Origin of the sequence: Methylosinus sp. LW3 (assembly GCF_000527115.1) — a bacterium.
In the GTDB taxonomy this organism is placed as follows: Bacteria; Pseudomonadota; Alphaproteobacteria; order Rhizobiales; family Beijerinckiaceae; genus Methylosinus.
Genome location: NZ_AZUO01000002.1, coordinates 217,501 through 275,171 on the forward strand (window position 1 = coordinate 217,501; position 57,671 = coordinate 275,171).

Sequence of the window (57,671 nt, forward strand, 5' to 3'; positions counted from 1 at the left end):
AGACTTTCAGCGCGCCGACGCATTCGCTCACCGTGACCGGCGGCTCTGGATCGGACAGCGTCGACATCGCCTCGCTCGACAGCACATTCCATGCGGCGCTGTCGGTGAGCACGCTGCTTTCCGGTTACGATCCTTTCGACGAGGGCGGCCTGCTGCCCGGCGATAATCATCTGACGCATAAGAGCGTCATCAGCGTCTCTGGCGATATTGCGCTCCATGGCGGCGCGCTCACTCTCGAGGCCGACTCGATCTATGTCGGCACGGTCGCCGAGCAGACCGGCTCCAGCGGCTCCTGGACCGCCGGCGAAACCTATACCCATGTGGCCGCGACCGGCGGCGCCGGAACGGGCGCCGAGGCCACCATCGTCGTCGATGCGGATGGCGTCGCGACCGCGCGGCTCAGCTCTGCGGGAACGGGATACAGCGTCGGCGACGCGCTGACCTTCGCGCCGAGCGGCGGCGGCTCGGTGACGATGACGCTGCGCAATGTCGCCAGCTCGGCGATCGTCTCGACGGAGCTCGCGGGCGGCAACGCCGGCGAAATCCTGCTCGGCCATCAGAAGACCAACTCCGACGGCACGACGAGTCTCGCGGGCGGCGCGCGCATCGCGCTCGGACCCAACGCGCAATTGCTCGCGGCGGCCGATACGGCCAACGGCCACAAGGCCGGCAAGATCTCGCTCGCGACCTCCGATGTCGCCACGCGCCTCGTCAGCTGGCCGGGCGATTTCACGGCCAAGGACGCCGCGATCGACATTCAGGGCGCGGTCCTGCGCGGCGGCTCGATCAAGGTGAACGCCACCGCCAAGGACATCAACCTCAACAGCGACGCGCCGGCCGCCGCCGCTGGCTTCACCGGCACGCTGACGAGCCTGCTGGGGCAGATACCGGGCGTGCTTCTCAGCGCCGCGACGGGCATCGATCTCTCGGTGATCCTGCGCGGCGCCGACGCCAAGATCAATGTCGACGATGCGACGATCGAGGCCGAAGGAACGGTCGACATAAAGGCGGAAACCAAGGTCGACACGCAGGTGTTCGCGATCGCCTCGGCGCTCGGCAGCGGCGGCCTCGCCAAATATACGGGTCTCGAATTCGCCGGCGGCTATGGCCTCGCGCAGAGCGACGTCGAGGCGAATATCGGCGGCTCGACCGTCATCGACGCCAGCGGCAGCGTCACCATCTCGGCCAAGGGCTCGACTTCCACCAAGACGGTAGCCCGCGCCTCCTCCAATCTCGACAGCACGGTCAATCCCAACGCTTCGTCCATCGCCATTGCGATCGCGCATACGGATCTCACCGCTCTCGCGACGGTCGGCCTCGACGCTTCGATCACGTCGCGCGCAGGCAATGTCAATGTCATCGCCAATGGCGCGACCAAGACGACGCCGGACGCCAGCACGATCAGCCCGATCGACGGCCGCGCCGGCGTCGGCGTGGCGCTCGCTTTCGAGTTCGGCACGGTGAAGGCGTCGCTCGACGGAACGATCAAGGCCGCGGGCACGGTCGCCGGCGATAGCGCGGACACCAAGACATTCGATCCGATCGGCGGCGTCGATCCCACCACCGACATCATCACACTTCCCAATCACGGCTTCGCCAATGGGCAGGCCGTCGTCTACACGCCCTATCTCGTCAACACATCCGTCGCCGGCTCCACCGTGCTCGCGGTGCAGGGCCAGCAGAGCGACTCGGTCGGCGGGCTCGACAAGGGCAAGAGCTATTACGTCATCGTCCTCGATCAGGATCATATTCAGCTCGCCAAGGAGCCGTCGATCGATCTCGATCCGTCGGGCGTCGATCCGACCGCGACGCAGACGCTGAACGTCGTCAAATCCAAATTGTTCGACATAGACGCGATCGATGCGAGCGCGGACACGATCCATATCGCCGCCCATGGATTCGAGACCGGCGATCTGGTCGCTTATGACGCCGCCGGCAATACGACGATAACGGGCCTCGCCGACAAGGCCGTCTATACGGTCGACAGAATCGACGACGCGACCTTCCGCCTGAAGGACGCCTCCGGCGCTGTCATTCAGATCGCGCAGGGCTCGGCGCTCGGAACGCAGAGCTTCACGCGCGCGTCAGACAATAAGAAGGCCGAGGTCGATCTCGCCAGCGTGGACGCCAATGGCCGCATTCACGTCAAAAATCACGGCTTCGCGATCGGGACGTCGATCGATGTGACCTATGATTCGCTCTCCGAGGACGATGTGACGCTCGGCGGCGTGCAGGCGGCGCATCCGTATAAATTGGTCGCCACCGACGCCGACACATTCGAGCTGCGCGACGCGCAGACCGATGCGCGCATCACGCTGACCGACCCCGGCTCGGCGGCTACGCATGCGCTCGCCTATATCGGCTCCGTCGCGAGCTTCGATCCCGCCACGGCGGTCGACGGCGCGCTCGACACGATCGCCATCGCCGATCATGGTTTCAAGAGCGGCGACGCCGTCATCTATGCCGTCGATCCGACCAAATCGACGACGCTGTCGCGCGCCTTCGAGCTCGATGCGATCGACGCGACGGCGAAGACGTTTCACATCACGGGACACGGCTTTTCGACCGGCGATCAGGTCACTTATGACGCCGGCGGAAACACGCCGATCGCGAATCTCACCAGCGGCGCCGTCTATACGGTGCAGAAGATCAGCGACGATCTGTTCCAGCTCAAAGACTCGAATGGCGTCGTCGTCTCTGTGGCGCAGGGAAGCGCGCTCGGGACGCACAGCTTCTCCAACGCCGCGACGCAGACGACGGCGAGCGTGACGCTGGCGCGCGTCGACACGGCGACCAATCGCATCTACCTTCAGAACCACGGATTCACCGCGACCGCGGCCGCTCCGCTGCTCGTCGATTACGCCTCGCTCGAGGCGCTCGGCGCTTCCGCCATCGGCGGATTGCAGAGCGATCATCAGTATAAGCTCGTCGCCATCGACGCCAACTCCTTCGAGCTGCGCGACGCGACGACCGGCGCGCTGGTCACGCTGACCGATCCCGGCGCGGCCTCCGTGCATGTCATCGCCGAGGACCGGGTCTATCAGGCCTCGCGCGGCAATGTGCATGATCTCACCGCCGGCGACCGCGAGATTCGCGGCCTCACCGCAGGCGAGCAATATTATGTCGTCAAGGTCGACGACAATCACATCCGCCTCGTCGAGGATGCGAGCGAGGTCTCCGCGGTCAAGGCGATCAATCTCACCAGCGACGGCAAGGGCGCCAATCACACTCTGGCGGCGAGCACGAATACAGATGGCATAGGCGTTCAGGCGATCCTCGATTCGCAGACGCGCAGCAAGGCCAAGCCGGAAGTCGGCAGCAAGTTCAATCCGACGAAATATAAAGACATCTTCACCAAGCCCGACATTGCGCTCGCGACCATCTTCGGCCAGGCGTCGGCGACCAGCGGCAAGCAGACTGTCACCGATCCGACCACTGGCAAGGACGTCACCAAGGACATCACCAATGATGGGCTGAGCGCCGGCGGCGCCATCGCCGTCAATGTGGTGATCAATGATGTCGAGGCGACGATCGGCAAGAATGCGACGGCGGCCAAGCCGACGACGCTGCAGACCGATCACAATGTCGATGTGCTGGCGACGAGCACGCAGCGCACGCAGCTCATTTCGCAGTCCGACGTCTCCAAATCGAAGACCAAATCCACGACCGCCACAGCGGTCGATCTCTCCTTCGCGGTCGGCGTCTATCTCAATGACGCCAATGCGACGATCGCCGGAAACACCATCGTCGACGCCGGCGAGACGGTGAAGGTCGCATCCTCGCTCTCCTATCCTTTCCTCATCGATCCGCTCGATCTCGTTCTCGGCATTCCGCAGGACATCGTCACGCGCGGCGTCAGCGGATTGACCGATCTTCTGGACGGCACTTTCGGCGTCAGCTCGAAATTCATGAACACTTGGGTGATGGCGCGCGCCAAGGCCCAGGACACGCAGGCGACCTCGGTCTCCGGCTCCATCGCCGTCAACGCCTATATCGATCACAGCACGGCGGTCATTCAGTCGGGCGCCCGCATCAATCAGGCGCCGCCTTCCGCGACATTCAATCCATCCGCGACGCAATCGGTCACTGTCACGGCCGATGTGATGATGCAATTCGCCGAAATGGCGGGCATCGGCAAATGGTCGCTGAGCGAGAGTCCGTTCGGCAAGGCGAAATATGAGAAAAAGAAAGCCGGCGAGCTGCTGCGCGGCGGCGATGTGGTCGATGTCTTCGGCCGCTCCGGCTCCAAGGCGATCGGCGGCTCCATCCTCGTCGACGCCATAGAGAACACCGTCTATGCGCGCATCGAAGGCGACGCCAAGGTCGGCATTGGCGCGAGCGGCGCGCTGACCATTCATGCGACCGAAGATATTTTCCGCCTCGCCATCGCGCAATCGGGCGGCAAGACCGATGACGGCGGCCAATTCGCTTTCGCCGGCAGCGGGCTCGCCTTGCGCCAGCGCAGCGACGTCGAGGCCGGGCTCGTCGCCACGGCGAGCTTCGGGCCGACAGTCACGGGCGGCGGCGCTGTCGACATCTCGGCGACGACCGGCGGAACCGAGGTGGAGATCGCCGGCACGATCATCGTCGCCGGCAAGGGCTCGAACGGGCTCGGCATGTCGGCGCTCGTCAATGATGTCGAGCGCAAAGTCTATAGTTTCATCGGCGCCGATCCGAGCAATGGCGGCGATCCGAATGCGACGCCGGCCGGCGCCGTGTCGATGAATGTCGGCGACACGTCTCTGTCGGCCACGACGACCGGCGTCGTCGTCGGCGTCGTGGGCACGGCGACGGTGCTGACCGGCCCGCAGGGCGCGCCGCAGAACCTCGGCTCCTCGGCGAATGATCCGCTCGACGGCATTTCGCTTCCCGCGCTTTTCGAGGAAGCGCCTAAGCCCAAGAGCGGCTATGGCGTCGCCGGCAGCGCCGGAATCAATTTCATTCGCGACACCGATCTCGCCTACATCAATGCGCGCGGCGCCATGTCGGTCGGAACTTTGTCGCTCACCGCCGATAACACTCAGACGATCGTCGCCATCGTCGGCGGCGTCGCGGTTTCGGTCAACGCCGGCACGGGACTCGGCGGCGGAACGACGATCGGCGGCGCCTTCGCGCTCAATCAGCTCACCGCGGATACGGAAGCCTTCATCGCCGATCGGCTCGCCGTCTCCGGCTCGCCGGACGCCAATGGGCTCATCATCGCGAGCCATGCGGCGGCGCTCTCGACGCGCGATGAAATCTCGCTGAAGGCGACGCGCGGCGGCACGCTGGCCAGCTTCTCGGCCGCCGTCTCCGCCAATACGAATGAGCAGGGCGACGCTTTCGCCGGCTCGGTCTCGGTCAATCGCATCGTCGACACCACAAAGGCGACGATCGACGGCGCAAAGCTCAGCGCCAATGGCGATGCGGCGCTCACGGCGCGCGACGAGGCGCAGCTCGTCGCCATCGGCGGCGGCGCCAGCTATACGGCGGGCGCAAAGGGCGTCGGCGCTTCGCTCGGTTTCAATCAGCTCAGCGCCAGCACTGTCGCCGGCCTGCTCGGCGAAAAGCGTCGCAGCTCGATGACCCTCGGCGACGATCTGTCGATTCTTTCTGTCGACGATCAGAAATTATGGGCTTTCGCCGTGTCGCTCGGCATTGCGACCGGCGGCGGCGTCGACAGCAAGGCCGTGGCGTTCACGCTCGGCATAAATGTCATCTCGACCGATCAGAAAATCTTCACCCGCGACAATTCCTCGCAGATTCTCGCGACGATCCAGAACGCCGATGTGATCGCCTCGGGCGTCTCTCTCGAAGCCAAGGACAATTCGGTCATTTACGCGGTCGCCGGCGCGCTCGGCGTCGGATCGCAGGGCCAGGCCTATGGCGTCGGCCTCGGCTGGAATCAGATCGCACTGCAAGTGCGCGCCACGGTCGACAATTCCTCCATCACCGCAGGCGCGGGCGGTGTCGGCATTACCGCGCATTCGACGCAGGACGGGCCGATCTCTGTCGCCGGCAAGATCGCCGCCGTCGCCGTGGGCGGCTCGAAGGGCAATGGCGCGACGGTCGGCGCGAGCCTTTCGGTCAATGGCGTTTATAATACGATCGAGGCGATCGTCTCCAATGGCTCGACGCTGCGCACGACGACTGGCTCGGGCGGCTCGGTGAATCTGCGCGCGAGCGATGAATCGACGATCAACGCTCTGACTGGCGGCGTCGCCATTTCCAGCTCGGGAAGCGCCGTCGGCGCGGCGATCGGCGCCAATTACATCGCCAATCAGGTGACGGCGAAGGTCGATGGCTCCACTATCGATTCGAATGGCGACGCCATCATCGAGGCCGAAGAGACGGCGGCCATCCATTCGCTGACCCTCGGCGGCGCCGGCGGCGACAATGTCTCCTTCGCCGGCTCGCTGTCGATCAATGTCATCGACGACACTGTGACCGCGGCCGTGGTTGGCGCTGCGTCCAATCTTTCAGCGCGCAATAATCTGCGCGTGATCGCCGATGACACGGCCAATATCGTCGCCATCGCCGGCGGGCTCGCCGTTGGCGGCGACGCGGGCGTCGGCCTCGCGGCGACCAATGTCACCATTCTCGACACGACCAAGGCCTATGTCGACGGCGCCGCGACGTTGCAGGCCGGCGGCGTGGGAACAGCCTTCACGGATAAGCTCGGCCAGTCGCGACACGGCCTCTCGATAGAAGCGACCGCCGGAGAATCCGTCGTCATCATCGGCGTCGGCGGCGCCTTCGCCGGAGACGGCGCCGGCGCGGGAGCGCTCACCCTCACCTATATCGATGTGAGCGCGCTCGCCTATGAGGATGCGCCGAGCGTGACGCCGGCGGCGGGCGCGGGGCTGCATTCGGATCACGATGTCGACATCGTCTCGCACGGACATTTGTCGCTGGTCGGTGTCGCCGGCGCCATCGCCGGCAGCGAGGTCGGCATCGGCGCGGGCGCGGACGCCGACTATGTGAAGCGGCGCCTCGAGGCCTATGTCGGCGCCGGCGCAAACGCCAAGGGCGGCGACAATGTGATCGTCGATGCGCAAGGCGATGTGACGATCACCTCGGTTTCGGCGGCTGTCGTGGGCGCCAGCGAGGGAGCGGGCGGCCTGACCATCGGCGTCTCCGTGCTCGATCTCACCGCCAAGGCCCATATTGACGCCGGCGCCGTCGTGCGCTCCGACGGCAATGTTCTGGTTTCGGCCGAGGACGACACCACGCTCGATCAAGTCTCCGGCAATGTCGCCGCCGCGGGGACGGGCGCCGGCGGCATCGCCGCGGGCGTCGGCTATGTGAAGAAGACGACCGAGGCCTATATCGCCGCGGGCGCCTCGGTGACGGCGCTGGCCAAATCCGGCAAGAGCGGCATAGTCGCCAATACCGGCGAATTCGGCGCGCCGCCCGCGACGGCCAATGCGCACCAGCAGGGCGTCTCCAAGGATTTCGCCACTTCGGACGTCGATTACGCCGCGGATACGATGAATGTCGCGGGGCACGGCTTCAGCACCGGCCAGGAGGTGATCTACACCGGCCAGTCGCTGCCGCTCGGCGGGTTGCAGACCGGCGGGCATTATTTCGTCATTCGCATCGACGACAATCATTTTGCGCTGGCGGCCGATAAGAGCGCCGCGCTGAGCGGCCAGAAGATCGATCTGCTCGACACGGGCGTCTCCTCGACCGCCCGCCATGTGGCGCAGACGCTGAACAGCACTGGCGTCCCGTCGATCAGCAATAAGGATTTCAACGATCCCACGCTCGCGAATAATCGCGATCGCAAGCCGCTCGTCGCGACGCAATCTGGCGTGATCATCGTCGCGGTCAGCGTCAATGATCTGACCAGCGCCGGCGTCGGCGTCGCCATCGCCGGCGAGGGATCTGGCGCGCTCGCCGGCTCGGTGACCGTGCATCAGATCGACACGCTCGCCCATATCGACCAGGGCGCGCGCATCAATGCGGATGAGGATACGGGCGCGGGCGCCGGGCAGAATGTGCTCGTCGCCGCGGGCCGCACCTATAATGGTCTCGCGATCGGCGGCGGCCTCGCCGGCTCGGGCAGCTTCTCGGTGACGCCGGCCTTCGCGGCGCCGGTGCTGAAAGGCGCGACGGAAGCCTTCATCCAGGGCGCGACGAGCGGCAATAGTTACGACACGATCGTCAACGCCGCGGGCGATGTCGCCGTCGTCTCACATGCAGTGACCGACGTTCTCAGCATCGCCGCGGGCATTGCCGCTTCGGGAGAAGTCGGCCTCGCCGGCTCAGCGGCGGTGATCGTCATCGACACATCGACGATCGCCTCCATCTCCGGCCGTGTGCGCGTGTCGGCGACGGGCGATGTCCTGGTCTCCGCCAAGGATGACACGACGACTTATGCGATCGGCGGCGCCGTCGGCGTCGGCATAGGCTCAGGCGGCGGCGCCGGCGCCGTCGATGTCACCTCGATCAAGAAGACGACGCTGGCGACCATCGGCGATTATGCGATCGTCGACGCCTACGCCAATAGCGCCGCATTCATCTCCGATGCGCCGGACGGGACCTATTCGAACAATGGCGGCTTCGCGCAAAAGACCGCGCGCGGCGTCGCTGTCCTCGCGGCGACGTCCGAAAAAATCGTTTCGGTCGGCGCGAGCCTCGGCGCCGGCGCCTATGCCGGCATAGCGGGCGCGGTGACGGTCGAGCTCGTCGACTCCGACACTCTGGCGACGATCGGCGACGGCGCGCAGATCTATCAGAACACGGCGGCTACGGCCGCTAATTCGCAGAGCGTCATCGTCGCCGCGACAAACAAGCTCGATCTGCTCACTTTCGCCGGCGGCCTCGGCGCCAGCCTCGGCGCCGGCGTCGGCGCCTCTGTGGATGTCGGCGTGCTGCGCAATGACACGCAAGCGCTGATCGGCGCGGCGAGCGTGCGCGCAAAGGGCGACACGGATGTGTTCGCGCTCTCGCGCTGGACCGTGAACGCCAACGCCATCAGCGCCGGCGCCGGCCTCGTCGGCCTCGGCGGCGGCATCATTGTCTATTCGATCGGCGGCAATTTCACCGACAGCTATTCGACCTCGGATGGCTCCTCCTCGGCCCTCAGCAGCGACAAATCCACCGTGCTCACTTTCGTCGAGAGCACGGTCGGCACATTGTCCGGCCAGATGCAGACGAGCGACGCCTCGTCGCCCGCCTTCGATCCGGCGCAGAAGGTGAACGGCGCCGCCGAGACGATCGATCTTACCGCCGATCGCGGGCTGAAGACCGGCGACGCCGTCGTCTATGACGCGGGCGGCGGCAATGCGATCAAAGGGCTGAAGGACGGCGAGGTCTATTTCGTCATCGTCGACAGCGCGCATCCGCAGCTGGTGAAGCTCGCCGCCTCTTATGAGGACGCGCAGGCGGGCCATGCGATCGACATAGACGCGGCCGGCGCCACGGGCTCGCAGCATCGTCTCGCCGCCGGCAATGCGCAGATCGCCAATATGGCGCGGAGCGCTTCGTCGGCGAACACGCCGGCGGGCAGGGTGAATTCGGCGACCAAGGCGACGAGCGGCGTCACCAGCGGCACGACCGCCGGCATACTGCAAAATGCGAACATCACCACCGGCAATCTCGATGTGATCTCGCGTGAGGCGCTCGATCTCACGGCGCGCGCCGGCGGCGTGGCGGGCGGCGCGGCGGCGCTCGGCGTCGGTCTCGCCATTGTGAGCATAGATGCGGATTCGACGGCCTTCGTCGCGCCGCAGACGACGATCACAGGGCTGAACCCCAGCGCCGGCGTGCTCACCGTCTCCGCCAATCTCGACTCCAACGCGCATGTGCTCGGCTTCGCCGGCGCGGTCAGCGGCTTCGTGTCGCTCGGCGGCGCAGTGTCGCTCATCGACGACACGAGCTCCGCGCGCGCCATGCTCGGCGCGACGCCCGGCGCCTCGCATGACGATTCCTCGACCATCGAGGCCTCCGCGCTCGCGGATGCGACGATCGTCACGGGCTTCCACGACGTCAGCGTCAAATCCGTCGCCAATGTGAATCATTTTCTCGCCGACGGCGCCTGGTCGGTGTCCGGCGTCGCCGGACTCGGCGCGGCGGTGAGCAAGCTCACCATCGCGGGAACATCGCAGGCGATCGTCGGCAAGTTCACGCAGATCGGCTCCACTGCGGCGCAGGTCGCCGGCGATGTGAAGATCGACGCGCAGCGCACGGTCACGGTCAATCCCTTCGACGCCAATCAGCCCATGGGCATCGCCATAGGCGGCGGCGCCATTGTCGGCGCGGCCGCGGGCGTGACGCTCATCACCGTCAATGGCGCGGTCGCCGCGCGCATCGGCGATGATGCGGCCGTCTACGCCGGCGGCGAGGTGGATGTTCACGGAACCAGCACGACGACCGCGAACAGTCTCGAGATCGACGGCGGCGCCATAGGCGGCATTGCGGTCGGCGCGGTGATCGCGCATGCGAAATTCGCGCCCGTCATGGCGGTCGGCGTCGGCAAGCGCGCCGTCATCCGCAGCCGCACGACGGATGTCAAAGCAACGCAGACGACTTCCGTCAAGCTGCTCGGCTTTGCCGCCGGCGGCGGACTGGCGAGCGGACAGGGGCTCGACATAGAGCTCGAGATCGATCCGACGACGACCACGACCATCGACGACGGCGCCGATATCGCCGCCACGCAATCGGCCTCGGTGCAGTCGGTGACGACGACGACCTCCTTCGCGACCGGCGACGCCGGCAATTATGGCGGCGTCACCGTCATCGAGGGCGGAAGCACGAGCACGCTGAAGAACGCCAACAGCCTGAGCGTCGGAACCGGCGCGCATATAGCGGCGGGAACGGGCCTTACAGTGCTCGCCGACACCACCAATAATGCGAAGGCCGATGGCGACGGCGGCGCGGGCGCGGTGGTCTCCATCATCGGCGCGACCTCGACGGTGAACGCTTCCGATGCGACGACGACGACGATCGGCGGCGGCGCGCAGCTCTCCGCGGGCGGCGATCTCTCGGTCGAGTCGCGCACGTCCAGCACGGCCAAATCCGCGCCGCATGCGTCCGCCGGCGGTCTCGGCGCCGATACGCGCGTCACTGGAAATCTCACCTATGGCGGCGCGACCAAGACAGATGTCGGCGCCTCGACGCTGACGGCGGGCGGAAAGCTCGACGTTCTCGCGCGCGTCACGACGCTCGATCTGAAGATCGACGCCGTCGCCGAATCGAGCGCGCTCGGCGCCAATTCCGAAGCGCATGCGACATTGAGCCGTCCGGAGTCCGCTCCGGGCTCCTCCAGCCCCACATCCGATGCGCTGGTCGATCTGCATAACGGCGCCACGCTGAATGGCGGCGGCTCCGTCAATGTGAAGGCGCGCCAGGAATCCGTCACCAGCCTCGCGAGCGCCGACGCCACGACCAATGGTCTCGGCGCCTCGACCAACAGCTATGCGAAGAATGATTTCGATGTGACGACGCGCGTCGTGGCCGAGAGCGGCAGCGCCGTCCATACGCGCGCGCTGACGGTCGAAGCCTATGGCTCGCCCAATGTGTCCGGCTTCGTCGACGCGAGCTCGCATGGCGCGGCCATCGACACCGGCGCCGAGCATCCGTCGCAGACAATCGCCTATCAGCGGACCATCGATTTCAACGCCGATGTGTTCTTGTCCGGGCCGCCGGCGCCCGAGCTCGTCATCGACGCCGCCGGAAATATCGTCAAGCAGCAGGGCATAGGAACGGTCACATTCCAGAACGGCGTCTTCATCGTGCCGGATATCGTCAACACTTCGACCGCCGCCGGCACGGCGACCTTCTCCATTCCGAGCTGGGGGCAAGATCCGACGCCTGCGGGCTATGGCACGACGCCCGGCGAGGATTCGATCAAGGGCTCGCCCAAGATCACCTTCCTCACCGCCTTCGATCATGTCCTCATTCAGAATGCGTCGAATTTCGACGTGCAGGTCGGGCTCATCAATCCGCTGGCGGCGACGCCCAATTTTGCGCAGAACGTCGTCGTCGACGTGACCTATAAGAAGGACTTCCTGCCGGTCACGAGCGCCGATCCGGGCCATACCGCCGTCACCATCGCCAACACTTCGACCGCCGCGCGCACCAAGGTGACGCTGAACGACGCCATTCTCGACGCGCTCGGTCCGGTGTCGATCACGACCGCGAATGGCGATATCGTCGCGAATGCGAATGGCCGCATAGAGGCGACCACTCTGTCGCTCTCGGCGCCGAAGGGCGCGGTCGGCGCTTCGGCTTCGCCGATCCGCACCGTTTCGACACGCCTCGACGCGCTGGCGCGCGATGGAATCTTCATCAGCGAGACGGGCGATCTCGAGGTCGGCTCGGCGAGCTCGACGGGCGGGACCGTGAGCCTTTCGGCGACCGGCTCCATTCTCGACGCCGACGCCAGTGTCGCGGTCAATGTGAGCGCGCCCAATCTCATCCTCAACGCCGGCGGCGGATCGATCGGCGCGAAGGCGGATGCTTTGCGCATCGACGCGGCGCGCGCGGCCGGCTCCTTCATCGCCTCGGCCAAGGGCGATGTGGTCGCGACGGATGTCGCGGGCGGCCTCGGAATCGGGACCGTCGCCTCGACGACGGGCGATATCATCCTCTCGACGCGCGACAGCAATGCGGTCGGCGAGGACATCATCTTCGGCGCGACCTCCTTCATGAGCGCGACCTTGGGCGCCGCGTCGCTCGCCGCCGGCGACAATATCGTCATGGCCGTCGGCGCGACGCTGAACGCCGCCAAGACCGCGACATTGACCGGCGACCTCGGCGACGCCGATTCCGGCGTCGGCGCGCTGATCGATCTAGAGGGCGCGATCACGGCCGCGGCCGTGTCGGTCGTCGGCGGCGCGGATCGCGACACCATCGTCATCCGTGGCGTGTCGGCCAATGCGCCCACGACGGTGACGACCGGCGGCGCGGAGGATGTCATCCTCATCGGCAGCCGCGCGAGCGCAACGACCAATGCGAGCGGCGAGCTGATTGCAACGAGCAATACCGGCGGCAATCTCACGACGATCGTCGGAACGCTGACCGTGACGGGCGCGAATGACAAGCTGGCGTCGCTGGATCTCGACAATTCCGGTTTCGCGCAGGGCGTGACCGGAACCGTCTCCGACAGCGAGGTCGCCGGCTTCGGAATGACCGGCAAGGTCGTCTATAGCGATCTTCGCTCGCTCGCGCTGCATCTCGGCGCGGGCGCCGACACGGCGACGGTGCGCTCCACGGCGGCGGCGACCATCACCTCGCTGTTCCTCGGCGATGGCGCCGATTCCGTCATCGTGTCGGGCGCCGACGCGACGGTGAACAAACTCGCGGGAACGCTCATTCTCGACGGCGGCGCCGGCGCCGACACGCTGCTCGTCGATGATAGCGGCGATACGGGGGCCAACGCGGGCGTCATCGGCGGCGCCAATGGCAATCAGATTTTCGGCTTCGGCATGGGCGGAACCGATCAGTCGGTGGTCGATCCGAACATTGGCGTCACCTATGGCGATTTCGCCACTGTGACGGTGAAGGCCGGCTCCGGCGCCGACGCCATCTCGATCGCGGCCAGCTCGACGGATACGATCCTCGATGCGGGCGCCGGCGCCGACGCCATCACGCTGGGGCCGAACCTCGCCAATATTCGCGGCCATGTGCTCGTGCGCGGCGGCGGCGATGCGGGCGACGCTTTCTCGGTGAGCCCGACGGTCGACTCCAATCTGACGCTCGACGCCGCCTCGGCCACGCGCAGCCGCATCACCGCGGTCGGAATGGCGCAATCGGTCGAATTCGAAGGCGTCGCGGCGACCACGATCGCGCTCAGCGGCGCGACGACGAACAATGTCACGATCAATGGTTCGGCGACGCCGATCATCGTCGACTCCAATGGCGCGGTGGATCGAATTTTCATTCACGGCGCGGGCAAGGCGACGACGATCAATCTCGGCGCGGGCGACGATGAGGCGATCGTCTATGGAACGAGCGCGCCGCTGCTGGTCACGGGCGCCGGCGCCGCCGACAAGCTCACTGTCGATCTCTCCGGCACGCCGGCCGCCACGACGACAGGCGTGATCCATGACGGCGCCTCCGTCGGCGAGGGAATTGTCTCCGGCCTCACCGCCGGCGATGTCACCTTCCGCTCTCTGGCCGAGGTCGATGTGAAGCTCGGCGACGGCAATGACACATTCACGCTCAATGTCCATGCGGCGACTCTTCCGGCGACCATCGTCGGCGTGTTCGGCGGCGGCGGCGATGATCTGATCGAGGCGCGCAGCGTCAGCACGGCGCGCACCATCGTCGATGGCCAGTCGGGCAAGGATACGTTGCAGGTCGAGATTCCGACGCAGCCGATCGCCAATCAATTCACCTCCATCGACAAGACGGTGGAGCAGCTCATCGTCGATAATTCGGCCAATTCGACAGTCGCGATCGCCTGGACTCTGCTCGACACCGACCTTCAGGCCATGGCGCTTCCTTCCGGGTCGCCGGTCTCGGTGATCTCGACGGCCGGCGCGGATCTGACGCGCATTCTCGGCGGCAAGATGGGAACGGACACGCTCGATGTCGTGTCCACCAGCACGGCCAATGTGAATGTGACGATCGACAATAATCGCATCACGCTGCAATCGGGCCTCGTCGTCGTGACCCAGCCCGATCCCGCCAATGATTTCGACACTTATCGTAATTACGACAAGGCGCTGAATTTCGACGGGCTGAAACAGGGCGACATCGTCTATGCGTCGAACGGCTTCCGACTGTCGACCTCCAACGCGCTCGGCTTCATTCGGTCGGACGCCATCAGCCCGGCGGCGCAGGCGCGCGCAAATAGCGATGTGCTGACGCTGCAGGCGGCGCGCGCCGATGGAACGCCGAATGGCGACGGCTTCACGCTCTATTCGCTGGAGCTCGCCAATACGGCGGCGAGCGGAACGGCGATCGTCGTCCTGACGGGCCATACGCTCGGCGGACAGTCGGTGAGCGTCGAGCTCAGCCTCGTCGCCGGCGCCGGCTTCCAGCGCTTCGACACTTCGCTCGCGAGCTTCTATGGGCTCGACAGAGTGACGCTGACCGCGAAGGATGGGTCGACGCCATTCGGCTCGATCCTCGTCGACAATATCGTCGCGGTGGACGATCTGCCCAATGCGGCCGCGACCGTCGCGCCGGCGACCGTGCCGACCTATACGATCTCGAATGATTTCTCGATCGACACGACGGTTTATTACGGGGGCCAGTGGGTCTGGATCAACTCGGGTAAGATTCAGGTCAATTACAATAATGGCGGAGCGGCGGTCGACGACACGCTCGATTTCACCAATGGCGGCTGGTGGTATCTGGGCTATAGCCAGTCCGGCTTCTCGATCACCGCCGATGCGAGCGCCACGGGCGCGAACAATGGCATGGTCTCGGTGAATTTCGCCGGCGATCTCAACCTGCCCGCCGGACTAAAAGTATCGGCGGCGGGCGCCAATGCTCTGTCGTTCGATGTCGCGAACAATGTGCAGCTCGCCGACAATGTGACCTTCGATCTCTCGGCGCATAATCAGACCGCGGGCGCCGGCGGCGGCGCGGCGGGCGGCGCGGGCTCTGCGGGAGCGCGCGCGGTCGGCGGCTATGGCGGCGGCGGCGGCTCCAACGGCAGCCTTCCGTCCGATTTCACCTTCCAGGGAACGAATTCCGCGGGACAGGGCGTCGGCGGTCCCTATGGCACGGGGGACAACCATGGCGGCAGCGGCGGCTATGGCTCTCCGAGCTATTACGGCGGCGGCGGTGGTGGTGGCGGCGGCGGCGGCGCCTATCAGGATTTCGGCCGCGGCGGTGGCATAGGCGGCGACGGCGGCTGGGGCTATTACGGCAGTTGGGGCGGCTCCGGCGACGCGGGCGGGCTCGGCGTCGGCAACCAATATAATGGTTCGGCCGGAGGTGGCGGCGCCCAGGGCTACGCCGGCTACGGCGGCTCGGGCGGCGGCGGCGCCTATGGCGCCTATGACATCGTCAACGGCCAGCGCCTGCGCGACGGCGACGGTTATAATGGCGATAATGGCGGAACCGGCGGAACCGGCGGAACCGGCGGCGACGGCTTCGGCGGCGCCAATTCCGCGACGGGTCTTGCCATTTCCGGCGGCATGGGCGGCGGCGGCGGCGGCGGTGGCGGCGGCGGCGGTTCGGGCGGCGGCGGCGGTGGCGGCGGCGGCGGCAATGGCCGCCATTGGACCAGCGGCTTCCTCGGCCTCACCGATAATTACATCGGCGGCGGCGGCGGCGATGGCGGCGGCGGCGGCGGAGTCGGCGGCTACGGCGCCGCGGGCGGCATGGGCGGCGCGGGCGGCGGCGCCTTCCAGCTGGTCGCGCAAGGTCAGATCCGCGTCGGCAATAGCGACGCCTTCGCGGCGGTCGGCGGCGCGGGCGCGACCGGCGGCGTCGGCCAGAACCCCGATCCGAATTACGGACCGACGTCGAGCGGAAACGGCGGCGGCGACGATTCCGACGCCCATCACGGCGGCAATGGCGGCTCCGGCGGCGCGGGCGGCCCGGGCGGCGACGGCGGCGATGGCGCCGGCGGCTCCGGCGGCGCGATCAAGCTCTACGCCAGCGATCTCACCTCGGGCGGCGCGACGCTGAAGACCTCCGTCACGACCTCGGGCGGCGTCGGCGGCGGAAGCGCGCCAAAGGGCGGCGAGGGACGCTTCATTCTGGGCAGCAACACCTCGCTCACCTTCTCGAGCGGCGGCGCGGTGTCCGGCAATGGCGGCCAGACGGCTTTCGCCGCGACCGATCCGAATGTCGAGCATTTCACCGGCCCGCGTCAGTCGAACTCTTATATCGCGGGCGCGCCGCAGACGCCGACCATCGTCGGCCTTTCGGGCGGCGCGGACATATACGGCGTCGTCTCCGGGCTCGACGCCGCCTCGATCGACTTCAACACGACGACGCCGCAGCTCGATCACGCGCCTTCTGACGCGCTGCTCGCGGTCATGCTGCTGGACAAGGGCGTCGGCGCGCTGAACCAGGATTACACGGGCTATGATCTGCTGATCGTCGCCAATGTGTCGACGATCAATGTCGCCAATCCGACGCTCAGCGTCGACGGCGCCACGGCGCAAGCGCTGAAGACCAATGGCGTCGGCGCCGATCAGGCGCTGACGAGCCTCGCTCCGGGCCAGGTGTGGGCGACGCTGGTTCCAGAGGGCAGCGCGCATAATCACACATTCACGGCGTCGATCGGCGTGAACGTCTCAGGCGCGACGACGATCACCGGCAATACGCTGTCGCTCGGCGGCAATGTCCAATATCTCTCCATCGCGCGCCCCTCCGCGCCGACCGTCGCGCAGCTCACCGGCTTCGACGCCATAGCGGCCGATCCGGGCGCCAATCACATTTTCGGCGTCTCCACCGCGACCAGCTCGCTCGTCGTCGTGAACGCCGACGATGGATCGCAGCGCCAATTGTTCAAGGAGGCGCAGAACAACGTCTCCGGCCTTTCGAGCGTCTCCAATGTGCTCGTGACCGGAACCGACGGTTTCGTTATCACCGAGAGCGCGACGACCGGCAGGCTCGCGACCTTCAAGCTCGCCTCGGCGACGGGCGATCTTTCCTTCGCGAAATCGCAATCGGATGGCGGCTCCTATTACGACTCGATGCGCTATGACGCCGCCACTCGAGTGCTGACGACGACGGGTTCGGCCGGCCTGCGCAGCTATTCGCTGAACACGACGACCGGCGCGCTCACCTTGATCTCGACCGAGGCCGGCGCGAGCAGCGCCGCGACGGAAACGATCGCGCAGAATGGCTTCACCTATTCGGTGAACGCTTCGACCGGCAGCCTCACTGCGGCGAATGCGACGACCGGCGCCTCTCAGACTCTCGCAGGCGCGACCAATGGACTCGTCGGCGCTTCCGATGTGGCGGTGAGCCCGGACGGCGGCTTCGTCTATGTGACGAGCCAGAGCGGCAATACGCTCTCCGTCTTTGAGGTCACGAGCTCCACGACGCAGCCGCTCGTCTTCGTCGAGACTTTGCGCAATGGCGCCAATGGCGTGCGCGGACTCGACGCGCCGACCGACGTCGCCGTCACCGCCGATGGCCAATATGTGCTGGTGACGGCGCGCGGAGCCAATGACATCTCCGTGTTCCAGCGCGATCAGCAGACGGGCGCGCTCGGCTTCGTCCAAGTCGTGCGCGATGCGGTCGGCGGCGTGCGTGGCCTGCTGACCCCCACCTCTCTGATCCTCGGACCGCAGAACGGCTCCACGCTCACCGCCTATGTCGGCAGCCTCGGCTCGACGACCCAGCAGGGCGGCCTCGCGACATTCAATGTCGATCTCTCGCCCAAGGCGCCGCCGATCGCATTCACGACGGAGCACACGGATATAGAGTCGATCGGCGTCACCACGGGCGTCGGCGACGACACTGTGTCGCTCGTCTCCGCGCCGCCGGCGATCGTCGGCGCGACCAAGGTGAATACGGGCGAAGGCTCCGACCATGTCGTCGTCGCCGATTATCGCGGCGCGACCAGCGTCGATCTCGGCGCCGGCGCGGACAGTCTCGATCTGCGCGTCGTCAACGCCAAGACGGCGGCCGACACGCTCGCCATTCATGGCGGCGCGGACGCCGACACGATCGATGTGCAGAACACGGGCGCAGGCGCGACGACGACGATCAACGGCGACGCCGGCTCCGATACGATCACGATCGAGAAGGTGGGCGCCGCGGCGCATACGACAGTCTCCGGCGACGCCGACCCGGACATTGTGCGCGTCTCGCTTCCCAACCTGCCCTCCGATGCGGTGACGACGCTGCATGGCGACGCGCCCGGCGCGCTGCCCGGCGACACGCTGATCGTCGATCCGCAGGATCCGAACGCCTCCATACTCGTCGGCGGAGTCGCCGGCCTGCCGATCCCGCAGACCAATGGCTCGATCAGCCTCGCCGGCAAGGGCGCGGTCGCCTATGACACATTCGAGGGGCTGACGGTTCTGTCGTCGCCGATCGTGTCCTTCTCCGCGCCGAGCTATTCGACCTCGGAAGGTTCGGGCGTGACGCTGACCGCCAATGTGCAGGCGCTGGGCTCGACCAATTCGCTGTCCGGTCCGGTCGCTTTCGACATAGACGGCGACGGACAGTTCGGCGAAGTGATCGGAACGGCTCTCGGCGGCGGCGTCTATCGCGTGACGCTTCCCTGGGATCGCCTCGTCGATCTCGGCCTCGCCGACAATGGCCTCTATACGATCGCGGTGCGCGCGACCAATTCCGACGGTCTCTCCAGCACCGCCGTGTCGAAAATCCAGATCGCCGACACGCCGCCGGCGGTCGCCGTTTCCGGAGCGCATTCGGCGACGGTCGGAACGCCCTTCACCATCGGCTTCACGGCGACCGATGCTTCGCCGATCGATCGCGTGCTCGAATGGCGCGTCGATTGGGGCGATGGTTCGGCCGTCGAGACTTTCGGCGCCGACGCCACGCAGGCGAGCCATGTCTATGCCGCGCCGGGCAATGTCGCGATCCGCGCCACGGCGGTGGACAAGGATACGACTCCGACCGGAGCGACCTCCGCCGCCTATGCGGTGACGGTCGGTCTCACGGCGAATAATATCGATACGGGCGGCCCCTATCGCATCGCGGAGGGCCAGTCGCTCACGCTGACCGCGCAAGCGACCGGCGCGCCGCTCTCCTATGGTTGGGACATCAATAATGATGGGACGATCGACAAGAGCGGCGCGACGGCGAGCTTCTCCTGGAGCGAGCTGACGGCGCTCGGCGTCAATGACAGCGGCGTCTATTCCGCGCCGCATGTGATCGTCGGCTATGCGACGATCGGCTCGGCGACTCCGACGACGATCTCCAAGGCGGTCGGCGTGACGGTGGACAATGCGCCGCCGAGCTTCGCCACCTTCGTCAATAGCGGCGCGGTGAGCGAAGGCGCCGCCTCCGCGACGGTGACATTCTCCGGCGTGACCGATCCGTCACCGGTGGACGCGGCGTCGCTGACCTATCGCTACGACTTCGACAATAATGGAACCTTCGATCTCGTGCAGGGCGCCGGCTCCGCCACTGTTCCCGGCCAATATTTGCGGCAGAGCGGCGCGCTGCTCGTTCACGGCCAGATCGTCGACAAGGATGGCGGCGTCGCCGACGCCTATACGACGATCACGATCAATGAGGTCCCGCCGACGCTGACCGTCGTGGGCGCCGCGACGGCGGATGAGGGCGCCGTGTATAGCCTGTCGCTGGCGGCGACCGATCCGGGCGCCGATAAGATCAAATGGTGGGATGTGAATTGGGGCGATGGCGCGCAGGATCACATTCTGATCGATGCGGCCGCCGCCAATGGCAATGTCGTCGCGACGCATTCCTATGCGGACAATGGCGCCTATACGATCAAGACCGGCGCGACCGACAATGACGGCGCCTATGTCGCCGCCGACAAAAACGTCACCGTGCTCAATGTGGCGCCGACGCTGCAAAATGTCGCCGTCGCACCGGCCGCGGGGCCGGGGTCGGCCGAGATCGCCGAGAACGCGTTCGCACGGCTGAGTGGCCGCATCGTCGATCCGGGAACGCTCGACAGCTTCCGGCTGAATGTCGCCTGGGGCGATGGGCAGAGCGAGATCGTCGATCTTGCCGCCGGCGCGCTCAATTTCGACGTCGCCCATCGCTATGTTCAGGACGGCGTCTATACGATCACGACCAATATCGTCGACAAGGATCAGGGCGCCAGCGCCCCGACGGTCGTCAGCCTGAAGGTCGATAATGTCGCGCCTGTCGTGGGCGTTCTGACTGTGGTTCCGAGCGCATCGCAAGAGGGCTCCTCCGTCACCGTCTCCGGCGTCTACACAGATGCGGGGCCGCTCGATCTCCATACGGTTGCGATCGATTGGGGCGATGGCTCGAGCTCCGCGAGCGCGGGCGCCGGGGCGACGATTATCGTCGATGCGGTCAATCGCGCCTTCACCGCGACCCATGTCTATCTCGACAATCCGGCCGCGGGCGCGAACTACACGATCTCCGCGATCGTGACCGACGACGCCGGGGCGCCGAGCAATGTCTCGACCGCCGCTGTCATCGTGACGAATGCGGCGCCGATCATCGCCGATCTCACGCTGAACGGCGTCGCCGCGCAAAAGCAGACGATCGGCGGCGCGCTCGCTTCCAGCCTCACCATCGACGAGAATGGGACCGTGACCTTGCTGGGTCGCTTCGCCGACGCCGGCGTCCTCGACACGCATTCGGGCGCTGTGGTCTGGGGCGACGGCGGCGCCTCTGCGCTGACGATCGACGAGGCGAGCCATACATTCACGGCGACGCATCGCTATCTCGACGACAATCCGACGGGAACCGCGGCCGATGATTATCGCATCGATCTGACGCTCTCCGACAAGGATGGCGCCTCGGCGACGATCAGCGCGGCGGTCACTGTGGCGAATGTCGCGCCGGTCTTCACGACCTTCACCAATAATGCGGCGGAGGTCGGCAATGTGCTGCCGGGCGAGCCGGTCGTGCTCACGGGCGTCTTCGCCGATCCGGGAACGCAGGACAGCTATACGCTCATCGTCGATTGGGGCGATGGGACGGCGGCCGAGACGCTCGCCTATGCCGCCGGAACGCGCGACTTCCAGCTGACGCATAATTATCGCGATCCGGGCTTCTGGACGATCTCGGCGCATCTTTCCGATGATGATCTCGGTGTCGCCACCGCGACCACCGAGGCGCGGCTCACCGGCGTCGCTTTGCTCGACGGCGTGCTGCGCATCGCCGGCACGCCACAAGATGACACGGTGATCGTGCGCAAGCCGCTCGAGCCGGTCGCTTATTGGAACTTCAACGAGACCAGCGGTACCGCCGTCGCCGACAGCGCCGGAACGCCGCAGAATGGAACGCTCTATACGGATCGCGCGCCGGACCGCGCCGATCCGGGGCCGTCCGCCGCTTTCGCGCCTTTCGGCGCGGCCAATTCGATCGAGTTCCACGACGACAAGAAAGAATATGTCGCCGTCGCCGACGATGCGGTCTTCAATCTCGCGAGCGGCGCGGTGCAGCTCTGGTTCGACGCCAATGATCAGGATCATGGCTGGGGCGACACGCAGGTCTTGTTCTCGAAGAGCAAGAGCGGCCACGGCGCCGGCCAGCTGACGATCGGCGTCGATCATGGGACGCTGTTCGCCGAGCTCGAGGGCGTCGATGCGACCGGGCGGCTGAGTGTCTACCGCGTCGAGGGCTGCGACGACGTCACTTGCGGCGATTGGCACAATGTCGCCTTCACCTTCGGCGAAGCCGGCATGAAGCTCTATCTCGATGGCGCGCTCGTCGGCGAGAACGCCTATACGGGCGGATTGCAGGGCAATCACGAGGCGATCGTCATCGGCGCGTCCAACGCCGACAATCGCAACACCTCCGGCAATCTCTCCAAGCTGACCATCAGCGATCCTTTCTCCGGTCACATAGACGAGGTCTCCGTCTATGGCCGCCAGCTGAGCGATCAGCAGGTGATGGATGCGATGCAGAAGGGCGCGCGCGGCGCCAATGATCCCAATGGCGCGACGATCGAGGTCTATGCGAGCTTCCTGCCGATCATCGGGCAGAATGTGATCAAGACCTTCGCCGCCGCCGATGTGAAATCCATCCTCATCGCCACAGGCGGCGGAAACGACATTGTGACTGTCGATGCGAGCGTCGATGCGCCGCTGACCGTGAAGGCCGGCGACGGCAATGATACGGTTCGCGCGGGCTCGGGTCCGTCGGCGCTGCTCGGCGGCCTCGGCGACGACACGCTGATCGGCGGCGTCGCCAGCGACGTCATTCTGGGCGGCGACGGCGCCGATTACATCGTCGGCGGCGGCGGCGACGATCTCATAGACGGCGGCGAAGGAATCGACACGGTCTCCATGCCGATCGTGCAGCCGACCGCTTATTGGTCCTTCGACAAGGTTACGAATGGCGTCGTCGCCGACTCGGTCGGAACACCGCAGAACGGAACCTTCTACGGCGCGTCCCTGCACGGATCGGACGACGCCGGCGCCGGTGCGAGCTTCCATGGCGATGCGCGGCAATATGTGGCGGTCGCCGACGATGCGGCGCTGCATTCGGCGGATGGAACGATCGCCTTCCTGTTCGAAGCCGACGGCGCGCACGGCGATCAGGTGCTGTTCGCCAAGAACGGCTATGGCAATAATGAGGGCGATCTCACCATCGGCGTCGCCGACGGCCGCGTCTATGCGCGGCTCGAGACGGGGACGACGTCCTATACGGTGACGAGCTGCGACGATATCGGCTGCGGCTGGCGTCAGCTCGCCTTCAGCTTCGGCGCCGACGGCATGAAGCTCTACATCGACGGCGCGCTGGTCGACGCCAATTCCTACAGCGGCGGCCTCGCGAATAATCGCCAGGCGATCGTGATCGGCGCCTCGGACGAAACGAACAAGAACCAGACCGGCGATCTCTCCAAGCTGACGATCTCCAAGGCGTTCCGCGGCTCCATCGACGAGGTGGCGGTGTTCGGCCAGGCGCTGAACGGCGATCAGATCCGCCGTCTCGTCGTCTCCGGTCCGCGGCTGGCGAGCGCCGGCTCTGGTCTCAGCGGCGCGCTTTCGGATTATCAGCTGTCCTTCGTCGGCGGCGCGCTTCAAGTCGCCGACACGCGTCCGGCGCTGCCGCAAGGCGTCGCCTATTGGTCGCTCGATGAGGCGCGCGGCTCTACCACGCTGGCGGATAGCGCCGGCGCGCCGCAGAACGCCACCTTCGTGACGAAGCTCGCCTCCGATCTCGGCAACGCCGGGCCTTCCGCGAGCGTGGCGCCCTTCGGCGCGGGAACATCGGCGGCGTTCCACAAGGACCCGCGCGGCTATATCGCCGTCGCCAATTCCGACGATTTCGCGCTCGACAATGGCGCGATCCAGCTCTGGTTCGACGCGAGCGGCACGTCGGGAACGCAGACCTTGTTCTCGAAGAACGACGTGCGCGCCGAGGACGGCCTCACCATCAGCCTCGTCGGGCAGCGTCTCGAGGCGAGGCTCGACGGCCATGTCGTCGAGACGCTCAATATCGTCTCCGCCGGCTCGTGGAACCAGATCGCCTTCACTTTCGGCCAAAGCGGGATGAAGCTCTATCTCAATGGCGTGCTCGTCGGCGAGGATTCCTACACCGGCGGCCTCGCCGGCAATCATGAAGCCATTGTGATCGGCGGCTCCAACGCCAGCAATTCCGACGCCTCCGGCGATCTCGCCAAGCAGCGCGCGACCAACGCCTTCGGCGGGCTCATCGACGAGGTGGCGATATTTAGCGGCTCCGTCGATCAAGCCTTCGTTCGTCGGCTGATGAAGGAGGGCGCGCAAAAGCTGATCGCCGAAGGCGCGGCCGGGCCAACGATCGACGGCACGGATCAGCTGGAAGGCGTCGAGCGTCTCGTCTTCGGCGATGGAACGTCGGCCTATGTGCTCGGCGGCGCCAACCCCGCGACGCTGAGCGCCGCCGATGTGCAGTCTCTCGCCGGCAATGGCCAGCTGGTCGTGCTCGGCGACGGCGGCCAGCCGCTGCATCTTTCCGGCGCCTGGGGCGATATCGGCCAGCGCACGATCGGCAATGTCCTCTACGACGTCTACCACAACAGCAGCGCGCAGCTGCTCGTGCAGTCCGGCGTGCAGGTGACAGTCGATCAGCAATTGCTGACGCCGATCGCCTATTGGACTTTCGACGGCGCCGGCTCTACCGTCGCGGACAGCGCCGGCGCTGCGCACAACGGCGTGTTCTACGCCAACGGCCAGCCCGACCGTGACGACGCCGGCCCATCGACGACGATCGCGCCCTTCGGCGCGGGAATGTCGGCCGACTTCCACGACTCCAGCCGCGAATATGTGGCGGTCGCCAATGATCCGGCTTTCGCCGTCGCCAATGGCGCGATCACCTTCTGGTTCGATGCGCGCTCGACCTTCGGACAACAGACGCTATTCGCCAAGGACGGCGCCGGCCTCGGCGGCGGGCTGACGATCGGCCTCGATGGAAATCATCTGGTCGTGCAAATGGAAGGGCCGAGCGGCGTCTACTCGATCCGCTCGTCGACGACGGTGGCCGCCGGGGCGTGGCGCAATCTCGCTTTCACCTTCGGCGCCGGCGGGATGAAGCTCTATCTCGATGGCGCGCTCGTCGGCTCGAACGCCTATGCCGGCGGTCTGACCACGAACGAATCCGCGATTGTGATCGGCGGCTCAGACGAGGCCAATGTCGGGGCGGCGAGCGATCTCTCCAAGCTGAAGATCACCAAGTCCTTCGACGGCCATATCGACGAGGTCGCCTTCTTCGGGCAAGCGCTCACCGCCAATCAAATCCAGCAGGCCGCCGTCGCGGGGGCCTTCGGCGTGGCGAGCGTCGATGTTCCCATCACTTTCGTTCCCCCGCCGCCGCCCGCCCCTGCTCCCCATTGCTCGGACCTCGACGATTGGCTGTGGTTCGAAGCCGAGCACAAGCGCAATCACGCCGATCACGACGGACACGCGCTGGCGGGCGATGGCTGGCGGTTCGATTGGTAGCGGCGTGGGAGGGACGCGCAGCGATGTAATATGACCGTCATACAATGATGCGAATCGTGACCTGCGCTTTAGAAGCATGAAGTAGAGCGTGCTCGTTTTCAAAACGGAGTGGTGGTTATGGATCAGGTCGAGTCGAATGTGCAGCCCGCCGCCGATATTGCAGACGGCGTCCGCCAGTCGGCGGTGCTCTGGGACGACCGCAACATGGTCACGCATTTCGCCAATGTCGTGAACATTCAGAGCACGCTCGAGCAGGTGGATCTGTTCTTCGGCACCAATAAGACCTGGAACATCGGCAACGAACGTCAGGTGCATGTCGAATTGACCGATCGCGTCATCCTCAGCCCTCATGCGGCCAAGCGCCTCAGCGTCGCGCTGGCCGGCGTTCTCAAGGAATATGAGAGCCGTCACGGCGCGTTGAAAATCGACGGGCGCTGAGCGCGCCGCAGCGGCGGTGACGCGTGACAATGCTTGCGAGCACAGAGGGGGGCGGCGGTCTGCGGCCCCCCGAAAGAACGCGGCTCCTCGACGAGGAGCGCGTCTCCGTCCTCGAGCAGGCGCTGTGGAAGCGCCTGGACGACGCGGCCGATCTGGATGCTGTTCTCGCCGCATGGCTGGCGCTGCAATGCGGAATGATCGCCTCCGCGTTCTGCGGCGCGATCGCCCTGCGGGATCATAGCGGCAATCGCAAGATCGCCTCATGGCCGGAAGGCGTCGACGCCGTCTCGCGCCTTCATTCGACGATCGACCTCGCTGTCGCGCAACGTCGCGGCGTGGCGCACAAGCCCACCCTCGACTCCGGCGCGCCGTCGCCGGTCGCGCAAATCGCCTATCCGATCATCATCGACGATAAAGTGCTCGGCGCCGCCGCCATCGAGATCCATGGCGACGGCCCAGCGCAAGCGCGGCTCGCGGCGCGGCAGCTGCAATGGGGCGTCGCCCGGGTCCGCGAACGTCTGCGCATGGACGCCGCCGCGGAGGCGACGCATCGGCTGCGCCGCGTGACCGGAGTTCTCGACATGCTCGCCGTGGCGCTCGAGGAGGAGGGCTTCTCGCCCGCCTGTCGCGCCTGCGTCACCGAGCTCGCGTCGCTCTATGCTTGCGAACGCGTGAGCGTCGGCTTCGCGCAAGAGTCGGGCGTGCGCGTCGTCGCGATCTCCCACAGCGCTCATTTCGGAAAAGACCTCAATCTCGTTCGGCTCTTGAACGGCGCGATGAACGAGGCGGTCGATCAGCACGCAATCGTCCTCTATCCTCCGCACCCGGACGAATCGACGATTGTCCGCGCGCATGCCGAATTGGCGGAGGCGCATGGCTGCGCCGCCATTCTGACGACGCCAATGTTCGCCAAGGACCAATTCATCGGGGCCTTGAGCTTCGAGCGCGGCAAGGACCGGCCGTTTCAGCCGGACGAAATCGCTTTTCTCGAATGTCTCGCCTCCGCTCTCGGTCCCGTGCTCGACATTCGCCGCCGCGATGACCGCTGGCTGATCGTCAGGGCGTGGGAATCGCTTCGCGCGCAGGCGCATGATCTCGTCGGGCCGGGTCATGTCGGACGCAAGCTCGTCGCCCTCGCGCTGATCGCGTCCACCATGCTTTTCTATCTCGTGACGGACGTCTACCGCGTGAACGCCAACGCCGTGATCGAGGGCCGGGTGCAGCGCGCGATCGTCGCGCCCTTCAACGGGTTCATCGAGGAAGCGCATGTGCGCGCCGGCGACGTGGTTCGCGGCGGAGAGGTGCTGGCGACGCTCGACGATCGTGAATTCGCGCTCGAGCGCTTGCGCTGGGTCACGGAGAGACAGAAGAAGCAATATGAATTCGAGCGCGCCGGCGGAGCGCGCAATCGCGCCGATGCGCGCGTGCTCGGCGCCGAGATGCAGGAGTCCGAGGCGCAGATCAAGCTCGCCGACGAGCAGCTCGCGCGAACGAAATTGCGGGCGCCTTTCGACGGCCTCGTCGTCTCCGGCGACCTCAGCCAGTCTGTCGGAGCCGCGGTGCAACGCGGTCAGCTTCTGTTCGAGATCGCTCCGCTCGATGATTGGCGGGTCGTTCTGGATGTCGACGAATCGCAGGTGAACGAGATCGTGAAAGGGGCGCCCGGCGAATTGCTGATCGCGGCGCTCCCCAACGAGACGTTTCCGCTCATCGTCGAAAAAATCACCCCTGTCGCAAAGGCCGATGAAGGCGCGAATACGTTCCGCATCGAGGCCGCGCTACGGGCGAGCTCGCCGAAGCTGCGGCCCGGCATGAGAGGCGTCGGAAAAGTGGAGGCGGGCCGAAGACGCATAGGCTGGATCTGGACCCGATCGCTGGTCGATTGGCTGAAGATCTGGTCATGGCGATGGCTGGATTAGGAGCGCCGCATGGTCGCGCCGCTGCGCAGCTCCTCCTGGTATCGCGTCGCCGACCTCAAGCCGCGATTGCGCTCGCATGCGCGAATCCATCGCCAGCGCCATAGAGGCCAGCTGTGGTACGTTCTGCAGGATCGGCAGAATGGGCAGTTTCACCGGCTCTCGCCTTTGGCGCATCATATCGTCTGCCTGATGGACGGTCGCCGCACCATCGACCAGATTTGGGAGATGATGGGCGAGCGCTATGGCGACGATCAGCCGACGCAGGACGAAACCATTCGTCTTCTCGCCCAGGTCCACGCCGCGGATCTGCTGATCGGCGACGTTCCGCCGGACATGGAAGAATTGGCGCATCGGGCGGATCGGCACAGTCGCCGAAGCTTCGTGCAGAATATTCGCAATCCGCTGGCGATCCGCATTCCGCTGATCGATCCCGAGCGCTTCCTCGCCGCGACGGCGCCGCTCGGCAGACTCTTGTTCAGCTGGTGGGGCTTCGGCTTCTGGCTCGCGACGATCGCCATCGGGCTCGCGCTCGCCGGCATGCGATGGACCGCGCTCACGCATAATGTCGCCGATCGCGTCCTGTCCTCGGAGAACATCGTTCTTCTGCTGCTGGTCTATCCGCTCGTCAAAGCGCTGCATGAGATCGGTCATGGCATGGCGACGGCGCGCTGGGGCGGCGAGGTCCACGAGCTCGGCGTCATGCTGCTCGTGCTGATGCCGGTCCCCTATGTCGACGCCTCCGCCTCGGCCGCATTTCAGGAAAAGCGGCGCCGGATCATCGTCGGCGCGGCGGGAATCATGGTCGAAATGTTCCTCGCGGCCGTGGCGATGATGGTGTGGGCGCTCGTCGAGAAAGGTTTCGTGCGGGCCGCTGCGTTCGACGTCATGCTGATCGGCAGCGCCTCGACATTGCTCGTCAACGGCAATCCGCTGCTGCGGTTCGACGGCTATTATATTCTCGCCGATCTGATCGAGATTCCCAATCTCGGCGCGCGCGCCAACGCCTATGCGCTCTATCTGCTGCAGCGTTACGCTTTCGGCCTCGCGCATCTTCCATCGCCGGCGACCTCGCCGGGCGAGGCGCGCTGGCTTCTCGCCTATGCGGCGGCCTCCTTCCTCTACCGCATGACAGTGACCTTCGGCATCGCGCTCTTCATCGGCTCGCGATTCTTCATCCTCGGCATTCTGCTCGCGCTCTGGGGAATCGTGACCGGCGTCGCGCTGCCGCTCGCGAAGGGCTTCAATCGCCTCCTCACCGATCCGCAGCTGCGGAGCGTGCGCGGACGAGCGATCCTCGTCTCCGGTCTGGCGACGGCGGCGCTCGTCGTCCTCGCCACTATTGTTCCCGTCCCTTATGCGACCATGGCCCAGGGCGTCGTCGTCGCCCCGGAGAAGTCCACGCTTCGCGTGCGCGCCGACGGCGAGGTGATCGACGCGCTTCTCGCCGAGGATCTCTATGTCGAAGCCGGAACCCGCGTCGCGACGCTGGCGGACCCGACCCTCGCCGGCGAGACCGCTGTGCTGGAGGCGCAGACGGAGGCCTATCGCCTGCGGCTCGAAGCCGTCGCCAACTCCGATCTCGTGCAGGCCAATATTTTTCGCGAGGAGCTGCGTCGCCTCGAAGGAGCCTTGGCGCTGAACCGGCGACGCATGGCCGATCTTTCGATCCTTGCCGAGAATTCCGGCCGTCTCATCTTGCCGCGCGCATCGGATCTTCCCGGAAAATTTCTGAAGAAGGGCGATCTTCTCGGCTATGTCATCGCGGAAGGCGACCCGGTCGTGCGCGTCGTGGTTCCGCAATCGGACATTGATCTCGCGCGCAGCCGAACGATGAAGGTGGAGATCCGCTTCGTCGGCCGCGTCGATCGCGTGATTCCCGCCGTCGTCGCGCGCGAGGCGCCGGCGGCCCTGGACGAATTGCCGAGTCTCGCGCTCAGCAAGCGCGGCGGCGGCGACATTGCGATCGATCCGACCAAGACCGATGCGCCGCGCGCGCTCGAAACGCAGTTCCATCTCGACCTTCATGTCGCGCCGCAAGAGGAGCGGATGAACATAGGCGAGCGTGTCTATGTGCGTTTCGATCACGGCGCCGAGCCGGTCGCCTGGCGCCTCTGGCGCGCCGCGCGCCAATTGCTGTTGAGGCAGTTCGGTGTCTGACGCGCCGGCGCAGGCGCGCCCTCCCCTGCCGCGACCGCGGATCTATCCCGAGCGCCGCTGGCCCCGATCCGGTGTGCTCGAACGCATGGCGGAAGCGGCGGTGGCGCGATTTGCGCCGGCGATCGGATGGCTCGCGGGGCGCGGCGCCGGCGGCATTGTGGAACGTGTCGCCCAGCATGAGGCGGAGCTGCGCGCGCTGTCCGACGCCGAGCTGCGCCTGCGTGGCCGAGCGCTGCGCGAAACGCTGTATCGCTGTCGCGCGCGCGACCCGAAGGCGATCGCGGAAGCATTCGCGGTGATCCGCGAGGCTTCGGATCGCGTGCTGGGAATGCGACATTTCGACGTACAGCTGATCGGCGGCGATATTCTCCTCGGCGGGATGGTCGCCGAGATGGACACTGGCGAAGGCAAAACGCTCACGGCGACATTGGCGGCTGCGACCGCGGCGCTGGCCGGCGTCCCGACTCATGTCGTCACCGTGAACGACTATCTCGCGCGACGCGACGCCGATCTGATGCGGCCGCTTTACGAGTTTCTCGGACTGCGCGTCGGCGTCGTCACGCAGGAGATGGCGCCCGAGCAAAAAATGGCGGCCTACGCCTGCGACATCGCTTATTGCACGAATAAGACCCTCGCCTTCGACTATTTGCGTGATCGTTTGGCGCTCGGGCGGAGGAGCGGCGATCTTCGGCGCAAATTCGAGACTCTCGCTGCTCCGGCGACGCAGGGGCGTGATCTCTTGTTGCGAGGACTTCATTTTGCGATCGTCGATGAGGCGGACAGCATACTGATCGACGAGGCGCGCACGCCGCTCATTCTCTCGCGAGAACTGCCATCGACATCCGAGCAAGAGGATTTCGTTCGAGCGCTCGAGATCGCGGAGCGGATGAGCGAGGGGCGTGATTTTCTGCTCCGTCTCGACGAGCGTCGGGTCGAGCTGACCGCCGCAGGCCGCGCGCTGCTCGCCGAATTCGCGCAGCCGCTCGGAAGCCGTTGGCGCATGACGGCGCAGCGCGAGGAATGGGCGGTTCAGGCGATCACGGCGATGCGCCTCTTCCACCGCGACGAGCATTATATCGTGCGCGGCGGGAAAGTGGAGATCGTGGACGAGCATACCGGACGCGTCATGGCCGACCGCTTCTGGAGCGATGGGCTCCATCAGATGATCGAGGTCAAGGAAGGATGCGCAATTTCTGGCGTGCGCGCCACGATCGCCAGAATGACCTATCAGCGCTTCTTCCGACGCTATCAGCGGCTCGCTGGAATGACGGGCACGGCCGCCGAGGTCGCGGGCGAGCTCTGGAGCGTCTATCGGCTCGCCGTCGCGCGCGTGCCGAGCAACAAGCCCTCGCGACGCGAGCTGCTTCGAGATCGCATTGTCGCGACAGAGTCGGAAAAATGGCGCGCCATTGTGGAGACGATCGCGGAGCATCATCGGCGGGGCGCGCCGGTTCTGCTCGGCGCAAGGTCCGTCGCTTCGTCGCGCAGAGCGAGCGAAAGTCTCGCTGCGGCGGATTTGGCGCATGTCGTTCTCAACGCCGCGCAGGACGCCGCCGAGGCGGAGATCGTGGCCGCCGCCGGGCGGCGCGGCCGCATCACCGTCGCGACGAACATGGCTGGCCGCGGGACCGACATCAAGCTCGACGACGATGTGAGCGAATTGGGCGGATTGCACGTCATAATGTCGGAGCTCCACGACGCGCGCAGAGTCGATCGGCAGCTCGCCGGACGATGCGCGCGGCAAGGGCAGCCGGGTCGCTTCCAATCGATCTTATCGCTCGAGGACGGCCTGACGGACACCAACGTTTTACCCTTCGAACGGTACTTAATGTACGTAATGATTCGAGCCGGCTGGTCATGGCCTGCGCGTTTCGCTCTTCGCGCTGCGCAGCGTCGCGCGGAGCGGCTTCATGCTCATATGCGTCGCGAATTATTGGATAGAGACGAGACTCTCGATCATGCGCTCGCCTTCACAGGAAAAGCCGAATAATCGCCGAACGTCGATCGCGCGAACCGTCATCGCCGCGGCTCTGGCGATGTGCGGCGCTTCGGCGGCCAGCGCGGCGCGAGCCGAAAATCGTCGGATCGATTGCGTCATCGATCCGACGATGACCGTCAAGCTCGGCAGCCCGACTGCGGGATTGGTGTCCGAGGTGCTCGTCGATCGCGGAGACGTCGTCGTCGCTGGCCAAGTGGTCGCCCGGCTGGAATCGAGCGTCGAGGTCGCGACGCTCGAATTGAACAGAGCCCGCGCTGCGAGCGCTGCGCGCGTCGAGGCTCAGGCCGCTCGGCTGACGCTCAGCCGAGCGCGCATGGGCCGAGCGCGAGAGCTGCTCGCGCGCAACAGCTTCACGCGGGACAAATTCGACGAGCAGAGGGCGGATACGCGCGTCGCGGAAGAAGATCTGGCGCGTGAGAAGGTCGAATTGCGGCTCGCCGAGCTCGAGGTCGAGCGCTCTCGCGCCCTGCTCGAGCAGAGGACCATTCGCAGCCCTATCGCGGGGGTGATCGGCGAGCGCAAGCTGTCGCCGGGCGAGTTCGTCCATCAGGACACTTTCATAATGAGCGTCGTGCATCTCGATCCGCTGCATGTCGAGGCGTTTCTGCCGGTCGCCCTGTATCCGAAGATCAAGATCGGCGAGGCCGTCATGGTGTCGCCGGACGAGCCCGTCGGCGGGAGCCATCTCGCGACGGTCTCGGTGATCGATCGCGTATTCGATCCGGCGAGCGCGACATTCGGCGTTCGCCTTCTCTTGCCGAATCCGGACAATCGGCTGCCGGGCGGCCAACGCTGCAAGCTCGATTTCGACGAGGCGGCGCGTGAGAGGGACGCGCAATGAACGCGGCGCGCGCGCAGCGTCTTTGCGCATTCATATCGTGCTTCCTGGCGCTCGCGGCGCAAGAGAGCCGTTCGGAGACGTTGAAGAGCGCTCTGGCTTCGGCCTACGCCAATAATCCGGACCTCGAGGAACAACGCGCGGTCGTGCGGATTCGCGATGAGGACGTGTCCAAAGCTGCGGCGGGGCATCGGCCGAAGGCTGGCGCGTCCTTCAGCGCGGGGCCGCAAAAGTCGAGCGTCCGTCAACCGGGCGGCCGCGATCAGCTGAGGAACCGCCTCTACACCGATGATGAGAATTTCGGCCATCCGCGCAGCGGCACGCTGAATCTGTCATTGACGGTGTTCGACGGCTGGCGTTCGGATAATTCCATGCGTCAGGCCGAGTCCGGCGTGCTCGCGGCGCGCGCGATTCTGTCGGCCGCGGAGCAGGAAGTGCTGCTGCATGCGGCGACCGTCTATATGGATGTGCTGCGCGACACTGCGGCGCTCGGTCTGCGCAAGCACAATCGCGCGGTTCTCATGGAGCAGCTGCGCGTGGCGCGCGATCGGGCCGAAATGGGAATGGCGACGATCGCCGATGTCGCGCAGGCGGAAGCGGCGCTGGCGCAAGCCGAGGCCGACCATGTCGGGGCGCGCGAATCCTTGCGGGCGAGCGTCGTCGAATATAGGGAGGTGATCGGCCATGCGCCCGTGCGGCTCGAGCCTGCGAAAGGCTGCGAGCGTGATCTGCCGACGACGGCCGAGCAGGCTGTCGAACGGGCCGTCGCCGCGCATCCGCAGGTGATCTCGTCTCTTCATCAAGTGGATGTCGCGACGATGGCGGTGAAGGTCGCCGAGGGCGCGCTCATGCCGTCGCTTTCCGTAGGCGGGCAGGTCTTCCAGCAATATGATTCCTATCTCGGCTATCCCGGCACACGGCAGTTTTCGGCGCAGGTGACGGGAACGCTCAATGTGCCATTATACGATGGCGGCGCCGAATATTCCGCGGTCAGGCAGGCCAAGCAGCAGCTCGGTCAGGCGCAGGTGCATGTCTCGGCTCAGCGCAGCGCTATTCGCGCCAAGCTCGCCGCGAGCTACAGCCGTCTTGCGACCGCAAATGCGGCGCTGCATTACGGCGGAACGGTGGTGAGATCCTCGGAGAGGGCTCTCCAGCAAATTCGCAACGAGGCGGAATTCGGCCAAAGAACGCTTCTCGATGTGCTGAATGCGCAGCAGGCGCTATTCGACGCTCGGGTGAAAATGGTCTCGGCGCAGCACGATCGCGTCGTCGCCTCCTGCTCCGTTCTCGCCGGGATCGGCGGCCTATCCGCCGAGAGCTTGAATCTCGACGTCGACCGATATGACCCGGCGAAAAATCTGGAGCAGATACGAGAGCTTTGGATCGGCCTGGACACGCCGGAGGCTGTCGCGTCGCCTTCGATTCCGTGAATCCAGAATGATTGTTCGAGGCGAGCTGCGTCGTCAGCGTCGCGCTGATCTTCATTTTGAGGAGCGACGCTTCTGATACGGGAAGCATTATCGCGCCTTGGGCTCCGAAGCGTTGTTCTTGCCGTCCGTGCCGAGATCGAAATGCTGGCCGTCTACCTCGATGCTGCGGATGCGCGCACGGTAGCCGGCGCCCGGCGAGGACGCATGAACCTTGTGGGCCGCTCGGCTGGACGTCGCCGCAACGTGCGACGCGCGCATGCGGGGAGCCGGTAGCGGAGTCTGCGACGCCTCGCCACCCTGCATATTATCGTCGATATCGGCCGAGGCAGCCGCGGCTACCGCCGCCCTGCCCGCGGTGGCGCGCGACGCCTCGGCGCCATTCGAAGACGACGCCCTCGCTTCTCTGGAGACCACATTGCCGGCGCTCGTCGCCGCCTGCCGCGTTTGCGCGAGTTGTGCTGCTGCGGCGGCCCGATCCGCCAACACTTTGCCGATCGTTCCATTGATGTAATAGGGGACGTCCTTGATCTGCGCATTCGTCAATCCGCCGCCCCCGGTAACGGCGCCGGCCGAGCGGCCGTCGGGCGTATTCGTCATCGCCAAGCCGGGGTTGCTTTCGGAGTCGTAAAAGCTGTTCGTGATGGAGCCGGCGGAGCTGCCGCTCGAGTAGGAAACACCAGAGATTCCTCCGGTGAGGCCCTCAGGACCTCGCACGAGACCCTGTGAATATGAATCTGCGATAGCGCCTGTGTTGCGACCGGCCAGCCCACCGGTCCAAGTGCTGGCCCCGGTCCCCGTGACCGCCCCGGAAGCCGATGAGCCAGTAATATTTCCGCTGTTGAATCCGACGAGTCCTCCGGCTTGAATGCCGCTCGTCGTGACATTCCCCGTCGCGTAGGAATTGGTGATGGCGCCGGCGCTGGTTCCGGCGAGGCCTCCTGTCGCGATGGTCCCGCCGGTCACATCGCCCGTCGCATAGGATTTGTCGATGTTGACGGCTTTCGTCGATTGAGAGCTGCCGAGCAATCCGCCTGCGTACCATCCAGCCGTCGTCGAGACATTGCCGGTCGCATAGGAATTGGCGATGGTGCTCACGCCGCCCCTTGCGCCAGTCGATATATATCCGACGAGGCCTCCGATGGATTCGCCGGTATTTTTGGCGCCTGTGCCGGTCACATCGCCGGTCGCGTAAGAATTGGTGATGAGAATACCTACGCCCGCGCCTGTCGTGCTCACCATTCCGATCAATCCGCCGGTTCCGTTGATAAGCGGCGCGTCGTCCGGAAAATTGCTCGTCACATTGCCTGTCGCATAAGTGTTGTCGATAATGACATCGCCGCCTGCAGACTGCGCGCTTCCGCTTATCTGTCCGATAAGTCCGCCGATATTATATCCGCCGCGCACATTGCCGGTCGCGAAAGAATTCGTGACCTTCAATGAATTTGTGCCGATGGTCGTGGCGTAGCCGATGAGGCCGCCATTGCCGCTGCCGGCGTCATTGCCGTTCACATTGCCGGTCGCGTAGGAATAGTCGATCGTCGTGGCGGTCGCGCCGCCGACCAGCCCTCCTCCACCCTTGTCCACGTCGCCGGTCGCATGCGAATGCGAGATTGTCGAGCCTGTATTGAAATAGCTCCCGGCGCTTCCCAACAAGCCGCCGCCGCCTCCCGACACCTTTGCATCCGAATAGGCGTAGGTCACGTTCGAGCCGGTCACTCCTCCAGCCAGACCTCCACCTGCAATGGCTATCGACCCCGTGCTGTAGACTTGAGCGAGCGTCACCAGATTGCCGGTTCCCAATAGCGCTCCCCCTCCGCTGGAGGAGGATGCGCTGCTGATGTCGACATTCACGATTCCCACATCGCGAATGGTGGAGGCGCTGCCGTCCGCTCCGGCCCGGCCGATCAGTCCCATGGGATCGGATGACGTGCTCGACGCTTTCAGAGTCAGATTGCCGATGCTGTGGCCGAGACCCGCGAAGGTCCCAGAGATCGCCGAGACGACCGAAGCCGCGCCGATTTGGGCGGCGCTCCACTGCGAAGCGTCGAGGTTTGTCGCAAGTGCGAATTTTCCGCTGGCCGTGCCGGTGGCGTCGTCCAACGCAGCGAGCTGGTCCATCGAATGGATGAGCGTGTAGCTCTGCCCGTTGATCGCGAGAGTGGCGGTGTCACCCGGAAGGCTGATCGATCCATAGACGCCGCCGCTCGTATCCTTCACGGCGATAGGACTGCCGTTGGCGTCGAGCGTCGCGCCTGCGTAGCTGGCCTTGCTGCGGATGTGATAGTCGCCGCCATAGCTCATCGCCAGCGCGCCATGGGCGCCAGACAGCGACACGGCGTCATTGATGTAGATGTCCGCGCCCGCATTCAGCGTCAGCGCGCCGCGATCCGCAGTGGTGGCGACCGGCGCATTGACGTTGATATTATTGGTCGCCGAGAGCGTCAGCGAATTGTTCGACGACCAGCTCACGGCGTCGTTCAGAGTGACGCTGCCGCCGATCGCATTGAGGGCGAAATTGCGCGTCGCGAGATTTCCATTGACGAACTGACCGCTGAAAGTCCCGCCGGCGCCGACGATGATGTCCGGCTGGCTCCACGACCAGGAGCCATTGACCCCTGTGTTCAGCGCGAAACTGTTTCCCGTGACGACGCTGCCGCCGGCCGTCTCGAGCAGTCCGCCATTGCCGCTCGCCGCTGCAACATTGACGGCGCCATTGACATTGGTCTTGCCCGCCAGATTGCCGACGATATAGCTGCTCAATCCGCTGGCGGCGGTGCTCAGCGTCAGGCTCAGCGTGTTCGCCGACGCCAGCAGGACCTTACCGCCGCGCGCCGTCAGCGTTCCCGATTGATCGACGCCATTATTGCTCGCCAGCGCCGCAAAGCCGCCGTCGACGATGACGATGTCGCCGGCCGCCACCACCGAGCCGGAGCCGCTCGAGGCGACGAAGAGATAATTGCCCGCATTGAAATTGGCGTCGCTGATGCTCAGCGTGCTGGCGACGAGCGCGCCGACATTGACGCTGGACCCCGCCGTGAACAGCACGCCGGCGGAATTGAGAATGAAGACGCGGCCATTGGCGTTGAGAGCGCCGGCGATCACGCTCTTCTCATTGCCGGTCACGCGATTGAGGACGACGGAGGTCACAGAAGGCTGGACGAAATTGACGGTCTCGCCCGCCGCGATCGAGAAGCGGAACCAGTCGATGATCGCCGAATTCGTCGTTTGCGTGATCGTCGTCGTATTGCCGGAGGTCGCAATTGTGGCGGCGCCGCTCGCCACATGATCGAGAGCGAGACTCTGATTACCGACGACGACCGAACCAACGCTGCCGACCACAGTGTAATTGGGGTTGTTGACGGTCAGCGCGGTCACGTCGGTGATCGACTGAACGCCCGCGGCGGAGCCGGCTATTTTGGCGGAGCCGCCGAGGCTCACCGAATCGCCCGCCACCACATTCATCGCAGCGAGATTGCCGGCGCCGATGCTGACGCTCCCATCCGCCGACTTGGTCCCGTAGAGGCTGAGCGCCAAAGGCGTGATATTGGCGGTGGTCGTAAGAGACGCGTTTTGCAAAATATAATTGCCGCTGTCGGTCCCTGTCAGCGCCAGCCCGGAGACGGCGACCGTCTTGCCCTGGCCAACATTTTTGTCGGCAAATTGCGCCGTCGAATAAGAGAGGGACAGATTGTCGCCCGCGACCTTGCCGGGCAGCTGATAAGATATGGCGTCGACTGTCGCGCCGTCATAGACCTTGTCCACGCCAGTGGCGGCGGCGCTGATCGGCTTCGGCCCGATTGTCGCCGTGGTCGTGTTGGCGATCGTGTAATTGCTCGCTTTGCCGCCATTGGCGCCGTCCGCCGCGGCATAGGCGAGGTTCACCGTCTTGCCGACGGCGGCGTTCTTGTCGGCGAAAGCCGCCGACGTATAGGCGACATTCAGCGTCTGATCGCCGATGAGACCGATGAGCCCGCTGTTCGCTACGCCGCTGTTCAGCGTGGCCGAGGTGGTTCCGTCATAGACCTTGTCGGCGACGACGCCAGAGATCGTCAGCGCTTTCGGATTGACCGTGACCGTGCCCTTGACGTTCTTATAGACCGATGACAACACGCTCGAGGCGGCCTGCATGCCTGCGTCGACATAGCCATTGCTGGTCGCGACGGTGAAGGGATTGAGGGTCGTCGAGGACACGTCATCCTTCGAAAAGCCTGACCCTCCGCCTCCCTGCAAGCCCAGCACCGACAGCGACAGCGTGCTTATCGTCGAAGTGGCGACGCCATAGGTGGGGATGGTGCTTGTGCTGACGTAGATCAGAAGATTTGCGAGAATGGGATAGCCGGATTTCGAAGCCGCCCAAATGGCGGCGTCGAAACCCGCGTAGCTCGCGAAGCTGGGCGCCTCAGCGGCGGTCAGACTCTTTGCTGCGGAACTGTCGGTTACCGGGGAACCGCTCGAATACCAATAGGCGTTGGTGATCGCGCCGCCGGTGTTGTCCGCGACGAAACCATATTGCGGCTGCGCGCCACCGACCGAATAGGAGGTCGCATAGGCGTTGCTGATCGTCCCGGAGTTCTGATAGGCGAAGGCGGCGCTCCAATTGGACGATGCGTTGGTTCCATTGAGCGACGTCGTATAGGCGTTGGTGATCGTCCCGGTGTTTTGCCCGACGAAGCCCGCGAGACGAGGCCCCGCGCTGTAGAAGTTTCCCGTAGCGGCATATTCCATATAGGAATAGGACTGATCGATCGTTCCCGTGTTCTTGCCGACGAATCCGCCCGCGATCGACGTCGTATCGGCGCTGGATAGCCTTATCTGATTGCCTGCATAGGATCGATCGATCTTTCCGGCGTTCACCCCGACGAGACCGCCGACATAAGAAAGGTTGGAGACGCCGAAAGCGGTATTGGTGAGCAGCTGCGTGTTGGTCGAGAGATTCAACGCCCGCGCCGAGCTGTCGATGATCCGGCCGCTGGCCTCGTTCGTCCCGACCAAGCCGCCGCCGACGCTCGTTATCGCCACATTGGCCAGCGAATAGCTCTGAGCGATGAGGCCCGAGTTGACGCCGACGAGACCGCCGACGCTGTCGATCGTCACTGTCGGATTGGCCGCGGCCCGTGGAACCACGTTTCCGCTGGAGAAACTGTTGACGATGGAGCCCTGGTTGACATTGGCGAGCAGGCCGGCCGCGGCGCTGCTCGTCGTTCCCGCGCTGAGCGACGCCGATGCGACGGCGAAATTGCTGACCAGACCTCCGGCGCCGATCGTTCCGAACAAGCCCGAGCCGGTCAGCTGGGCCGAGATGACCGAGTGGCCGAGACCGTTGAAATTGCCGGTGAAGGCGGTCGTGGCGCCGATCGGGCCGCTCCAATTGCGCGCTCTCAAGCCGCTGAGATCGGCGCCGAGCACATAATTGCCGGCCAAGTCGTTTTTGACGGCGTCCAATCCGGCGACAGTGGTGATGACCGTGTAATTGGCGCCATTGAGCGTGAACGTCCCGGCGCTGGAAAAATCGAGCCTTCCGGCGAAGACGCCATTGGTCGCGCCCTGATAGGCATAGAGCCCTTTGGGCGTGCCGTCGGCATTGGTTCCGACGCCATAATTGGCGGCGAAGGAAGCTGTCCCCGTCGCCGTCATCACAGCGTCGATGAAGACATTATTCGTCGCGGTTAGCGTCAGTCTGTTGCCCGACCAGCTGACGGCGTCATTGACATAGATATTGCCGTCGGCGCCGTGTCCGCTCGTCGACTGGATCGTGACATTGTTCGAAGCGAGCTGGCTCGTCAGCGCCGCGCCGGTGATGTCGCCGCCTATGCCGATCGTGAAGCCGTCCGGATCGATGATCCAGCTTCCTGTCGCCCCGCTCGTCGAGGCGGTCGTCACGACGGCGCTATCGGCAACCGTCACCTTATTGCCGGAGGTCTCGATCGTTCCGCCGTCGCCGCCCTTGCACGCCGAGGCGTCGAGCTTGCCGGACACATTCACCGTTCCGCCCGAAGCGAGCAGCTTGATCCTTCCGACCTTCACCGAACCGCCGCTCGACGACGAGCCGCCGGTCAGATCGGCGAGCGTTCGCGCCTTGATGATCCCGCTATTGTTGACCTGCGCCGAGAGCAAATCGTCGGCCGCTTTCGCGGTCAGCACGACCTGGCCGCCATTGGCTTTTATCAGCCCCTTGTTCTGGACGAGAGCGTCATAGGTCCCTTTGTCGATCGTCACATCGACGAGAGAATCGCCACCGAAATTCAGCGTGATCTGCTCGCCGGAAGCGAGCGCGATCGTCCCGAGCTTCGCGGTGATCGTCCCCTCGTTCGAGACGGTCTTGCCGAGCAATGCGACATAGCCGCCTTCGCTCGCTTTGATCTTGCCCTGATTGACGACGGCGGCGTTCGATGAGCCGGAAAAGACGTAGTTCCCGGCCATGAAGTTCGAGTTGGAGATATCGAGCGTCGAGGCGACGAGGCCGCCGACATTCACCTGGGCGTCCTTGCCGAAAAGGATGCCGGCGGAATTGACGAGGAACACGCGCCCATTGGCGTTCAGCGCGCCGGAGATGACGCTCTGTTCATTGCCGACGACACGGTTGAGCGTCACCGACGTGGCCGTCGGCTGAAGGAAATTGACCGTTTCCCCGGCGCCGATGGAGAAGCCCTGCCAGTTGATGATAGCGCGATTGGTCGCCTGCGTGATATTGGTGACGCTGCCGGCCGAAGCGATGGTCGCCGCGCCGTCTACGACGACGCCGCCCGTCGGGTTGGCCAGGGCGAAACGCGGCAGGGCGAGAACGGCGGCGATGGCCGTCATGGTGGAAAAAGCGCCGCGCAGAGCGAGCAGATCGGCGCGAGACCGCTGCGATGATATCGACGTCGAGACAGCCGCCCATGATTCCGTCTTCCGTCCCACATTGCGGCTGAAACGCATCGATCTGCCCTTTTTGCGGACGGAGCCCATGAATCGGTCGTCGCGGTAAGGTGGCGCCGACGCTCCGTGCCATGCTTATGTTATGTAAACGAAATACATTATGATTCCGGATAAGTAGTGCTCGAAAACGGGGCGTTGTGGGCAAATTAAGGGCTGCCCTGGGGGCGACAGTCCGGCAATCAGATGGATGCCACGCCGGTCGGTTCGCAAGAGGCGTCGCCAGCTTGGCAAAGACGGTCTGGCTTTGCCCATTCTTTGTCAGAGCGGCGTCGGCGCGAGCGATTTTCCGTATGCGCCGATTATATTGGCGACCTCTGGAAGCTGGTCGACGAGCCGCACGGCTGGTTCGACCTCGAAGGAGGCCCCTGCCCTCTCGAAAATCGCTAGGCATAGCTGGTCGGGATCGTGTCGGGAACGGAAGGCGAGGCCATCCGGTGCGTCCGGATGCGCCCACAGCGCGTCGGCCCAGGCGCCGCAAGGCTCATAAGGTCCGGTCGAGATGGAATTGTCGAGGCCGAGAATCTGTAGCCCGGCGCTATGCAATTGTACTATACGGAGTGCGCGCCGACAGCGCACGACGCTCGAAGCACGCGCTTCGATGTCGACCTGAGCGACCATTTTCCTGCGTGGATTGCGCAGCAAGGTCTCGACCAGCGCGCCAGCGAAGCGAAAGGCGACATAAAGCACGCCGAATGAGCCGGAAGCGCTATCGAAACGATAGGTCGGCGGCGCTCCCGGGCCCGGACCGAAGAATATCGGATGATGCTCCGCTCGATGCACGCGGTGGAGCTCCATCCGAGCTGGCAGAACCTCGATCGGTAGCGCCACAGTGGCGAGAGCGGCTGGCGGGAAAGTTGCGACGCCCGAAGGGCCTCGGACCGGGCTCACGCGAAGCCGTCGCCTTGTTCGATCCGGGCGAGACGTTCCAGCTCCGGGGTCAGTCCCTCGCGCCGCAGCCTTTGCATCGGGGTCTCGCCTCCGAGAGCATCGTCTGGCGCCAACAGAAAATCCATTGCGACCCAAGGACCGGCTTCGGCGAAGACGTCGAGAAGCTTCGGCAGCCCGGCGACGACCGTCCCCTTGGCCTCGTCGAACTGGCAACGCGGATAGCGCCAATCGCCGCCCATGCGCACGGCCAGCAGCGTATTGGCGCGACGGCGCTTTTCGATCGCCTGCCGGCTGACGCCGAGCTGTTGCGCGACCTCGGTCGAGGAAAGCGTGCCTCCCGCTGCGTCGAGGATCTGGACGCGATGTTCCGCATTCCGCGCCACGAGCGGGGCGAGCGGGTCCAGGTCGACAAGCGAGGCTTCGGTGGTCGCGGTATCCGCCAGCACGCGCGCGAGAGTGCCGAAACCGGTCGAGGCGGCGAGCGCTTCGGAGAGTATTTTCAGATCGGCATGCGCGGCGATCCGGGTGATGGTGTCCATGGAGCGACGGAGAAACGCCTCGCGCAAAGGGTCGGCGCTCGTGGCGTCGCGGAAGGCGGTCTCGCGCGAAGATGGGGCTTTCATCGGCGCCTCGGTTGTCTTCAGGAGAATATAGCGTAGCGCATACGTGGTCAACCACGGCTCGGCCAACACCGACCGAACCAACGATGCGCCCACGATGAAATTCGTTCTCCAGAGCGGCGCCGTCGCTTTGCCGCGCGACGATCGAACCGAGAAGGTGGTCGCGACAAGGCCATTGACCGTCGCCCTAGCCTTCGCTAAGTTCTGTATGTCTCGGGGAGTCCGAAACATCGAAATCTTTCAGGGGAGACCTGAATATGAGCGCATCGGCGCAAAAGCACGATTATCTCGTGTTCATCGGGCGTTTTCAGCCCCTTCACAATGGCCATCTCCATGTCATGCGCCAGGCGCTCGCCGCCGGGCGCAAGCTTATCGTGCTGGTCGGCTCGTCGAATGCGGCGCGGTCGCCGCGCAACCCTTTCACCTATGAGGAGCGGCGCGACACGATCCTGGCCGCCCGCGGCGCGATCGAGGCTGCGCCCGATCGCATTCTCGTGCGGCCGCTGCCAGATTTTCTCTACAATGATCGCGCCTGGATCGCCCATGTCCAGCGCAGCGTCGACGAGGCCATCGCCGCGGACGGTGGCTCGGAACGCGCTTCGGTTGGCCTCATCGGCCACAGCAAGGACAAGTCCTCCTATTATCTGCGCATGTTCCCCAATTGGGACGCGGTCGATGTGCGGACGCAGCATGGCACGCTCAATTCGACCGATCTGCGCGAGGATTATCTGCGCCGCGCGCCGCGCATTCCCGACGCGCCGCTCTGTCCCGCGGAGACCAGCGAGTTTCTCACCCGCTTCATGCTGACCGACGCCTTCAAATGGCTGGTCGGGGAGACGGAGTTCTATCGCGATTACAAGGCCGCCTGGGGCAAGACGCCCTACCCTGTCTTCATCAATTGCGTCGATGCGGTCGTCGTTCAGTCGGGCCATATTCTCCTGGTGGAGCGCGCTCGCCGTCCCGGCGCCGGGCTGCTCGCCCTGCCCGGCGGCCATGTCGATCCCAATGAGAGCTTTCGCGACGCGGCTGTACGGGAATTGAAGGAGGAGACCAAAATCTCCGACCAGAAGGGAGAAATCCCTCCGGCCATGCTCGCCTCCTTCATCGACGAGACCAAGACGCGGCTATTCGACCATCCCGACCGCTCCGAGCGCGGCCGCGTCGTGACCCAGGCCTTTCTCTTCGACCTTCCGGCGCGCAAGCCGATGTTCTCGGTGCGCGGTGACGACGATGCGGCGAGCGCATGCTGGCATGAGCTCGGCCGTCTGAGCGCCGACCAGTTTTTCGAGGACCACGCCGCCATCATCCGCGAGATGACGGGCGCGTTGATCGACTGATTTTTACTTTGGCGTCCGGGGAGTCCGGGCGCCGGTTTCGCGCTGGAGGAGATTCCAGACATGACTCGCATCAGCAGAATTCTCGACGCCGACAGCTACAAGGCCAGCCATTTTCTTCAATATCCACCCGGGACGGAATTCGTCTCGAGCTATATCGAGTCGCGCGGCGGCGCCTTTGCGCAGAGCCTGTTCTTCGGCTTGCAGATCTATCTGAAGGATGTGCTGACGCAGCCGATCACGCGCGCCGACATAGACGAGGCGGAGGAGATGCTGCTCGCGCATGGCGAGCCTTTCAATCGCGCCGGCTGGGACCATGTGCTGAACGCCCATGGCGGCCATATGCCCGTGCGTATCGAGGCGGTTCGCGAGGGCAGCGTGCTGTCGACCGGAAATGCGCTCGTGCAGATCGTCAACACGGACCCGCGCGTTCCGTGGATCGTCTCCTATCTCGAGACCGCGCTTTTGCGGGCCGTCTGGTATCCGACGACGGTGGCGACGCGCTCCTGGCATTTGAAGAAGATCATCGACGCCGCCTGGCGTGAGACTTCGGACGCGCCGCAGGAGCGGTTGGTTTTCGCTTTGCATGATTTCGGGGCGCGCGGGGCCTCGAGCAGCGAGAGCGCTTCGATCGGCGGGCTCGCCCATCTCGTCAATTTTCGCGGCACCGACACGCTCGCGGCGCTCGCCCTGGCGCGGCGTGTCTATCACGAGCCCATGGCCGGCTTCTCGATTCCGGCGGCGGAACATTCGACGATCACCTCATGGGGCCGCGAGCGCGAGACCGACGCCTACGCCAATATGCTGCGCAATTTCGGCGGGCCGGGAAAGGTCGTCGCGGTCGTCTCCGACAGCTATGACGTCTATCGCGCGACGGCGGAGATTTGGGGCGGCAGCCTCGCCTCGCAGGTTCGCGAAACGGGCGGAACGCTGGTCGTGCGGCCCGACTCCGGCGATCCGACGACGACGCCGGTGGAGATCGTCGAAATCCTCGCCGAGAAATTCGGCGCCAGAACCAATAGCAAAGGGTTCCGCCTTTTGCCGGATTGTGTCCGCGTGATTCAGGGCGACGGCGTCGATGAAAGCTCGATCATGGCGATCCTCGCCAATCTGCGCGCGAAAGGTTTCGCTGCGGACAATATCGCGTTCGGCATGGGCGGCGCGCTGCTGCAGAAGCTCGATCGGGACACGCTCAAATTCGCGATGAAGACGAGCGCCATCCGCATCGGCGGTGAGTGGATCGACGTGTTCAAGCAGCCGATCGGCGATCCAGGCAAAGCCTCGAAAAAAGGCCGCCTCGCGCTGGTTCACAGGGACGGCGCGCCGCGCACCATTCGCGCGGAGCAGCGTCGGGACGGCGAGGAGAATCTGCTCGAGGAGGTTTTCGTCGACGGCTATTTGATTCGTGACGAACGCCTCGAGGATATTCGTCGTCGCTCCTGGTGACGTGCCCCTGAAAAATCCCACCAGCATCGATTAGAGTCCGGCCGATTGCAAGACGGATACGATGAAGAAGAAACGGTTCACGGAAGAGCAGATCATCGGGATTTTGCGGGAGCAGGAAGCCGGCGCGAAGGCGGCGGACCTCGCGTGCAAATACGCGGTTTCGGAGACGACGCTCTACAATTGGAAGGCCAAGTTCGGCGGGATGGACATTTCCGAGGCCAAGCGGCTGAAGGCGCTGGGAGGAGAACGCGCGTCTGAAGAAACTCTTGGCCGATCAGATGCTCGATGCGGCGGCGAACTCCTGGCAAAATTATGTATGGTCCGCCCCGGCATTGCAAGGGTCGTCTGGACTGCGGTCGGACGCAGTTAGCGTAAATGAATCCGGCCTCTCGCGAGTGGGCCGCTGTTGCGGCCAGGTCATGATGAGATTCGCGCGCATCGTTCCCACTAAATGGTACGGGCTCGGGAGCCCGTTTTTTTGATCGAGCTTACGATGCGTGGATCGCCTGCTCCGACATCATTCCTTCTCCCCCGGCAACTGCTGCCGAGCGCCCGATCAGACGTGCGCCGGATCGACCCGCTCGTAGAGATTGCCCGTCCGCGTGAGCACTGCCCAAGCCATTCGGGCGATCTTATTGGCCAAGGCGACGATCACCTTGTTTCGATGCATCCGTGTATCGAGCTGATCGAGCCAAACCGCGAGCTTGTCTTTTTGCCTGTCGAGGCGCGCGACGCACGATCGGGTCAGCGTCGCCGCCTCAGAACTCTCCATGAAGGCGCACAGCGAAGATTGAAACGGATCCACGATCGCGGTTATAAGCGGGATTATGCACGAACTGATAGTTGGCGGTGAGATGAACCCCGTCCTGGATATTGAATTTGTAGTATGTTTCCAAAATGTGTTCGCCGTCATAAGTGAGCGCGCCATCGCCGAGCAGAATGCCCGATCCTCCGTTCGCCAGATAGCGGATGTGGCTACCTGATATTCCGTTTACGACGCCGGCGACACCGATCGCATCCTTGGAACGACCCCATCCGCCTCCCGTGAGCACCGCGCCCGCGGAGAGCGATCGTTCGATCTCGGTGAACTCCATCGACTCATATCGGCCGTTCGCCATGCTCGCGCGAAGGAACAAGCCCAGATCATCCGCGAGAGGCTGTTCAATGTTCAAGCCGGCGCCCGCCTTGAAGCGCTTTTTTCGATCGGCCGTAATGTCCGGCGTATTTCCGGAGAGCAAGCCGAGAGCCACAGCCTCGTCATATTTTCCGAGATACGCCAAGTCGCCGTAACCTAAGAATTTGATCTTGGCTTCCTGACCAAGGAGCAGCGAATGGCGCGCCTCGAATTCGACGACGGGCATGAATTGACGAAAAAGCGCGGGCTCGATCGCCTCGCCATTGGGCTCGCCATTGGGAATGAGGGATGTCTGAAAAACACCGGCGCGCGCCGTCCACCAGTCCTGCTTCCACTCCGCCGTCGCCCCATGCGTATAGCCCCAGGAGTCGGCGGCGTAGTCGAAGGCGCCCATGTCGAGGACAGACCAGTTCAGAAATCCACTTCGGCCATCGTGAGCGTATTTGTTGTCGTCGAAGATATCCACAACGGAATATTTGCCGATTGTGAGTGTGAGACGGTTCGTGTCGACCGAGTTGGCTAGCTGATTTTGGCCCGCCTCGATTTTCTCACTCTCTCCACCAAGGCCGATTGTCTGGCGCAGAAAATATTTCTGGAAACGCAAATACGGTCGCGCATGGCCGACCTTATAGGCTTCGGCGCTGGGAAAGCCGGCGATACCGAGCGTGCTGCTGAGGCCATAGCCCTCGTCTATCTCCGGATCGACGTAGACTTCGCCTCCTTGCCACAAACGCAAGCCGAGGAAAGCGGTCGCAGATACGGTGGCGCGCGCCTGACCGCCGGACGGGGCCAAGCTATTGGTTCCCGAATAAAGGGCGCGGAATTTCGGATAGCCTTGCACGACGCCGGTAATTTGGCCATGCACGCTATATTGCTCGGGAGTATCCGCCGGTTTTTCATCCTTCTCACGTTCCGAGCCAGCTGATTTCTTCTTCGACTTTTTGTTCGCTTTCGGATCATCCCGTTCGTCGGCGGAAATCGAATGCTCGTCCGGCTCTGCGGTGAGGTTCATATCTCCGAATCGATAGCTCATGCCAAAGCGTAGGATGTGGCTTTCCGCCCACCTTTGGGAGGCGTAATCGAAAGCACTCCCATTGTCGAAGACCTCGCTGTTGTGCGATTGATTCAGGAACAAATATTCGGCGCGGGCTGACCAGTTCGAGGCGAGGGCGTACTCGACGCCAGCGCCAAAGAGATATTTCGTTCGCGACGAGGCCGAGAGACCGCTCGTGAACACATTGCCCGGCGCGCCGCCATTGAGTGTCAGTGTGGAAGCCCCACGCCAGCCGCCGCTCGCCACGCCTCCAGTGGCGTAGAAAAGCATTCGGTCGACCGCAAAACCGAGCCTTCCACGTAAACTCCCAAAATAGGCGCCGCTCGGATCTGCGGTCAGCGTGTAGGAGCCGACTCCCCGGAGCCAATAGACCGGGGGCGCAGGAAAAGCTCCGATCGGACCACGTCGGCCATCGAGAAAGCTCAGTTCAGTTTCGATCCCATAGACCCAATTTCCATATTGCCAATTGTAGCCGGCCTGCGCGCCGAAAGTTGGACCGGGGCGCTCACGGCCCTGTGGGTAGAGGTCGAAGAGAATGCTGTCGAAAGCGCTCACAGATCGAAATCTTTCGGTCCGATGCAACGGAACTCCTGCCCCGAGGCTGACGCCGAAATAGAAGCCTGCCCAGCAGAAGGCCGGAGGAACGGAAGTCCGCGCATCGGCGGCGCCAGCGGGTCCGACCGCGCTCAGCATCGCAGTGATAACGATTCCAGCCGTCGAATAGCGCATTGTCGTTCTCATCGAAGAAGACTCATTTTTCACGACACAGCTGCGATGCTCTCTCTCGAGTCCAAGAGTGAAATCATACGAAGCGTCGCATCAAACTGGATCGATCGTCTTCGGCCCAAGATTTTTCGACGTGAGCCAGAGAGACGATCGCCGCGGAATTTCGCCTGCTAAGCGTCGAGACGCGTTTCGTCGATGTTTCGAGACTCCTTCGCTGGACGATAAGCCCTCGAGAACTTCTGACGAAGCGCCGGCGCGACGACGAGCAGCATGATCGGTCCGAGCAGCATGCCGCCGACGACGACAGTCGCCAATGGCCGCTGTACCTGTGAGCCGATGCCATTCGAAACGGCGGCGGGAAAGAGGCCGACGCCCGCCGATAACGCGGTCATCAGCAGCGGCCTCATGCGTTGCTCCGCGCCATGGAAAATCGCTTCTCGGAATTCCATCCCCTGGATCGTCAGCTCTCGGAAATAAGTGATGTTCAATATTCCGTCCATCACGGCGACGCCGAACAGGGAAATGAAGCCGATCGCCGCCGAGACGCTGAAGTTCTCACCGGAGACATAGAGGGCGATCACGCCGCCAACGATCGCGAAGGGAATGCCCGCGAGCGCCAGCAGGCTGTCGCGAAGTGAATTGAACAGACTGTAGAGAAGCGAGAAGATGAGCAGGAAGGACAAAGGCACGACGATGGCGAGGCGCGTCTTGGCCTGTTGCAGATTGCCGAATTCGCCGGCCCAGAGAATTTGATAGCCTGGCGGAAGCGCGACTGCGTTCGCGACCTTCGCCTGGGCCTCCGCCACAGTCGAGGCGAGATCGCGGCCACGGATGTTGAATTTCAGTGGGACGTAGCGGCGGCTCCGTTCACGATAGATGAAAGATGCGCCGGTATCGAGGGAAATGGCCGCGAGCTCGCGCAGCGGAACATAGGCGTTCGTCATGCTTCCCGGAGGCGTATAGCCGACCTTGATGTCTCCGATCGCAGCGAGCGTCGTCCGATATTGCGGGGCGAGGCGCACAACGACCGCGAACTGCCTATCGCCCTCGAGCACGGTCGTTGCGTTCGTTCCGCCCATCGCGGCTTGCACGATCGTATTGACGTCACCCGAGTTGAGTCCGTAGCGCGCCGCGCGCTGACGGTCGACTTTGATATTGAGATTGGGCTGCCCGAGCGTGTGGAGAAGCTCGAGATCCTCGACGCCAGCGACGGTTCGGATCTGCTCGCGCACCTTCTCGGCCAGCTTTTCGAGAGTCACGAGATCCGAGCCGACGACTTTCACCGAATTGGCGCCCTTCACGCCAGACAGGGCTTCGTCGACATTATCCTGAATATACTGCGAAAAGCCGAAGACGACGCCCGGCAGCTCTTCTTCGAACTCCTTCTGGAGCTCCGCCGTGAGCTTTTCTTTCGTGAAACCGCGCGGCCATTCATCGAACGGTTTCAACGGTGCAAAGATCTGCACGTCCGAGAAGGCCGACGCGTCGCTGCCATTGTCGGGACGCCCATGTTGCGTCACGACCGTGATGATCTCGGGATGGCGCATAAGAATCTCGCGCATTTTGCGGGTCGATTCGACGCCGGATTCGAGCGACATGGTTGAAGGGAGAGAGGCGCGAATCCAGTAATTGCCCTCCTCGAGCGCGGGCAGGAATTCACTACCGAGACGTGTCGCCAGAAACAGACCGAGCGCGAGGAGCAGCGCGCCGGCGCCGATTGCGAGCCCGACATTGTCGAGCGCCCATCGCAGCATCGGAGTATAAGCTCCACGCATCCGGCGAACAATGATTGTCTCTGTCTCCGCGACGCGTGTGGGAAGGACGATCGACGCGAGCACGGGAGTCACGGTGAAGGTCGCGAGCAGAGCGCCTGCAAGCGCATAGGCGTAGGTTCTCGCCATCGGTCCGAAGATCTGCCCTTCGACGCCCGTCATGGTGAATAAGGGTAGAAAAGCGGTGACCGTGATCGCCGCCGTGAAGAAGACCGCACTGTCGACCTGTAGCGCGCTGACGAAGATGAGCCGGAGCCGATTGGTCCAGAGGCGCACGCTGCCGTGGCTACCGGTCGCCGCGGTAGGATCGGGACCCCAAAAGCCTTCCGTGAGATGTTGCAGGAGACGATTTCGCGCCGGGCGATCCGCCTGGAAATTACGAAAGATGTTCTCGACGAGGATGACGGCGGAATCGACGATGATTCCGAAATCGACCGCCCCGAGCGACAGGAGGTTGGCGTCCTCTCCCTGCGCCACGAGCAGAATGATCGCGAAGAACAGGGCGAAGGGAATATTCACGCCGACGATAATCGCGCTACGCAGATCACCGAGAAAAATCCACTGGATGAAGAACACGAGCAGGCAACCGAACACGAGATTGTGAAGGACAGTATGCGTGGTGACGGCGACGAGCGAGCCGCGATCGTAGAAAGGGACGAGCTTCACGCCGGGCGGAAGAGACCCGTCGGAGTTGATTTTTTCGACCTCGGCCGCGACCTTCGGCAGAATCTCGTTGGTGTGCTGCGTGCGGCCCATGACGACGATCGCCGCAGCAACGTCGTCGTCGTGGTCGCGTCCGAGTATGCCGAGACGCGGAACATGTCCGACAGTGACCCTCGCGACATCCTTGATTTGAACCGGCACGCCGTTCGATTGCGTGAGAACGACATTCTCGATGTCGTCCGTTCGGTAGCCTTTCGTCAGATCGTCATTGCCGCCGTCGTCGATGAGGCCAACGCCGCGAATATTCACCGATTGCTGGCCAAGCTCGATCTCCCGGCCGCCGACATTGACATTTGCGTTGCCGAGAGCTGCGATGACCTGTGGAATGGTGACATTATAGGCCTCGAGCTTGCCGAGATCGACCTCGACGCCGAACTGCTTCGTCGTACCGCCCCAGGAATTGATCTGAACGACGCCAGGGATGGTGAGCAGCCGCCGCGTGGCGATCCAGTCCTGAACAGTCCGAAGATCGGTCAAGGTGAAATGCGGCGGCCCGACCAGCTGATAGCGGAAAATCTCGCCGACGAGGCTCGACTGCTGGATGACGGGCGAGACATTGTTCGGAAGCGATGCGCCTTGCTGCAGCGCGATCGCCGCCTGCGCATAGGCGAAATGATAATCCGTCCCATATTCGAAAGTGACGCGAACGAAGCTCAGGCCGTAGAAGGAGGTCGAACGAATGTTCGTCACGCGCGGCGTCGGGTAGAGCGCGATCTCCATCGGCATAGTATAATATTTTTCCATCTCCTCGGCGGAGAGGCCCGGCGCCTGCGCGGTGATCTCGAGGATGACGGGCGCCGGATTCGGGTAGGCTTCTATATTGAGCCGCGTAAAAGCTGTCACGCCGGCGACAATGAACACGCCGACCGCGAGAACGACGACCGCGCGACGCGTCAGCCCGAATTCGAGAATGGATTTCAGCACGGGGCAACCTCGTTCGATCAGCGGCGCGCTATTCAGCCGCGCCGATCGCGGCGAGGTTGTCGAGAAAGACAGCGCCTTTCGAGACGATGAGCTCGCCGACGGAAAGGCCTTGCTCAATTTGGTCGAAACCGTTCTGGCGCAAGCCGATCTTGACTGTCCTCTGCTTGAAGCGTCGGCGATCCTGCGTGATCCAAGCGGTCATGGTTCCGTCGCTTTTGCGGACGATTGCGCTTTCGGGAGCCGCCGGCGCGCGAAACGACGCCCCGACGCGAATGACGAAGTCGGCGAACATTCCGGCGCGAAGCAGATGATCGGGGTCCTTGATCTCCGAGCGCACGAACATGCGTCGGGTGGTCGGATCGACAGAGGGTCCGAGCACGGTGATCGCTCCATGAAATTCTCGATCCGGATAAGCGGCGACGCTGACATGAACGTCCTGTCCGACACGCAGCAGCGGGGCGTCGCTCTCCACGACATTCGCCAGCATCCACATGGTCGACGTATCGGCGACTGCATAAGGCGCCGGGGCGACGCCGGGCTGGACGAAGAGGCCCGGCGACGCGGCCCGAGCCGTGACATAGCCAGCGAGCGGGCTCTTCACGATGAGGCGCGGATCCGCGCGCCGCTCTGCGACGATCTTGTCGATCTCTTCCTCGGTCTTGCCGAAGATGCGAACCGCGTCCCGCGCCGACTTCAGAGTACCTTCGGCCGTCTGCTGATCGGAGATCGTCTGGTCGACCGCTTGTTGCGAAACGCCACCGATCTTGACCAGCGACTTGACACGGTTGAGCGAGCGCGTCTGGAGCGTGAGCACGCCAGACGCGGCGATCAGATTGGACCCCGCCTGCAATAGGTCCGGGCTATCGATGGTGAAGAGGACCTGATCCTTTTCGACACGGTCTCCGATATTGAAATAGGCGTCGATGATCCGTCCCTGATAGGGCGTGAAGACCTGAACGAGGCGGTTCTGGTTGAAATCGATGCTCCCGACGGCTCGTCGTTCTTCGCCGAAAATGCGCTCGTCCACCTTTTCGATCTCGAGCGCGCCGGCCTGTTTATCGTTCAGTCCGATTTCCGTTTCGGCTGAAGCTCTCACCTTCGGACGTGGATATCCGTCGTCTTGTTGACGGAACGCCCAATTCGAGAGGGCGAGGGCGACGAGGACCGCCGCAGCGAAGGCGCTCCCCTCGATGAGTTTTTTGCCCAGACGCATTTGACGGCCTTGTGAAACGGTCTCTCGGGACCGAGAGCGCATGTCTCGATTCCAATCATCCCAGTCTTTCTATGGGGCGCGGCAGTCGATCGGTCTACTGTGATTTATAACAGTAGACCCTGGACGGCAGGAGAACTACCTAACTATGAAGTCACGCGGTCCGAGCGCTCCTGTCTTCCCATTATCACGGAGCGACAGAAGCGAACGAAGACGTTCGATTAGAGCATGCTCGCGGAAGAGAAACTCGGATAGAGATGCAAGTCTTCGGCTCGTCCACTTCGAAAACGCACTGCGGGCGCCGGATTTTCCTCACGCTCTTGCCGATGTTTTCCGCGCTGGCGGGTTGCGCGGTCGGGCCGGACTTCGTATCGCCTTCCCCGCCGCCGACAGAAAAATCAACGTCGAATAAGGCTCCGGTTCTCGCCGGAGGACCAAGATTCGTCCCGGGCGCAGAAATCCCGAAGCGCTGGTGGCAGGTTTTCCACAACCGAGGCCTCGATCGGCTGATCGAAGCCTCGATCGAAAGCAATCCGACCTTGCAGTCGGCCGAAGCCGCGATAAGGGTCGCCTATCACAACGCCGAGGCGCAAAAGGGCGCGTTTCTCCCGACCGCCATTTTCAACTCCACGGACAGTCTCAATCTCCAGTCCAATAATCGATCGCTCGAAACGATCAATCAAAGCCTCTTCAACCAGGCCATGACTTCGCCGACCACCAACATCGGTCCTCCGAATTCGCCCTATGGCTTGCTGTTGAAGCAGCTCACCGTCGCCTACACGCTCGACATCTGGGGGCAGAATCTCAGAAGCGTCGAGGCGGCTGAGGCGCAGACGGATCAGCAGCGCTACCAGCTGGAGGCCGCCTATCTGGCTTTGACTGGCAATGTGGTGACGGCGGCGATCCAAGAAGCCGCGCTACGGGGACAGATCGAGGCAGTCCGCAGATCGATCGCGATGGAAAGGGAGATGCTGGGACTGCTGCGCAAGCAGTTCGAGGCCGGCTACGCCGCGCAGGCCGACGTGCTCACCCAGGAAGCGGCTCTCGCGCAGGCACTGCAGCTCTTGCCGCCGCTCGAAAAGCAATTGTCGCAGCAACGCGATCTGCTGACGGCGCTCGCCGGCCGATATGCGCCGAACGAGATCGCCGAGACCTTTCATCTCGGTTCACTTTCGTCGCCGCACGAACTGCCGATCAGCCTGCCATCGAAACTCGTCCGGCAGCGGCCCGACATTCGGGCGGCCGAAGCCAATGTGCACGAAGCTACCGCGCAAATCGGCGTAGCCATCGCGGCGCGGCTTCCGAATGTCACGTTGAGCGCGAATGGCGGGTACAGCGCCTATCGGCTCGCACAACTCTTCACGCCCGGCACTGAGCTCTATACGGCGTCGGCGGCTGTCACACATACGATCTTCGACGGCTTTTCGCTTCTCAACAAGCAGAGGGCGGCGGAGGCGAGCGTCCTCCAGGCGGACGCGCAATATCGCTCGACCGTCATTGTCGCATTCCAGAATGTCGCCGATGCGTTGCGCGCGCTCGAGGCGGACGCCAAAGCGGTGAAAGCCGCAGCCTACGGCGAAGCGACGGCAAAGAAGAGCCTCGACATCGTGCGCGCCGAGCTGCGTCTCGGGGCCGTCAATGTGCTCTCCGTATTGAACGCCGAGAACACCTATCTGGTGGCCTCAGTGGCGCGCGTCGTCGCGGAAGGGAACCGTCTATCGGACACAGCCGGGCTGTTCATCGCTCTGGGCGGCGGTTGGAAAGACGAAAATCTGCGGGACCTCCCGCCGAACGGACCAGACGGCCCGACCAAGGAGCAGATCGAGAAGTTGAGCACGCCGGCAAACGCCGGCCTGATGCCAGCGTTCGATTGAGCAATGACTAATGTTCGAGCAGCGACACGGAGCGCGTTTCGATGTCGTGTCATTCGTCCGCTCTCAAAGCGTCAGCGCTCGCCATCGGAGCCCCACCGATTGGACGCCGCCCAGAGGAACTCTGGGGATTGCATTGGTGGGGCTCGGCCAACGAAAAAGCGATCTTACGATCCTGGCCGAGGCCGTGACGGACTTTGACAGCGTTGTGGGCTTCGAGGAGGCCGAAACAGAGATCGGCTACAGCGGCGTCCATGTTTATGCCGTATTTACATCTCGTTGTGCGCACGCCCATTGTCAGACTGTGGTGGAACGGCGATGTGTTCCAGCCTATAATACGGACTCTCAGAGAGAGCGAGAATTCGGAGACCAAAAATGTCTGCGACCGACGGCCGGGCGACGATCCTCTGCATCGACGACGATTTCGAGACCTCTTCGTTGATCGCTGAAGAGCTCGAGGACCGCGGCTTCAACGTCGTTCTCGCGAGCAGCGGACAACAGGCATTGTCACTTCTGCCGGACATTCGGCCAGATCTCGTTCTTTCGGATATCAGCATGCCGTCGATGTCCGGATTCGAAGTGCTGGAAAATTTCGCGCGATCTGCCCCCCATATCGCGAGAACGCCTTTCGTGTTCTTGACCGCCATGAGCGACCGCGAGACCGAACTCAAAGGAAGAAGACTCGGCGCCGATGATTATGTTTCCAAACCGATCGACTTCGATCTGCTGCATGCGATCATCGACGTCAGACTGAGAGGCGGCGTGCGATTTTTCGTATCAGAAGCTCCACTGCACGAGCTCAATGAAAGAGAAGTCGAGACTTTGCTGTGGGCTGCGCGCGGCAAGACATCCGACGAGATCGCATCGATCATGAGCATCACGAAGCGAACTGTCGATTATCATCTAGACAACGCACGCAACAAGCTCGGCGTCGCGACTCGAATCGAGGCGGCGGTCAAAGCCACGCTCGTCGGATTGATCGAGCCTTAGAACGATGAAACTGACGCAATCGATAAAATTCCGGATGGTCGCATCCTTGTGGCTCTTGTTCGCTACGATCGCGAGCATCAGCATCTTCGGGTTGGGTCGTCTCGAACGAGTCAATCACGAATGGTCCGACATCCGTGATCGTTGGTTGAAGAGCACACGATATATCGGCGACCTCGACAATTTCACATCGGATTTCCGCGCAGCGGAGGGCGCTTTTCTCATAGCGGCGAGAGACGTCGACGCCATCGCCATAGAACGAGAGATGGAGTCCCTCGACGAGACGATTTCGAAAGCGCAGAGAGGATATGAGAGCATCCTTCACGACGAGATCGAATTGGCGGATTACCGGCTCTTCGAGAAGAATTGGAAATTATATCATGGTGAAGCGAAACACACGCTCGAGGTCATGACGAAGGGAGACAAGGCGGCGGCGGGATATCTCTTCATGTCGGCCTCCAGGGACGCATTTGCTTCGACGAGTGAGGCCCTCGGGAGGATATCTGACCGAACCAACACGCAAGCTCGCCTGGCGAGCGAGCGCTCCGACCACGCCATTCGAGAAGCTCGCGCGTTGATTATCGCCGCCGCCTTTCTCGGCGCGTCTATGGCCCTCGGGATCATGCTTTACGTAACTCGACAGATAACCGACCCTCTATTGGAACTCGCCGCCAGCATGCGGCGTCTGTCGAGGAACGAAACCGATATTCAAATCCGGAGCACCGAGCGACCTGATGAGCTTGGAGAAATGGCGCGCTCCGTCGTGGTTTTTCGTGACAATGCGATCGAGCTTCAGGTCAATCAGCAGGCCCTTGCGACCGAAGCCTCCATGCTCGAGGAGAAATTGGAGCATGAGCGGCGTCTGAGCGAAAATCAGCGCAATTTCATCTCGATGGTGTCGCATGAGTTTCGAACGCCGATGACGATCATCGATGGGCATGCTCAGCGTTTGTTGAACGCTCGTCCTGCGCCTCGGGACGAGGTGGTTATCGAGCGAGCCAACAAGATCCGCGCCGCCGTGAGGCGGATGAGCGTCATGATCGAAGGACTGTTGCAAACCAGTCGTGTGATCGAGAGTCCGAGTCTCTACTTCCATCCGACCGACCTCGACATGTCCGCGGTGCTGAAGGAAGTTTGCGATCTGCATCGCGAAATTTCGTCCACCGTCTCAGTGCTCGAAAAATACAGCGCTGAAAAACTGCCCTTTTATGGGGACAGGAATCTTATTTGTCAGGTATTCAGCAACTTAATCGGAAATGCGATCAAATACTCCTCTCCTGGAGGCACGGTGCGAGTTGAGGTCCGCGGCAGGCGGACTGCCTTGCAAGTTTTTGTCACGGATAGCGGAATAGGGATCCCGCGCCGTGATGTCGATAGTATCTTTTCGAGATACTATCGGGCAAGCAATGTTTCCAGTATCACGGGTACCGGCGTCGGCCTCTACCTGGCAAAGATAGTCGTGGAATTACACGGTGGCGTCATTAAAGTGAGAAGCCGTGAGGGAAGAGGCTCGATCTTTTTTGTTTCACTTCCTTTGGAAGCAACTGGGCGAGCTCGATGAACCGTCAGAGAAAGCGTTTCAGCGATTGCTGAAACACCTTCTGAGGCAGAGCCCTCCGGCTTCCACAGGAATTTCGGCCAACGTCCGTCAGACGCCTTCCCTCCAGCCTCCCGCTATGCTCGAAATCATTGTGTGGACATGAGTATACCGATGCGTGGCGCAGAGCCGGGCCGCAGGTTTCATCGAGAGGCGCCGGGCTCTACCATGACGCCGCCCGGCCACCGGAGGAACGGTTGAGATACTCTCGAT

The 57,671-nt window shown here is 63.9% G+C and carries 20 protein-coding genes and 1 pseudogene (2 of these 21 only partly in view); 14 read left to right on the forward strand and 7 right to left on the reverse strand.

The genetic code is table 11. The features are described 5' to 3' along the window. The 7 genes from METLW3_RS28910 to METLW3_RS0121090 all read left to right on the forward strand — a co-directional run. On the forward strand, positions 1-25,472 hold the 3' portion of the coding sequence (locus METLW3_RS28910; protein ID WP_024881765.1) for a LamG-like jellyroll fold domain-containing protein. 1,042 nt of this gene lie to the left of the window's left edge; only the last 25,472 of its 26,514 coding nucleotides appear in the window; its start codon lies beyond the left edge, outside the window; its stop codon occupies positions 25,470-25,472. Positions 25,473-25,589: 117 nt separating this feature from the next. After that, positions 25,590-25,910, forward strand: coding sequence for a DUF3467 domain-containing protein (locus METLW3_RS0121065; RefSeq protein ID WP_024881766.1), 321 nt, complete (start codon positions 25,590-25,592; stop codon positions 25,908-25,910). Between the two features lie 29 nt (positions 25,911-25,939). Then, positions 25,940-27,829: an efflux RND transporter periplasmic adaptor subunit gene (locus tag METLW3_RS0121070; RefSeq protein ID WP_051592417.1), complete on the forward strand. Its 1,890-nt coding sequence runs from the start codon at positions 25,940-25,942 to the stop codon at positions 27,827-27,829. Positions 27,830-27,838: 9 nt separating this feature from the next. Then, a complete protein-coding gene (locus METLW3_RS0121075; protein WP_024881768.1) occupies positions 27,839-29,986 on the forward strand; it encodes a PqqD family protein in 2,148 nt (715 codons plus the stop codon). Positions 29,987-30,059: 73 nt separating this feature from the next. After that, positions 30,060-31,976 carry a prepilin peptidase gene (locus METLW3_RS0121080; protein WP_245267468.1) on the forward strand — a complete coding sequence of 639 codons (1,917 nt, stop codon included), beginning with the start codon at positions 30,060-30,062 and terminating at the stop codon, positions 31,974-31,976. Then, positions 31,945-32,826 (forward strand): efflux RND transporter periplasmic adaptor subunit, encoded by an 882-nt coding sequence (locus METLW3_RS0121085; protein ID WP_024881770.1) that lies wholly within the window; start codon positions 31,945-31,947, stop codon positions 32,824-32,826. Before METLW3_RS0121080 ends, METLW3_RS0121085 begins: the two co-directional genes overlap by 32 nt. After that, complete coding sequence (locus tag METLW3_RS0121090; protein WP_024881771.1) at positions 32,823-34,253, forward strand: TolC family outer membrane protein; 1,431 nt, start codon at positions 32,823-32,825, stop codon at positions 34,251-34,253. The genes METLW3_RS0121085 and METLW3_RS0121090 overlap by 4 nt, the downstream gene beginning before the upstream one ends. An 87-nt stretch (positions 34,254-34,340) precedes the next feature. Here METLW3_RS0121090 and METLW3_RS0121095 read toward each other — a convergent pair whose 3' ends face one another. The 3 genes from METLW3_RS0121095 to METLW3_RS0121105 form a co-directional block, all read right to left on the reverse strand. After that, on the reverse strand, positions 34,341-41,054 hold the full coding sequence (locus METLW3_RS0121095) for a filamentous hemagglutinin N-terminal domain-containing protein (protein WP_157096294.1): 6,714 nt from the start codon (positions 41,052-41,054) through the stop codon (positions 34,341-34,343). A 375-nt stretch (positions 41,055-41,429) separates the two neighbouring features. Next, the gene (locus tag METLW3_RS0121100) at positions 41,430-41,966 is read right to left on the reverse strand and encodes an RES family NAD+ phosphorylase (protein WP_024881773.1); all 537 of its coding nucleotides are present in this window, start codon (positions 41,964-41,966) and stop codon (positions 41,430-41,432) included. An 89-nt stretch (positions 41,967-42,055) separates the two neighbouring features. Continuing rightward, the gene (locus tag METLW3_RS0121105) at positions 42,056-42,682 is read right to left on the reverse strand and encodes a helix-turn-helix domain-containing protein (protein WP_036310054.1); all 627 of its coding nucleotides are present in this window, start codon (positions 42,680-42,682) and stop codon (positions 42,056-42,058) included. A gap of 254 nt (positions 42,683-42,936) precedes the next feature. Here METLW3_RS0121105 and METLW3_RS0121110 point away from each other — a divergent pair, with 254 nt between their 5' ends. The 3 genes and pseudogenes from METLW3_RS0121110 to METLW3_RS26085 form a co-directional block, all read left to right on the forward strand. Beyond that, the gene (locus tag METLW3_RS0121110) at positions 42,937-44,016 is read left to right on the forward strand and encodes a bifunctional nicotinamide-nucleotide adenylyltransferase/Nudix hydroxylase (protein WP_024881775.1); all 1,080 of its coding nucleotides are present in this window, start codon (positions 42,937-42,939) and stop codon (positions 44,014-44,016) included. Between the two features lie 60 nt (positions 44,017-44,076). Beyond that, the gene (locus tag METLW3_RS0121115) at positions 44,077-45,459 is read left to right on the forward strand and encodes a nicotinate phosphoribosyltransferase (protein WP_024881776.1); all 1,383 of its coding nucleotides are present in this window, start codon (positions 44,077-44,079) and stop codon (positions 45,457-45,459) included. 61 nt (positions 45,460-45,520) lie between these two features. Continuing rightward, positions 45,521-45,755, forward strand: a pseudogene (locus METLW3_RS26085) (transposase); the annotation flags it as partial. A 260-nt stretch (positions 45,756-46,015) separates the two neighbouring features. On the opposite strand, the gene METLW3_RS0121125 reads toward METLW3_RS26085, so the two are convergent. The 4 genes from METLW3_RS0121125 to METLW3_RS0121140 all read right to left on the reverse strand — a co-directional run bounded on the left by METLW3_RS0121125 (position 46,016) and on the right by METLW3_RS0121140 (position 52,889). Next, complete coding sequence (locus METLW3_RS0121125) at positions 46,016-46,264, reverse strand: hypothetical protein (protein WP_198022817.1); 249 nt, start codon at positions 46,262-46,264, stop codon at positions 46,016-46,018. Further along, a complete protein-coding gene (locus METLW3_RS0121130) occupies positions 46,218-48,377 on the reverse strand; it encodes a carbohydrate porin (protein ID WP_024881778.1) in 2,160 nt (719 codons plus the stop codon). The genes METLW3_RS0121125 and METLW3_RS0121130 overlap by 47 nt, the downstream gene beginning before the upstream one ends. Positions 48,378-48,544: 167 nt before the next feature. Then, positions 48,545-51,793 carry an efflux RND transporter permease subunit gene (locus tag METLW3_RS0121135; RefSeq protein ID WP_024881779.1) on the reverse strand — a complete coding sequence of 1,083 codons (3,249 nt, stop codon included), beginning with the start codon at positions 51,791-51,793 and terminating at the stop codon, positions 48,545-48,547. 28 nt (positions 51,794-51,821) lie between these two features. Continuing rightward, positions 51,822-52,889 (reverse strand): efflux RND transporter periplasmic adaptor subunit, encoded by a 1,068-nt coding sequence (locus METLW3_RS0121140; RefSeq protein WP_051465565.1) that lies wholly within the window; start codon positions 52,887-52,889, stop codon positions 51,822-51,824. 440 nt (positions 52,890-53,329) lie between these two features. Between METLW3_RS0121140 and METLW3_RS0121145 the strand changes: the two genes are divergently transcribed. The 4 genes from METLW3_RS0121145 to METLW3_RS0121160 all read left to right on the forward strand — a co-directional run. Then, positions 53,330-54,877, forward strand: a complete 1,548-nt coding sequence (locus METLW3_RS0121145) for an efflux transporter outer membrane subunit (protein WP_245267469.1) — start codon at positions 53,330-53,332, stop codon at positions 54,875-54,877. A gap of 372 nt (positions 54,878-55,249) precedes the next feature. Next, positions 55,250-55,864: a response regulator transcription factor gene (locus tag METLW3_RS0121150; protein WP_024881782.1), complete on the forward strand. Its 615-nt coding sequence runs from the start codon at positions 55,250-55,252 to the stop codon at positions 55,862-55,864. 4 nt (positions 55,865-55,868) lie between these two features. Further along, positions 55,869-57,422, forward strand: a complete 1,554-nt coding sequence (locus METLW3_RS0121155) for a HAMP domain-containing histidine kinase (RefSeq protein WP_024881783.1) — start codon at positions 55,869-55,871, stop codon at positions 57,420-57,422. A gap of 247 nt (positions 57,423-57,669) precedes the next feature. Next, on the forward strand, positions 57,670-57,671 hold a 2-nt sliver of the coding sequence (locus METLW3_RS0121160; protein ID WP_024881784.1) for an HlyD family efflux transporter periplasmic adaptor subunit. It continues 982 nt past the right edge of the window; only 2 of the gene's 984 nt are visible here; its start codon straddles the right edge of the window (only 2 of its three bases are visible, at positions 57,670-57,671); its stop codon lies off the right edge, out of view.

Coding starts and splice junctions, on each gene's coding strand:
- METLW3_RS0121100 (WP_024881773.1), bottom strand. CDS start 41,966: ATGGAGCTCCACCGCGTGCATCGAGCGGAGCATCATCCGATATTCTTC.
- METLW3_RS0121130 (WP_024881778.1), bottom strand. CDS start 48,377: ATGCGCTATTCGACGGCTGGAATCGTTATCACTGCGATGCTGAGCGCG.
- METLW3_RS0121090 (WP_024881771.1), top strand. CDS start 32,823: ATGAACGCGGCGCGCGCGCAGCGTCTTTGCGCATTCATATCGTGCTTC.
- METLW3_RS0121155 (WP_024881783.1), top strand. CDS start 55,869: ATGAAACTGACGCAATCGATAAAATTCCGGATGGTCGCATCCTTGTGG.
- METLW3_RS0121065 (WP_024881766.1), top strand. CDS start 25,590: ATGGATCAGGTCGAGTCGAATGTGCAGCCCGCCGCCGATATTGCAGAC.
- METLW3_RS0121075 (WP_024881768.1), top strand. CDS start 27,839: ATGGTCGCGCCGCTGCGCAGCTCCTCCTGGTATCGCGTCGCCGACCTC.
- METLW3_RS0121145 (WP_245267469.1), top strand. CDS start 53,330: ATGTTTTCCGCGCTGGCGGGTTGCGCGGTCGGGCCGGACTTCGTATCG.
- METLW3_RS0121110 (WP_024881775.1), top strand. CDS start 42,937: ATGAGCGCATCGGCGCAAAAGCACGATTATCTCGTGTTCATCGGGCGT.
- METLW3_RS0121150 (WP_024881782.1), top strand. CDS start 55,250: ATGTCTGCGACCGACGGCCGGGCGACGATCCTCTGCATCGACGACGAT.
- METLW3_RS0121085 (WP_024881770.1), top strand. CDS start 31,945: ATGCGCTCGCCTTCACAGGAAAAGCCGAATAATCGCCGAACGTCGATC.
- METLW3_RS0121115 (WP_024881776.1), top strand. CDS start 44,077: ATGACTCGCATCAGCAGAATTCTCGACGCCGACAGCTACAAGGCCAGC.
- METLW3_RS0121095 (WP_157096294.1), bottom strand. CDS start 41,054: ATGACGGCCATCGCCGCCGTTCTCGCCCTGCCGCGTTTCGCCCTGGCC.
- METLW3_RS0121105 (WP_036310054.1), bottom strand. CDS start 42,682: ATGAAAGCCCCATCTTCGCGCGAGACCGCCTTCCGCGACGCCACGAGC.
- METLW3_RS0121070 (WP_051592417.1), top strand. CDS start 25,940: ATGCTTGCGAGCACAGAGGGGGGCGGCGGTCTGCGGCCCCCCGAAAGA.